The organism is Nonomuraea composti (assembly GCF_012034275.1).
In the GTDB taxonomy this organism is placed as follows: Bacteria; Actinomycetota; Actinomycetes; order Streptosporangiales; family Streptosporangiaceae; genus Nonomuraea; species Nonomuraea composti.
Genome location: NZ_JAATEP010000033.1, coordinates 56,992 through 112,497 on the forward strand (window position 1 = coordinate 56,992; position 55,506 = coordinate 112,497).

The 55,506-nt window shown below is 73.7% G+C and carries 57 protein-coding genes and 1 riboswitch (2 of these 58 cut by a window edge); of the genes, 36 read left to right on the forward strand and 21 right to left on the reverse strand.

Annotated elements, in window-relative coordinates:
• Positions 1–708, forward strand: partial view of a TetR/AcrR family transcriptional regulator gene (locus HCN51_RS36735; RefSeq protein ID WP_168016181.1) — the 3' portion only. 39 nt of this gene lie to the left of the window's left edge; the window shows 708 of its 747 coding nt (coding positions 40–747); its start codon lies beyond the left edge, outside the window; its stop codon occupies positions 706–708.
• Positions 709–889: 181 nt separating this feature from the next.
• On the opposite strand, the gene HCN51_RS36740 is transcribed toward HCN51_RS36735, so the two are convergent.
• Positions 890–1,567: a TetR/AcrR family transcriptional regulator gene (locus tag HCN51_RS36740; protein ID WP_168016183.1), complete on the reverse strand. Its 678-nt coding sequence runs from the start codon at positions 1,565–1,567 to the stop codon at positions 890–892.
• Between the two features lie 74 nt (positions 1,568–1,641).
• Here HCN51_RS36740 and HCN51_RS36745 point away from each other — a divergent pair, with 74 nt between their 5' ends.
• From HCN51_RS36745 to HCN51_RS36795, 11 genes are all read left to right on the forward strand, one after another.
• Positions 1,642–2,421, forward strand: coding sequence for an SDR family NAD(P)-dependent oxidoreductase (locus HCN51_RS36745; RefSeq protein WP_168016185.1), 780 nt, complete (start codon positions 1,642–1,644; stop codon positions 2,419–2,421).
• Positions 2,422–2,721: 300 nt separating this feature from the next.
• Positions 2,722–3,120, forward strand: a complete 399-nt coding sequence (locus tag HCN51_RS36750; RefSeq protein WP_168016187.1) for a hypothetical protein — start codon at positions 2,722–2,724, stop codon at positions 3,118–3,120.
• A gap of 137 nt (positions 3,121–3,257) precedes the next feature.
• On the forward strand, positions 3,258–3,848 hold the full coding sequence (locus HCN51_RS36755; protein ID WP_168016189.1) for a helix-turn-helix transcriptional regulator: 591 nt from the start codon (positions 3,258–3,260) through the stop codon (positions 3,846–3,848).
• 177 nt (positions 3,849–4,025) lie between these two features.
• On the forward strand, positions 4,026–5,555 hold the full coding sequence (locus tag HCN51_RS36760; RefSeq protein WP_168016191.1) for an FAD-dependent monooxygenase: 1,530 nt from the start codon (positions 4,026–4,028) through the stop codon (positions 5,553–5,555).
• A gap of 78 nt (positions 5,556–5,633) precedes the next feature.
• Positions 5,634–6,698 carry a hypothetical protein gene (locus HCN51_RS36765; protein ID WP_168016193.1) on the forward strand — a complete coding sequence of 355 codons (1,065 nt, stop codon included), beginning with the start codon at positions 5,634–5,636 and terminating at the stop codon, positions 6,696–6,698.
• Between the two features lie 57 nt (positions 6,699–6,755).
• Entirely contained in the window at positions 6,756–7,229 is a 474-nt protein-coding gene (locus HCN51_RS36770; protein WP_168016195.1) for a hypothetical protein, read from the forward strand.
• Positions 7,226–8,101 (forward strand): alpha/beta fold hydrolase, encoded by an 876-nt coding sequence (locus tag HCN51_RS36775; RefSeq protein ID WP_168016197.1) that lies wholly within the window; start codon positions 7,226–7,228, stop codon positions 8,099–8,101. The genes HCN51_RS36770 and HCN51_RS36775 overlap by 4 nt, the downstream gene beginning before the upstream one ends.
• A 108-nt stretch (positions 8,102–8,209) precedes the next feature.
• Positions 8,210–8,734, forward strand: a complete 525-nt coding sequence (locus HCN51_RS36780) for a DUF2243 domain-containing protein (protein ID WP_168016198.1) — start codon at positions 8,210–8,212, stop codon at positions 8,732–8,734.
• Positions 8,701–9,507 (forward strand): cytochrome c oxidase assembly protein, encoded by an 807-nt coding sequence (locus tag HCN51_RS36785; RefSeq protein ID WP_346433921.1) that lies wholly within the window; start codon positions 8,701–8,703, stop codon positions 9,505–9,507. The genes HCN51_RS36780 and HCN51_RS36785 overlap by 34 nt, the downstream gene beginning before the upstream one ends.
• Positions 9,508–9,536: 29 nt before the next feature.
• The gene (locus HCN51_RS36790) at positions 9,537–11,249 is read left to right on the forward strand and encodes an FAD/NAD(P)-binding protein (protein WP_168016200.1); all 1,713 of its coding nucleotides are present in this window, start codon (positions 9,537–9,539) and stop codon (positions 11,247–11,249) included.
• Between the two features lie 147 nt (positions 11,250–11,396).
• Positions 11,397–12,245 (forward strand): iron-containing redox enzyme family protein, encoded by an 849-nt coding sequence (locus HCN51_RS36795; protein ID WP_168016202.1) that lies wholly within the window; start codon positions 11,397–11,399, stop codon positions 12,243–12,245.
• Positions 12,246–12,286: 41 nt separating this feature from the next.
• Here the strand turns inward: HCN51_RS36795 and HCN51_RS36800 are convergent, their stop codons facing one another.
• Positions 12,287–13,480, reverse strand: a complete 1,194-nt coding sequence (locus HCN51_RS36800; RefSeq protein WP_206068315.1) for an FAD-dependent monooxygenase — start codon at positions 13,478–13,480, stop codon at positions 12,287–12,289.
• Positions 13,481–13,495: 15 nt separating this feature from the next.
• Between HCN51_RS36800 and lgt the strand changes: the two genes are divergently transcribed.
• Both lgt and HCN51_RS36810 read left to right on the forward strand, forming a co-directional pair.
• The gene (lgt, locus tag HCN51_RS36805) at positions 13,496–14,398 is read left to right on the forward strand and encodes a prolipoprotein diacylglyceryl transferase (RefSeq protein WP_240973632.1); all 903 of its coding nucleotides are present in this window, start codon (positions 13,496–13,498) and stop codon (positions 14,396–14,398) included.
• A 400-nt stretch (positions 14,399–14,798) separates the two neighbouring features.
• Positions 14,799–14,948 carry a hypothetical protein gene (locus HCN51_RS36810; RefSeq protein WP_168016204.1) on the forward strand — a complete coding sequence of 50 codons (150 nt, stop codon included), beginning with the start codon at positions 14,799–14,801 and terminating at the stop codon, positions 14,946–14,948.
• Between the two features lie 233 nt (positions 14,949–15,181).
• Here the strand turns inward: HCN51_RS36810 and HCN51_RS36815 are convergent, their stop codons facing one another.
• The 5 genes from HCN51_RS36815 to HCN51_RS36835 form a co-directional block, all read right to left on the reverse strand.
• Entirely contained in the window at positions 15,182–15,616 is a 435-nt protein-coding gene (locus tag HCN51_RS36815) for a hypothetical protein (RefSeq protein WP_168016206.1), read from the reverse strand.
• Positions 15,617–15,750: 134 nt separating this feature from the next.
• Positions 15,751–17,190, reverse strand: a complete 1,440-nt coding sequence (locus HCN51_RS36820) for an MFS transporter (protein ID WP_168016208.1) — start codon at positions 17,188–17,190, stop codon at positions 15,751–15,753.
• A gap of 71 nt (positions 17,191–17,261) precedes the next feature.
• On the reverse strand, positions 17,262–17,750 hold the full coding sequence (locus HCN51_RS36825; RefSeq protein ID WP_080039925.1) for a MarR family winged helix-turn-helix transcriptional regulator: 489 nt from the start codon (positions 17,748–17,750) through the stop codon (positions 17,262–17,264).
• A gap of 632 nt (positions 17,751–18,382) precedes the next feature.
• The gene (locus HCN51_RS36830; RefSeq protein WP_168016210.1) at positions 18,383–19,150 is read right to left on the reverse strand and encodes a hypothetical protein; all 768 of its coding nucleotides are present in this window, start codon (positions 19,148–19,150) and stop codon (positions 18,383–18,385) included.
• A 78-nt stretch (positions 19,151–19,228) separates the two neighbouring features.
• Positions 19,229–19,447 carry a hypothetical protein gene (locus HCN51_RS36835; RefSeq protein WP_080039919.1) on the reverse strand — a complete coding sequence of 73 codons (219 nt, stop codon included), beginning with the start codon at positions 19,445–19,447 and terminating at the stop codon, positions 19,229–19,231.
• A 292-nt stretch (positions 19,448–19,739) separates the two neighbouring features.
• On the opposite strand from HCN51_RS36835, the gene HCN51_RS61685 reads away from it, so the two are divergent.
• The 7 genes from HCN51_RS61685 to HCN51_RS36870 all read left to right on the forward strand — a co-directional run bounded on the left by HCN51_RS61685 (position 19,740) and on the right by HCN51_RS36870 (position 29,886).
• Complete coding sequence (locus tag HCN51_RS61685) at positions 19,740–21,062, forward strand: cellulose binding domain-containing protein (RefSeq protein ID WP_168016212.1); 1,323 nt, start codon at positions 19,740–19,742, stop codon at positions 21,060–21,062.
• 324 nt (positions 21,063–21,386) lie between these two features.
• The gene (locus HCN51_RS36845) at positions 21,387–22,439 is read left to right on the forward strand and encodes a ketoacyl-ACP synthase III family protein (protein WP_346433922.1); all 1,053 of its coding nucleotides are present in this window, start codon (positions 21,387–21,389) and stop codon (positions 22,437–22,439) included.
• Positions 22,436–22,687 carry an acyl carrier protein gene (locus HCN51_RS36850; RefSeq protein ID WP_168016214.1) on the forward strand — a complete coding sequence of 84 codons (252 nt, stop codon included), beginning with the start codon at positions 22,436–22,438 and terminating at the stop codon, positions 22,685–22,687. The genes HCN51_RS36845 and HCN51_RS36850 overlap by 4 nt, the downstream gene beginning before the upstream one ends.
• Positions 22,688–22,704: 17 nt before the next feature.
• Positions 22,705–23,748 carry a ketoacyl-ACP synthase III family protein gene (locus HCN51_RS36855; protein WP_168016216.1) on the forward strand — a complete coding sequence of 348 codons (1,044 nt, stop codon included), beginning with the start codon at positions 22,705–22,707 and terminating at the stop codon, positions 23,746–23,748.
• A 22-nt stretch (positions 23,749–23,770) separates the two neighbouring features.
• Positions 23,771–27,580, forward strand: a complete 3,810-nt coding sequence (locus tag HCN51_RS36860; protein WP_168016218.1) for a type I polyketide synthase — start codon at positions 23,771–23,773, stop codon at positions 27,578–27,580.
• Between the two features lie 111 nt (positions 27,581–27,691).
• On the forward strand, positions 27,692–29,059 hold the full coding sequence (locus HCN51_RS36865; protein ID WP_346433923.1) for an MFS transporter: 1,368 nt from the start codon (positions 27,692–27,694) through the stop codon (positions 29,057–29,059).
• A complete protein-coding gene (locus tag HCN51_RS36870; protein ID WP_168016220.1) occupies positions 29,056–29,886 on the forward strand; it encodes a carbohydrate deacetylase in 831 nt (276 codons plus the stop codon). The genes HCN51_RS36865 and HCN51_RS36870 overlap by 4 nt, the downstream gene beginning before the upstream one ends.
• Positions 29,887–29,907: 21 nt before the next feature.
• Here HCN51_RS36870 and HCN51_RS36875 read toward each other — a convergent pair whose 3' ends face one another.
• Positions 29,908–30,765 (reverse strand): oxidoreductase, encoded by an 858-nt coding sequence (locus tag HCN51_RS36875; RefSeq protein ID WP_168016222.1) that lies wholly within the window; start codon positions 30,763–30,765, stop codon positions 29,908–29,910.
• A 262-nt stretch (positions 30,766–31,027) separates the two neighbouring features.
• Between HCN51_RS36875 and HCN51_RS36880 the strand changes: the two genes are divergently transcribed.
• Together HCN51_RS36880 and HCN51_RS36885 are read left to right on the forward strand one after the other, a co-directional pair.
• Positions 31,028–31,513, forward strand: coding sequence for a hypothetical protein (locus HCN51_RS36880; protein ID WP_168016224.1), 486 nt, complete (start codon positions 31,028–31,030; stop codon positions 31,511–31,513).
• Positions 31,514–31,586: 73 nt separating this feature from the next.
• Entirely contained in the window at positions 31,587–32,321 is a 735-nt protein-coding gene (locus HCN51_RS36885; protein WP_168016226.1) for a methyltransferase, read from the forward strand.
• Here HCN51_RS36885 and HCN51_RS36890 read toward each other — a convergent pair.
• On the reverse strand, positions 32,311–32,961 hold the full coding sequence (locus HCN51_RS36890; RefSeq protein ID WP_168016228.1) for a hypothetical protein: 651 nt from the start codon (positions 32,959–32,961) through the stop codon (positions 32,311–32,313). The two genes, HCN51_RS36885 and HCN51_RS36890, sit on opposite strands and share 11 nt — an antisense overlap.
• 20 nt (positions 32,962–32,981) lie before the next feature.
• Here HCN51_RS36890 and HCN51_RS36895 point away from each other — a divergent pair, with 20 nt between their 5' ends.
• From HCN51_RS36895 to HCN51_RS36925, 7 genes are read left to right on the forward strand one after another with little or no spacing between them, the layout of a single operon-like run.
• Positions 32,982–33,146, forward strand: coding sequence for a hypothetical protein (locus HCN51_RS36895; RefSeq protein ID WP_155127798.1), 165 nt, complete (start codon positions 32,982–32,984; stop codon positions 33,144–33,146).
• A gap of 38 nt (positions 33,147–33,184) precedes the next feature.
• On the forward strand, positions 33,185–33,436 hold the full coding sequence (locus HCN51_RS36900; protein ID WP_168016230.1) for an acyl carrier protein: 252 nt from the start codon (positions 33,185–33,187) through the stop codon (positions 33,434–33,436).
• Entirely contained in the window at positions 33,433–34,686 is a 1,254-nt protein-coding gene (locus HCN51_RS36905; RefSeq protein WP_168016232.1) for a beta-ketoacyl-ACP synthase II, read from the forward strand. Before HCN51_RS36900 ends, HCN51_RS36905 begins: the two co-directional genes overlap by 4 nt.
• A gap of 57 nt (positions 34,687–34,743) precedes the next feature.
• The gene (locus tag HCN51_RS36910) at positions 34,744–35,205 is read left to right on the forward strand and encodes a hypothetical protein (protein WP_168016234.1); all 462 of its coding nucleotides are present in this window, start codon (positions 34,744–34,746) and stop codon (positions 35,203–35,205) included.
• Between the two features lie 44 nt (positions 35,206–35,249).
• The gene (locus tag HCN51_RS36915) at positions 35,250–36,869 is read left to right on the forward strand and encodes a fatty acid CoA ligase family protein (RefSeq protein ID WP_168016236.1); all 1,620 of its coding nucleotides are present in this window, start codon (positions 35,250–35,252) and stop codon (positions 36,867–36,869) included.
• Positions 36,866–37,930, forward strand: a complete 1,065-nt coding sequence (locus HCN51_RS36920) for an NAD-dependent epimerase/dehydratase family protein (protein WP_168016238.1) — start codon at positions 36,866–36,868, stop codon at positions 37,928–37,930. The genes HCN51_RS36915 and HCN51_RS36920 overlap by 4 nt, the downstream gene beginning before the upstream one ends.
• A complete protein-coding gene (locus tag HCN51_RS36925; protein ID WP_168016240.1) occupies positions 37,930–38,868 on the forward strand; it encodes an alpha/beta fold hydrolase in 939 nt (312 codons plus the stop codon). Before HCN51_RS36920 ends, HCN51_RS36925 begins: the two co-directional genes overlap by 1 nt.
• On the opposite strand, the gene HCN51_RS36930 is transcribed toward HCN51_RS36925, so the two are convergent.
• Both HCN51_RS36930 and HCN51_RS36935 read right to left on the reverse strand, forming a co-directional pair.
• On the reverse strand, positions 38,846–41,095 hold the full coding sequence (locus HCN51_RS36930) for an MMPL family transporter (RefSeq protein WP_168016242.1): 2,250 nt from the start codon (positions 41,093–41,095) through the stop codon (positions 38,846–38,848). The genes HCN51_RS36925 and HCN51_RS36930 overlap by 23 nt on opposite strands.
• An 83-nt stretch (positions 41,096–41,178) precedes the next feature.
• Positions 41,179–42,189, reverse strand: coding sequence for a 3-oxoacyl-ACP synthase III family protein (locus HCN51_RS36935; RefSeq protein WP_168016244.1), 1,011 nt, complete (start codon positions 42,187–42,189; stop codon positions 41,179–41,181).
• 250 nt (positions 42,190–42,439) lie between these two features.
• On the opposite strand from HCN51_RS36935, the gene HCN51_RS36940 reads away from it, so the two are divergent.
• From HCN51_RS36940 to HCN51_RS36950, 3 genes are all read left to right on the forward strand, one after another.
• Positions 42,440–43,828 (forward strand): carotenoid oxygenase family protein, encoded by a 1,389-nt coding sequence (locus tag HCN51_RS36940; RefSeq protein ID WP_346433924.1) that lies wholly within the window; start codon positions 42,440–42,442, stop codon positions 43,826–43,828.
• Between the two features lie 121 nt (positions 43,829–43,949).
• Positions 43,950–44,864, forward strand: coding sequence for an alpha/beta hydrolase (locus HCN51_RS36945; protein WP_168016248.1), 915 nt, complete (start codon positions 43,950–43,952; stop codon positions 44,862–44,864).
• A 44-nt stretch (positions 44,865–44,908) separates the two neighbouring features.
• Complete coding sequence (locus HCN51_RS36950) at positions 44,909–45,583, forward strand: hypothetical protein (RefSeq protein WP_168016250.1); 675 nt, start codon at positions 44,909–44,911, stop codon at positions 45,581–45,583.
• A gap of 500 nt (positions 45,584–46,083) precedes the next feature.
• On the opposite strand, the gene HCN51_RS36955 is transcribed toward HCN51_RS36950, so the two are convergent.
• Positions 46,084–46,800, reverse strand: coding sequence for a Pr6Pr family membrane protein (locus HCN51_RS36955; protein WP_168016252.1), 717 nt, complete (start codon positions 46,798–46,800; stop codon positions 46,084–46,086).
• Between the two features lie 213 nt (positions 46,801–47,013).
• Positions 47,014–47,592 (reverse strand): dihydrofolate reductase family protein, encoded by a 579-nt coding sequence (locus tag HCN51_RS36960; protein ID WP_168016254.1) that lies wholly within the window; start codon positions 47,590–47,592, stop codon positions 47,014–47,016.
• A gap of 115 nt (positions 47,593–47,707) precedes the next feature.
• On the opposite strand from HCN51_RS36960, the gene HCN51_RS36965 reads away from it, so the two are divergent.
• Positions 47,708–48,910: a hypothetical protein gene (locus HCN51_RS36965; RefSeq protein ID WP_168016256.1), complete on the forward strand. Its 1,203-nt coding sequence runs from the start codon at positions 47,708–47,710 to the stop codon at positions 48,908–48,910.
• A 57-nt stretch (positions 48,911–48,967) separates the two neighbouring features.
• On the opposite strand, the gene HCN51_RS36970 is transcribed toward HCN51_RS36965, so the two are convergent.
• The 7 genes from HCN51_RS36970 to HCN51_RS37000 form a co-directional block, all read right to left on the reverse strand.
• Positions 48,968–49,753: a glycoside hydrolase family 25 protein gene (locus HCN51_RS36970; RefSeq protein WP_168016258.1), complete on the reverse strand. Its 786-nt coding sequence runs from the start codon at positions 49,751–49,753 to the stop codon at positions 48,968–48,970.
• A gap of 11 nt (positions 49,754–49,764) precedes the next feature.
• Positions 49,765–49,911: riboswitch (cyclic di-AMP (ydaO/yuaA leader) on the reverse strand.
• Between the two features lie 243 nt (positions 49,912–50,154).
• Entirely contained in the window at positions 50,155–50,601 is a 447-nt protein-coding gene (locus tag HCN51_RS36975; protein WP_168016260.1) for a DUF4383 domain-containing protein, read from the reverse strand.
• Positions 50,602–50,650: 49 nt separating this feature from the next.
• Positions 50,651–51,016 (reverse strand): hypothetical protein, encoded by a 366-nt coding sequence (locus HCN51_RS36980; RefSeq protein WP_168016262.1) that lies wholly within the window; start codon positions 51,014–51,016, stop codon positions 50,651–50,653.
• The gene (locus HCN51_RS36985; RefSeq protein ID WP_168016264.1) at positions 51,003–51,401 is read right to left on the reverse strand and encodes a hypothetical protein; all 399 of its coding nucleotides are present in this window, start codon (positions 51,399–51,401) and stop codon (positions 51,003–51,005) included. The genes HCN51_RS36980 and HCN51_RS36985 overlap by 14 nt, the downstream gene beginning before the upstream one ends.
• Positions 51,398–52,627, reverse strand: coding sequence for an NRAMP family divalent metal transporter (locus HCN51_RS36990; protein ID WP_168016266.1), 1,230 nt, complete (start codon positions 52,625–52,627; stop codon positions 51,398–51,400). Before HCN51_RS36990 ends, HCN51_RS36985 begins: the two co-directional genes overlap by 4 nt.
• On the reverse strand, positions 52,624–53,055 hold the full coding sequence (locus HCN51_RS36995) for a hypothetical protein (protein ID WP_168016268.1): 432 nt from the start codon (positions 53,053–53,055) through the stop codon (positions 52,624–52,626). Before HCN51_RS36995 ends, HCN51_RS36990 begins: the two co-directional genes overlap by 4 nt.
• A complete protein-coding gene (locus tag HCN51_RS37000) occupies positions 53,052–53,201 on the reverse strand; it encodes a hypothetical protein (protein WP_168016270.1) in 150 nt (49 codons plus the stop codon). The genes HCN51_RS36995 and HCN51_RS37000 overlap by 4 nt, the downstream gene beginning before the upstream one ends.
• Before the next feature lie 51 nt (positions 53,202–53,252).
• Between HCN51_RS37000 and HCN51_RS37005 the strand changes: the two genes are divergently transcribed.
• Positions 53,253–53,918 carry a carboxymuconolactone decarboxylase family protein gene (locus HCN51_RS37005; protein WP_168016272.1) on the forward strand — a complete coding sequence of 222 codons (666 nt, stop codon included), beginning with the start codon at positions 53,253–53,255 and terminating at the stop codon, positions 53,916–53,918.
• A 33-nt stretch (positions 53,919–53,951) separates the two neighbouring features.
• Here HCN51_RS37005 and HCN51_RS37010 read toward each other — a convergent pair whose 3' ends face one another.
• Positions 53,952–54,626, reverse strand: coding sequence for a helix-turn-helix domain-containing protein (locus tag HCN51_RS37010; RefSeq protein ID WP_346433925.1), 675 nt, complete (start codon positions 54,624–54,626; stop codon positions 53,952–53,954).
• A 108-nt stretch (positions 54,627–54,734) separates the two neighbouring features.
• Between HCN51_RS37010 and HCN51_RS37015 the strand changes: the two genes are divergently transcribed.
• Positions 54,735–55,506, forward strand: partial view of a universal stress protein gene (locus HCN51_RS37015; RefSeq protein ID WP_240973634.1) — the 5' portion only. Its footprint extends 89 nt past the window's final position; 772 of the gene's 861 nt are visible here — the first part of the coding sequence; the start codon lies at positions 54,735–54,737; the stop codon falls past the right edge of the window.

Consider the following 55,506-nt stretch of genomic DNA (forward strand, 5'->3'; position numbering starts at 1 on the left):
CCCTCCGAGCCCCCGCCCTCGGGAGTCCCGTCGTCGGAGAGCCGGGCGCCGCAAGGGCCTCGACGCCGGCCGGGCGGGCGTACCGGCCGCATCCGCGCGCAGGTGCTCGACGCCGTCCGCGCCGAGCTCGCCGAGCACGGCTACGACGGGCTCAGCCTGGACGGCGTAGCGGCCCGCGCCGGCGTGCACCGCGCCACCGTCTACAGGCGCTGGCGGGACGTCGGCGGCCTGCTGGCCGACGTCTTCGAGGCGACGAGCGACGACGACTGGCAGCCCCAGGACACCGGCTCGCTGCTCGGCGACCTGACCGCACTCAACCGCGAAAACCTGGCCGCCATGACCGCACAGCCCCCGGTCGCCGCCGCCCTGATCGCCGCCTCCTTCCGCTCGGAGGAAGCCGCCCGAGGCGTCCGCCACCTGTGGGAGGACCGCTACACCCGCTGCGAGATCATCGTCAGCCGAGCCATCGAACGCGGCGAACTCCCCCCGCACACCGACGCGCGCCAGCTCCTCATCGCCGCCACGGCCCCCCTCTACCACCACCTCGTCCTGCTCCGCACCCCACCCACCCCGGACCTCCCCGACCACGCCGCCAGAACCGCCGTCCTGGCCGCCTCCGCCGGCGCCTTCACCAGCCCCGCCCCGGCCGCCAGCACTCCGGCCGACCTCGGCTCGGACGCTGCCCCGGCCCCCACGCCCCAACCGTAGGCCGTCACCTCCACCGAACCCGGTCGGCGCCTCTGCCACGTCCGCACCGGCCGGCCGCAGCCCCCGCCTCGCCCGGACGGGACGCAGCCGCCATCGCGCGAGTCCGTGCCGGAGGCGTCCATCGGGCCGGACCGGACGCCGGCGCCTCGGTGTGAGAACGGCGGCCCGGGGGCGTGGCAGGTCAGCGCGGGACGAGTGCTGGAGCCTCAGCGTGAGACGGTCGCCTCGCCGGAGACCCCTTTCCGCCGGAGACCTCCTCGCCGAAGACCTCCTCGCCGAAGACCGCGGTGAGGGCCTTGGCGACCAGGCCGGGCAGCTCGCCGCGCCCGTCGTCCTCCGCCCACCGCACCAGCGCCGTGTGCAGGGCGGACAGGCAGGCGCCCGCCGCCGCCTCGGCCCGGAAGGCCGCCTCGGGGCCGGCGGCGTCGGCCCCCAGGGCATCGATGATCGCCTGTTGCAGGGCGTACTGGTTGTCGAGGTGCCTGGCGCGCAAGGCGGGCGTCGAGACCATCAGCCGGAGACGGGTGAGCAGGAACGCCCGGCCGTCGTCATCGCCGGTCAGCGCCGCCGCCGCGTCGACGAGCGCGTCACCGATGCGGCGGGCCAGGAGCTGCTCGGCGGGCGAGGCGGCGATCCGTGCCGCGACGAGCTCGCCCCGCTGATCCACCAGCACCAGATCCTCCTTGGTGGGGAAGTGCCGGTACACCGTCATGGGCGACACGCCCGCCGCTTCGGCGACGTCGTTCACGGTCGTCGCGTCGTAGCCGCGCTCGGCGAACAGCCGCACCGCGTGCCCCTGGATCATGCGCTGCGTCTGGGCCCGTCTGCGTGCCCGCAAGGTTGAGTGCTCGTCGGCCATGTGATAGAGACTACCGTACTGATAGCGACTACCAACTAGGTAGTCTCTAACATGTTCCCCTGGAAGGTGGAGACATGAGCGCATTGACCGGCAAGACGGCCCTGGTGACCGGCGCCTCCCGCGGCATCGGGCGGGCGATCGCGACCCGGCTCGCGGAGCGGGGCGCGATGGTCGTCGTGCACTTCGGCGCCGACGAGCACGGCGCGAAGGCCACGGTCGAGGAGATCGAGCGCGGCGGCGGCACCGCGGCCGCCGTCGGGGCCGAGCTGGGCGTCGACGGCGACGCCGAGACGCTCGTCGCGGGGGTGGAAGCCGCGCTGGCCGGGCACCCGCTCGACCTCCTGGTCAACAACGCGGCGGCCCCGCCTGCCGGCCCGCTCGGGGCCACCACCAGGGCCGAGTTCGACCGTCTCTTCGCGGTGAACGTCCGCGCCCCGTACTTCATCATCCAGCGCGCGCTGCCGCTCCTGCGCGACGGCGGCCGCATCATCACGATCTCCTCGGTGGCCACCCGCATGGCCAACCCCGCCCAGACGTCGTTCGCCATGACCAAGGGCGCCATCGAGACGATGAGCCTCACTTTGGCCAACGAGCTCGGGGCCCGCGGCATCACGGTGAACGCGGTCGCCCCTGGCGCCACCCGCACACCCGCCAACGCGGCGATCTTCGAGTCGCCGGGCCTGGCCGACGTCATCACCGCCTCGACGGCCCTCGACCGCCTGGGCGAGGCCGACGACGTGGCCGACGTCGTCGCGTTCCTCGCCTCCGACGCCGCCCGCTGGATCACCGGCCAGGTGATCGACGCCAGCGGCGGCCTCTTCCTCGGCCCCCGCCTCAGCCCTGCCCCCGCCTGACCCTCACCTCCCGGTACGGCGGTTCGCCCCGTCAGCGGCCTCTGCCGAAGGGGTCCGGCCACCCCGCCTTCCGGCGCGCGGTTGTGACGGGCTCGGCACCTTCGTCTCATGGCGCTGACCTGGGCGTTCCTTTGTCCAACGTTCGTCCTGCGTTTCTGGACGGGCGCTGGACAAAGATTGCTTGCCGTGCATCAGAGCGGCCCGTCAGCGTGGGAAGCGAGCCCCGGTGCCCGAGTCGCCGCCCGACGGGGGTGGCCGGCGAAGCCGATCCGGGGCGTTCGTCGAGACAGGAAGAGGATCATGAGGAATTCGAAGCTCGCCCCCGCGCTCGCCGGACTCGGTGCCGCTCTCGCGATGCTCGCCGTCCCGTCCGCCGCGTCCGCGCAATCGACGTCCGCGATCCAGACGCAGAGCCAGGCCCAGGCGCAGGCGCTCGGCGTGCACCGGAAGTCCGCCTCGTGCACCTCGCCGAGCGGGCAGAAGATCAACGTCTCGTGGGGCGACGGGAACGTCTCCACCACCGTGTACTTCAACAACCACTGCAACCAGAAGCGGTGGGTCGAGCTGAAGTTCGTCAAGCAGAACCACGACTTCTTCTGGAAGTGCTTCTCGGTCAACCCCCGCACCAGCGGCAAGAAGAAGGTCGACAACTCCAACCCCGACCAGGTCGTCCTCACCAAGAAGAAGACGAACTGCTGACGGTCCCACCCCTGGAGGGCCCCGCTGCCGGCGTGCCGGTGGCGGGGCCCTCGCCGTTTGACAGGCCGCCGCGCCCGGCTAATACTCGGATCCGAGCAATAGGAGGCGAGCGATTGGGAACGAGTAACCGCCGTCCGGTGTCGAACGCACTGGGCCTGGCCGTCCTGGGGCTACTCATCGAGACCCCGCTGCACCCGCACGCCATGGCCGCCACCCTGCGCGAACGCGGCCTGGACCGGGTGTTCAAGGTGACGACGGGCTCCCTGTACGACGTCGTGCGCGCGCTGGAGCGGGCCGGGTGGATCGAGGCACGAGAGACCATCAAGGTCGGCGCCCGGCCCGAGCGCACCGTGTACCAGCACACCGCGCTCGGGCGGGCCGAGTTCGCGCGGTGGGTGGAGGAGCTGATCCGGGTGCCCTCCGCCGAGTACCCGAAGTTCCTGTCCGCGGTCAGCTACCTGGGGGCGCTCGGCCCCGACGGCGCCGCGGCGGCGCTACGCGATCGCGCCGCACGGGTGCGCACCGCACTGGAGGAGCACCGGCGCGAGCACGGCGAGCTGCTGGCGAGCGGCAAGGTGCCGCGGCTGTTCGTGGTCGAGGTGGAGTACGCGATCCGGATGCAGGAGGCGGAGCTCGGCTGGATCGAGGAGATCGTCACCGACATCGAGACGGGCCGGCTGCCCTGGCCGGACCCGACCGGCTGGGTGCGCGCCGAGGAGAGCGAGTGACGAGCGACGGAGCGGGCCCGGAAGCACGGGCTTGGGGAGCGGCAGGTCGTGTGCCGATAGGTGGCGCTCGGCGAGCGGTGGGACGGGTGCGGAAGGGCGGGGCTTGATGAGCGACAGGACGCATACCGGAGCGCGGTGCTGGGTGAGTGGTCGGGTTCGTGACGGAGGGCTGGGGCGATGAGTGGTGGCGATGGCGTGATCATGGTGGCGGGTGCGGGGCCGGCCGGGTTGATGCTGGCGGCCGAGCTGACGTTGGCCGGGGCCGAGGTGACGGTGGTCGATGCGCTGCCGGAGCGGTCGCCGTACTGTAGAGGGTTCACCCTCAACGCTCGCAGCCTGGAGCTGCTCGATCGGCGCGGGATCGTCGGCCGGTTCCTGGCTGAGGGACCGGCTGTCCCGTCGAGCATGTTCGCCGATCCGGCCCGCCCGCTGGATCTGACGGTGATGGACAGCGACCATCCGTACGTGCTGGGCATCGCGCAGACCCGGGTCGAGGAGCTGCTGGAGGAGTGGCTGGCCGAGCTGGGCGTCAAGGTGCTGTGGGGGCACGCGGTCACCGACCTGGAGCACGACGCCGACGGCGTCGAGGTCACCATCGAACGGGCTGACGGTGTCGGAGGGGCTGGGGGCTCTCGGCGTCGTGTGCGGGCCGCCTACCTCGTCGGGTGTGACGGCAGCCGCAGCCTCGTACGGAAGCGGGCCGGGATCGCGTTCCCCGGCACGCCCGCCACCACCTTCGGCGTGCTCGCGGACGTGGAGCTCGCCGATCCGGCCGCCCTGCCGTTCGGGGTGACGAAGGGGGAGCGGAGCACGGTGTTCGTGATCCCGCGGCCCGGTTACGTGCGCATCGTGCTGAACGAGCCCGAGCCGCCCGCCGACCGCGACGAGCCGGTGACGCTCGCCTCCTTCGAGCGGCTGCTGGCCGGGCAGCTCGGACGGCCGGTGGAGCTGCGGGAGCCGCGCTGGCTGACCCGCTTCGGTGACGCGGCGCGGCTGGCCGAGCGGTACGTCGCCGGGCGGGTCGCGCTGGCGGGCGATGCCGCGCACATCCATCCGCCGACCGGCGCGGTCGGGGTGAACGTGGCGCTGGCCGACGCGGTCAACCTCGGCTGGAAGCTGGCGGCCACCGCGCTCGGGCGCGCGCCCGACGGTCTGCTGCACAGCTATCACGAGGAACGGCATGCGGCGGGGGAGCGGCTGCTGAGCACCATCGGCGCGCAGGCGGCCCTCGGCGGGCACGACCCGCGGCTGGCTCCGGTGCGTGACCTGTTCGCGCAGCTCGTGGACCGGGTGCCGGGCGTCGGCAAGTACCTCGCGGAGCTGGCCACCGGGGTGAGCACCCGATACGACCCGAAGATCCCGGGCGATCACCCGTGGCTCGGCCGCCTCGTCCCGGACCTGGAGCTGACCCTCGACGGCCGCCGCACGAGCGTCGCCGAGCTGCTGCGCCGCGCCCGTCCGCTCCTGCTCCGCCTCGGTGAGCGGCCGCTGCCCTCCGCCGCCGGCGGCTGGGTGGACACCTGCGACGTCCGCTGCCCCGGCCGGCCCGAGCTCGAAGGGCTGCTGATCCGCCCCGACGGGCACGCCGCGTGGGTGTCCACCACGTCCGAGCCCCAGCCCGATTCCACCCTCGCCACGGCCCTCGCCACCTGGTTCGGCGCGCCGTGCGGGCCGGTTCGGCAGGAGGGACGTTTCGAGACGGGCTGAAACGAGCGGCGTCTGTCGGAGGCGGCTGGCATGCTGCTGCCCCGGTAAGAGCGACGAACGTCATAGGGGTGGGTGCCGATGAGGCTGGAGGACGAGGTACTGCTGGCGCTGGCGCGGCGGCTCAGGCAGGCCGAAACCGGTGGCTGGACGGAGACGGCCATGCGGGAGCTGGTGGACGGGCTGGGGTGGGAGTGGCGGCACCGGGTGGAGCCGCCGCACCGGGAGCATCACGGGCCGGTGCTGCGCACGGGGTTGCCGACCGGTGAGGCGTATCTGCGGTCGGTGCGCAGGCACGCGGTGGAGGAGTACACCGAGGGGGAGGAGTATGTCGGCCTGTACGTGCCGGTCGACGTGCCCGAGGACGATCCGGTCGCCAAGGCGGACGCGTTCCGGCGGGCGGCCGACGTGCTGACGGGCGCGTTCGGCCCCTCGTCCATCATGGGGGTGTACGGGAGCCCGGGGCCGTTCTACGACAGTCCGGCGTCGTGGGGGAGCCCGTTCCGGCGGTGGCGGGGCGAGAGCGACTCGCTGGAGTTGCGGGCCGGTGAGCAGGGGCCCGAGCTGCTGCTGCAGCCGAACGGGCCGGTCGAGAGCTGGCACTGGCGGCAGTCGCACGGTGAGCCGTACGCGCTCGGCGGCTTCTTCGGCGTCAGCCGTGACCCCGCCAACGAGGGCCTGGGGATGCCGGGCGGCTGGCGTACCGACGACTGGGACGTCTTCGCCCATGCCCTGGCGTCGGTGCTGACCACGCTGCCCGTCGAGGTCCGCGCGCTCGGCATCGCCCGCGATCTGACCCACTTCGGTCTGTGGCTCGGGGCGCTGCACATCTACCTGTCCTGCGATCCGGCGCTGGAGCTGGCTCTCTGCGACTTCAACCACACCCCGCTGCCCGAGCCCGAGCTGCTCGCCCTGGGCTGGCTGGCCGGTCCGCCGGACGCCGAGCACCTGGCCGACGCGGCCTACCGCTCCCCGGCCCATCGGCCCGGCACCGTGGACGGCCGGGCGCTGGCGCGGCTCGTGGTGGACACCGCCCGCCTCAACGGCCACAAGTCCCCGCGCGAGCTGTACCTGGTCGATCACAGCCAGCAGGTGGGGGAGTACTACGTGCAGCACTACGGGCTGACGCTGGCCGAGGCGCCCTGATCCCCGGCACCCTCACTACTTGACGAATGGGAGCAAGTACTTGCTATCGTCTGTCAAGTGACGACGACCGATGATCACGTCGAGCTCGTGGCCGCCCTCATCAGGCTGCTGGAGACCAGGGTGCTCGACCCGCTGGAGATCCTGCTCGACGGCGACGAACTGCTGACCCCGATCAAGGACCGCCTGCGCGTGCAGGCCGAGGTCTGGTCCGCCCAGCTGCTCGGACGCGACCCGCGCCGGGCCGCCCTGACCGCCGCCCGGCTGATCGGGGTCCTGTTCCCCGGTGACGAGCCGTTCGACCCGCCCGAGCAGTGGTGGCGCACCCCGCTCGGGCGGGCCGTCGCGCGCAGCGTCGGGCATCCTGCCGCGGCGGCGGTCTCCTACTCCACCGCGGGCGCGATGCTCGGCATCACCCGCCAGGGCGTCCACGACCTGGTCAAACGCGGCAAGCTCGACAAGCATCCCGACGGAGGCGTCACGACGTCCTCCATCCACGCCCGGCTCAACCGCCCCCAGGAGAGCACCCCGTGACCGCACCGCACGACCTCGTCATCGACGACCGCCCGGTCCCTCTCGCCGTCCGCGACCACGGGGGCGACGGCGCCCCCGTCCTGCTGCTGCACGGCCTCGGCGGCACCCTGCTGCACTGGGACGCGGTCGCGCCCCTGCTGACCGGCTCGCACCGCGTCGTCGCGATGGACCTGCGCGGCCACGGCCTGTCGGGGGAGGGCCCGTGGGAGTGGGAGGCGGTCCTCGACGACGTGCGGGCCGTCGTCGACCACCTCGGCCTGGACGCGCCGCTCGTCGTCGGCCACTCCCTCGGCGGCATGGTCGCCGTCCGGTGGGCGCTGCGCCACCCGGACGCCCCCGGCATCGTCAACCTCGACGGCCTGCGCTCGGCCGAGACCGCCCCGCGGCTCTACGCCGGCATCGAGGAGGAGGAGCTGCGCGAACTCCTCGCGGAGCTGAAGACGGTCTTCGACGCGCAGGCGGCGGCGATGGCGCAGCCGCTGCCGGAGGGGCACGCCGCGATGTTCCCGCCGAGGGCGCTGCTCACCACGGACGAAGGCGTCTTCGCCCGGCCGAGTGCCGCGCTGGCCGGGCAGGTCAGGGACGATCCGTACTTCCTCGACAGCGTCCCGTCGGTCGCGGAGATCCGCTGCCCCGCCCTGTTCGTCCTGGCCACGCGGAACCTGCCCGGCCTGCCCGGCCGCGTCGGCGAGCTCATGCCGGCGCAGCGCGCGGGCATCCGCCGCGACCTGCTGCCCCTCGTCGCCGACCGGCCGCACCTGCGCGTCCTGGAGCTGGACGCCAGCCACGCCATGGTGGCCGAGCAGCCGGGCGAGGTCGCGCGGGCGGTGCTGGACTTCCACCTGGACGCCTGCGCCCGCCCACCCGCGTAACAGCCCTGGAGCCGGTCAGGGACTCGGCAAGGCTCGGGGCGCCCGTGCGTGTCCCCGCCTCTGCGGGGTAGGCCACGCCCGGACGCGAAGGACGCGAGAAGGAGCCCCATGGAGACGCGCAACGCCATCGCGCTGCCCGGCACGATCCTCGGGGTCGGGCTCGGCGGTTTCGTCGACGGCATCCTGCTGCACCAGCTCCTGCAGTGGCACCACATGCTGAGCAGCACCGGCACCGACAACATCGGCATCCGCGACTACCCGGTGGACACCGTGCCGGGGCTGCGCATGAACACGCTGTGGGACGGCCTGTTCCACACCGCCACCTGGCTGGCGGTGCTGATCGGGCTCGGCCTGCTCTACTCCCGCGTCACGGCCTCGCGCGGCCGGGTCTGGCGCTCGCGCAGCCTCTGGGGCTGGATCCTGCTCGGCTGGGGCCTGTTCAACCTGGTGGAAGGCGTGATCGACCACCACCTGCTGGGCATCCACCACGTCCGCACCGGCCCGTACCAGCTCTGGTGGGACCTGGGCTTCCTGCTCCTCGGCGCGCTGCTGATGATCGGCGGCTGGGGGCTGCAGCGCGGCGGCGGGGAGCTCGACCTGTGCGCGGGCGAGGAACGGGCGGCGCGGACGTGACCGGCCACGGCGGTCATGCCGATCACACCGGTGCGGTCGCGCCCGTCCTGCTCCTCCTGGCGGTGGCGGTCGCCTACCTGATCGCGGCCCGCGCCACCACCTGGAAGGGGTGGCGCTCGGCGCTGTTCGTGACCGGGCTGGCGCTGGTCGCGGCGGCCGTGACCGGCCCGGTCGCGGCCCGGGCGGCGGCCGACTTCCGCGGCCACATGGTGCAGCACCTGCTCATCGGCATGCTGGCCCCCCTCGGCCTGGTCATGGGAGCGCCGATCACCCTGCTCCTGCGCACCCTCCCCCGAGTGTGGGCCCGCCGCCTGGGCGCGCTGCTGCGCCACCGCGCCGTGCACGCCGTCGCCAACCCGGTCACGGCGCTGGCACTGAGCGTGGGCGGCCTGTTCGTCCTGTACTGCACGCCGCTGGCGGCGCACGAAGGGCTCCACGGCTGGGTGAACGTGCACTTCCTGCTGTCGGGCTGCCTGTTCGCCTGGGTGATCGCCGGTCCGGACCCGGCCCCCCGCCGCCCGCCGGTGGTGACCCGCCTGGTCGTGCTGGGCGTGGCGATCGCGGGCCACAGCGTCCTGTCCCAGCTCATGTACGCGGGCATCGGCGTCGACCTGCCCGTACCCGAGGAGCAGCGGCGCGGCGCCGCCGAGATCATGTACTACGGCGGCGACCTGGCCGAGCTGCTCCTCGCGCTGGCCCTCGTGGCCGGCTGGCGCCCCCGCCGCACGGAACGGCGGCCGGCCCGGGGAATCGTGGCAGGTCACCACGCCTGACCCGGCCCGCCCCGGGTAGCGGCAGTGGCATGAGTGAACGGGCGATCGCGGTGATAGGCGTGGGGCCGCGGGGCCTGTCGGTGCTGGAACGCCTCCTGGTACGGCTGCGCGGCACCCCGTACCGGGACGGCGACGAGGTGACGATCTGGGCGTTCGACGCGGTCGGCCACGGCGGCGGCCGGGTGTGGCGCGTCGACCAGCCCTCCTGGCTGTCGGCCAACACGACGGCGGGCGAGAGCACGATGCGCTCTCCCGGCGACGACGGCCTGCCCGCCCACCGCTACGGCACGATGGCCCGCTGGGCGGGGCTGGAGCCGGGCGCGTACCCGGCCCGGCGGCTGTACGGGCAGTACCTGGCCGACGTGTTCCGCGCGCTCTGCGCGACCGCGCCGCCGCACGTGCGGGTGCGTCCCGTCCGGGCCGAGGTGACGGGGCTGACCCGCGTGCCGGGCGGGCTGCGGCTGGTCGCGGGCGGCAGGGCGTACCGGGTGGACAAGGCGGTGCTCACGACCGGCCACGGCAGCGTGGAGCCCGACGAGGAGCAGCTCTCCTGGCTGCGGCACGCCGACGAGCACGCCCTGCGCTATGTGCCGCCGGGGCTGGCGGCAGAGATGCCGCTCGACGACCTGCCGCCGGGGGCGGAGGTGGCGGTGCGCGGGTTCGGGCTGACGTTCTACGACGTGATGCGGGCGGTCACGCTCGGCCGGGGCGGGCGGTTCGTCCCCACGCGGGACGGCCTGCGGTACGTGCCCAGCGGCGACGAGCCGCGCCTGCTGGCGCTCTCGCGCGGCGGCCTGCCGTTCCTGGCCAGGCCGGAGGTGCCCGACTTCCCCGCCCCGCCCGTCCGGCTGCGGGTCGTGACCGAGGAACGCCTGGCCGAGCTGCGGGCGGCGGCACTGGAGGCCACCGGCACGCCGCAGCTCGACTTCGCCCGCCGGGTGGAGCCGCTCATCCAGTACGAGGCCGACCTGGCGTGCTCGACCGGCGCCGCCCACCCGCTCACCCGCCTGGCCCGGCCCTTTCGCGGCCGGTGGTTCGCCGGCCCCGGCGACTACCGGGCCGCCCTGGCCCGGCTGCTGCGCGAGGACGCCCGGCGCGCGGACGCCGGCTGCGTGGACGGCACGGTCAAGGCGGCCACGGAGATGCTGCGCGTGATCCGGCCGCTCCTCCCGCAGGTCGTGGACTTCGGCGGGCTGCTGCCCGACTCGCACCGGGACTTCCTGTCCAGGTTCGTCCCGGAGAGCTTCGTCCTGTCGGCGGGGCCGCCCGCCGAGCACGTGGACCAGCTCGCGGCGCTGCTGGAAGCCGGGATCGTGCGGCCGGTCGGGCCCGGGGGCACGGTGGAGCCGGTGCCGGGCGGGTTCGGGGTGTCCTCGCCGCAGGTGCGCGGCTCGCGGCGGGTGACGAAGGTGCTCGTGGACGCGCGGGCGCCCGCCCGCGACCTGTCCAGGGACGCCTCTCCGCTGGTCAAGCAGCTCCTGGCGGACGGGATGGTGAGCGAGTTCGTGAACGTGGACCCGTCCACCGGGGCGCGCTTCGACGTGGGCGGGCTGGCCGTGACGCGGGCGCCGTACCGGGTGATCGACCGGCTCGGACGGGCGGCGCGGGACCTGCACGCGCTCGGCGTGGCCACCAACCACACCCGCTGGTTCACCGAGGTCGGCACCGGCCGGCCCGGGCAGGACAGCCCGTTCTTCCGCGACGCGGACGCGGTGGCCGCCGCCCTGCTGGCCCGCCCGTGATCAGGCCCTCCGGGCAGCGCTGTTTGAGTGCGCGGGGGCGGGGCAGGGAAGGGCGCGAGCAGGTGCCGGAGATGCACGTACCTGGCCGTACCCGGACACGTGCCTCAGCCGTCGCGGCACAGCCGGAACTCGACGAGGAGGTTCGTGATGCGTCTGCCCGCCGCCCGCGGTCCGATCACGGCGGGGCTCTTCGCCCGCCTCGCCGGCCCGCCGTGCGAGCTGGACCCGCCGCTGGTCACCCCGCCGCCCGAGACGGCACTGGATGACGGCGACCTCCAGCTCGCCCTCTTCGCCTGCTACGAGCTGCACTCGCGCGGCTTCGACGACGTCAACGACCTGTGGGAGTGGCAGCCGTCGCTGCTGGCCACCCGCCGCGACCTCGAACGGTGCCTGGAGGCCGCGCTCGCGCACGACGTGCCGCGCCCGCCGGCCGTGCCGCCGCAGCACGTCCGGCACGCGCTGACCGAGCTGGTCGCCAAGGAGGAGGCGGGCGGGCTCTCGCCGGCGGCCCTCCTGTGGCGCGAGGCCGGTCTCGGGCATGAGGCCGGCCTGGGCCGCCACCGCGAGCTCGTCGTGCACCGCGCCATCCACCACCTGAAGGTGCCGGCGGTGTTCGGGGCCGCCATGACCGGGCCCGGGCTCGACGACTCCTACGGCGTCTACCTGCCCGACGTGCCCGGCATCACGCTGGCCGTCGCGAACGTCAGGTCGCTGTTCGGGCTGCACCGGCGGCTGCGCGGCGCCCTGGCCGGGCACCTCGCCGCGCTGGAGCCGGCCGCCGCCCCGTCCCACCTTGAAAACGCCTCCGACCTCGCCGCCCAGGAGCCGTCCCTGACGGGCGACATCCTGTACGGCGCCGCCTGCGCCCTGACCCTCGAACGCCGCTGGGCCGAGCACGTCCTGAGCCGGTGGCGGCGCGGGCTCAGCTCCCTCGAAGAGCGGGAGCCCGCCGTGCGCGACGGCCAGGAGGGCGAGGCGGTGGCGGCGACGAGCTGAGAGAACCGCACGGCCACCAGGCCGCGGCGGGAAACGTCCGGTCAGGCGGTGGCGTCGTGGCCGTAGATCCACGCCAGGGCGTCGAGTGACAGGCCGCCCGCCCCGCCCGCCAGCTCGGCGTCCCGCGCCCGCTGCTCCGGCCCGTCCGGCAGGTGGTAGCGGGTCTTGCCGGCGGCCGACAGGGCGTGCACCCGCGTCGTGCGCGGCACGCGCGCGGCCTCGTACCGGCGCAGCGCCGCCTGCACGCCGGGGCCCGGCCCGGCGGCGGCCAGGCAGGAGGCGAGCGTGGCCGCGTCCTCGATCGCCATCGCCGCGCCCTGCGCCATGAACGGCAGCATCGCGTGACAGGCGTCCCCCAGCAGCGTCACCCGCCCGGCCGACCAGCGCCGCAGCGGGGCGCGGTCGAACAGCGCCCACAGGTACGTCTCGTCCACCGCCTCAATGATCGCCCGGACCTGCGGGTGCCAGCCCTCGAACGCGGCCAGCGCCTCGGCGACGTCCCTGCGGTCGGTCCACGACTCCCGCGTCCAGGTGTCCTGCTCCTTGATCGCCACGAAGTTGACCAGCCGGCCGCCGGCGACGAAGTAGTGCACGAAGTGCCCGCCGGGCCCCATCCACAGCTGGGTCGTCGTCTCCAGCCCCAGCCCCGTGAGCCGGTCGGCGGGCACCAGGCCGCGGTAGGCGGCACAGCCGGTGAAGCGCGGTCGCTCCGGACCGAACAGCAGGCCGCGGGTGGCGGAGTGGATGCCGTCCGCGCCCACCAGCACGTCGGCCTCGACGCGCGCCCCGTTCGCGAACCGCGCCTCGACCCGGTCGCCGTGGTCGGTCAGCGCGGTGAGGCGGTGGCCCAGGCGTACCCGGCCGGCGGGCAGGCGGGCGGCCAGCGCGGCGAGCAGGTCGGCGCGGTGCATCAGGTAGTGGGGGAAGCCGAAGGCGGCCTCCAAGGGGCCGGCGAGCGGGGTGCGGGCGAGGGTGCGGCCGTCGTCCCAGCGGCGCTGGTGCAGGGCCACCGGCTTGACGCCCGTCCTGGCCAGCTCGTCCGCCAAACCGAGGCCGTGCAGCACGCGCGAGGCGTTCGGGCTGATCTGCACGCCGGCGCCGACCTCGCTCAGCTCGGCCGCCCGCTCGTACACGTGCGCGTCGATGCCGCGCCGCAGCAGCGACAGCGCCGCGGTGAGCCCGCCGATCCCCCCGCCGATGATGGCGACCGAGACGCCCGTGCCGTGCGTGGTCATGGCCCGACTCCTCCCATGTCCGGATATGTCATGAACATCCTGTACGGCGGCGGCGCCCTTTCGGCTACCCTCTCCACCATGGGCCTCGCCTCGATCCCGAGCCCCGCCCAAGGCGCCTGGGATCTCGGAATCATCCCGATCCGCGCCTACGCGCTGTGCTTCATCGCCGGCATCGCCTTCGGCGCCTGGCTGAGCGAGCGCCGCTGGCGCGCCCGCGGCGGCACCCCGGGCACCATCTACGACATCGCCGTCCCCGGAGTGATCTTCGGCCTGATCGGCGCCCGCCTCTACCACGTCATCACCGACTGGCAGACCTACTTCGGCGCGCGCGCGATCAAGGAGCCGTACCAGGCGCTGTTCATCTGGGAGGGCGGGCTCAGCATCTGGGGCGCGGTCGCGCTCGGCGGCGTCGGCCTGTGGCTGGCCTGTCGCCGCCGCGGCCTGTCGCTGCGCGACGTCGCCGACACGGTCGCGCCCGGCCTCGCCTTCGGGCAGGCGATCGCCCGCTGGGGCAACTGGTTCAACCAGGAGCTGTACGGCTCGCCGACCACCCTGCCGTGGGGCCTGGAGATCGACCGGGCGCACGGCGGCGACCCCGGCGTGCTCTACCACCCGACCTTCCTGTACGAGTCGCTGTGGGACGCGGCACTCGGCTTCGCCCTGATCCTGGCCGGCCGGCGCTTCGCCCTGCACCACGGCCGCCTGTTCGCCGTCTACGTCGCCGGCTACACCTTCGGCCGGTTCTGGATCGAGGGCCTGCGCATCGACCCGGTGGGCGGCGTGGATCACGCGGTGCTGCTGCTGGGCCTGCGCATCAACCAGTGGACCTCGATCCTGCTGTTCGCCGGCGCACTGATCTACCTGTGGGCCAACCGCGCCAAGGACCGCGAAGAGGTCATGGCGGCGCGCAGCGGCTGAGCACCCATACCGATCCCCTAAAGCGTCGAACCTGACGCGGCCCCGTCCGCGTACCACCCGCGAGACTTCATGAAGCGGGTCACTACAACGACCTGCTCCAGGTCGTCCGCGAGACAGACCCGCTGGGCCAGGCCTTCGGCCGCATCGCCGCGATCACCGACGCGCTCGGCCGCGCCACCCGCTTCACCTGGACGGTGGAGGGCCTGCCGGCGACCCCCCACGCTGCCCGGCGGGACGACCGAACGCCGGGCCTACGACGCCGAGAACTACCTCGTCGAGCACGTGGACACGCTCCCCGTTCCCCGGCGGCCACACCTACACGATCAGGCTCGACGGGGCCGCGGCCGAGCGGCGCTTCGGCGGCCTCTGGCCGGCGGGCGGCGGCGCGCCCGCCGAGGAGGTGCAGCGGAAACTGATGTGGCGGCTGGAGTCCCTGCTGGCCGGGCCCCGTACGGAGGGTGGCGTGTTCGTCCTGAACAACGTCACGACGGTGACGGTGGGGGAGACGGACGTGGTCGTCGGCGGGGTGTGCTCGGGCGTGGTCGCGTAGCGTACGAGAACGCCCCGGCCGCTTCACGCGGCAGAGGCGCCCTCGCGGGGCGGGCAATCGATCCCTGATCCGTTCCTACCCGCCTTGCCCTAAATGTATGCATTTGTCCGTTTTGTGGTGGGCCTGGAGTGGAGGTGCTGTGCTCATGGCCGCTCCGTCAGAGGAGGACCGCGTGCGCCGGGTGCTGCACGCCCTGGCGGCCCGGGACGAGCTGCGGTAGCGGAGCGCCGGGCTCAGAACGCGTTCACGCTGTCGACCCACAGCTCGTGGTTGATCGTGCGCAGGTAGAACTCGACGCGGATCTGCCGCAGCCCGCTCCCCGCCGTGTCCATCGTGCAGGTCACCAGCCGCCATTCCGGGGTGGCGGTGAACCTGGCGGCCACCGAGCGGTTGGCGCCGAGGTCCCAGATCGCCAGCGACCCCTTCACGGGGGACTGCGAGGCGGATCTGACCCAGGCGAAGCAGGAGATGCTGGGCGGCGGGCCCGTGGCGGTGAAGTCCTGGCAGACGGAGCCCTCCATCTGGCTCGTGCTCATGACGAGGACGGCGCCGCCGGATCGTGCGTCGCTGGTGCCCCAGATCTTGTACTGCACGGCGGCCGCCTGGTTCATCCGTGTCCAGGGGGCGATGTCGGGAGCCTCGAAGCTCGGGTTGCGCAAGTACGACAACGTTGCCTCCTCCTCGGCGTTCTCTCCGGGCATGGACAGCGTGCGGGCAGAGGGGCACCGGTCGCATCGGGGGCGGGCTCGGTGAAAACCCTAGGCCCGGCGTACCAGGGTGCGCCGGGCCGGAGCGGTAAGGGTCAGGAGGCCGCGACGGTCTCCGCCGCGGGCGCGTCCTCGGAGGCGGCGGGCCGGCGCAGGACGGTGAGCGCCACCACGAAGGCGGCCAGCAGCAGCCCGGCGGAGATGCCGAACGCGAGCCGGTACCCGCCGGTGAGCGCGGCGGCCTCGCCGGCCCCGGCGGCCAGCAGGTCGCCGGTGCGGGAGGCGGCCATGGTGGACAGCACCGCCACGCCGATGGCCATGCCGACCTGCTGGGTGGTGTTGAACAGGCCGGAGGCGAGGCCCGCGTCGCTGTCCCTGGCGCCGGACATGCCGAGCGTGGCCAGCGCGGGCAGCACGAGCCCGCCGCCGGAGATCAGCAGCATGGGGGGCAGCAGGTGGGTGACGTAGCCGGCGTCCACGCTGACCCTGGTGAGCAGCAGCATCGCGGCGATCAGCAGCACCAGGCCGGAGATCAGCACCGTACGGGGGCCGAAGCGGGCGCTGAGCCGGGCGGAGACGAACAGCGAGATCGTGCCGATGCCGACGGCGGCGGGCAGCATCGCGAGGCCGGTCTCCAGGGCGCCGTAGCCCAGGACGCGCTGCATGTAGAGCGCGACGAGCACCTGGAAGGCGAACATCCCGGACAGGCTCAGCATCTGGGCGAGGTTGGCGCCGGTCACGTTGCGGGAGCGCAGGATCCGCAGCGGCATGAGCGGCGTCCTGGCGGTGGACTGCCGGGCCACGAACCCGCCGAGCAGGGCGAGGGAGAGCGCGCCGAGGCCGAGGGTGTGGGCGGCGAGCCAGCCGTACTCCTCGACCTTGACGATCGTGTAGATGCCCAGCATCAGGCCGGAGGTCACGAGCAGGGCGCCGAGCACGTCGGCGCCGGCCGCCAGGCCGGCCCCCCGGTCGGCGGGCAGGGCGCGCAGGGCGAGCAGGAGGGTGACGGCCCCGATGGGCACGTTGATGAAGAAGATCCACGGCCAGCTCAGCACGTCGGTGAGCACGCCGCCCAGCACCTGGCCGATGGACGCGCCGGTGGCCCCGGTGAAGCTGAAGATCGCGATCGCCTTGCCGCGCTCGGCCGGCTCCGTGAACAGCGTCACCAGGATGCCCAGGACCACGGCCGAGGCCAGCGCGCTGCCCACGCCTTGCAGGAACCGGGCGGCGATCAGCAGGCTCGCGTCGGTGGCCGCGCCGGCCAGCACGGAGGCGGCGGTGAAGACGGCGTTCCCGGCCAGGAACATCGCCCGCCGCCCGATCAGATCACCCAGCCGGCCCGCCAGGAGCAGCAGGCCGCCGAACGGGATCAGGTAGGCGTTCATGATCCAGCTCAGGCCGGCGGCCGTGAACTGCAGATCCCGCTGGATGGCGGGCATCGCCACGGTCACGATGCTGCCGTCGAGGATCGTCATCAGTCCCGTCGCGGACAGCACACCGAGTGCGGTCCAGCGCGAGTTGAGCACATTCGACATGGTCTCTCCCGTCTCAGGTCGACAAGAGAGACCGTAGCAGATAGTTCCGTAATAGACGATCCTCTTCGGACCTACTTGGCGCGCTCCCGTGCCCGGCGCGCCGGCTGCGGCCCCTCGGCCGGGGTCGCCAGATGCCCGCCGACCAGCCGGTTCAGGGCGCGGACCAGCACCTCGCGTTCGTCGTCGGGCAGCGACTCGAGCGCCGCGCGGTGCACGCCGTCCACGATCTCCTGGCTGCGCCTGGCCACCTCGGCGCCCGCCTCGGTGACTGCGATGATCCGGGCCCGCCGGTCGGTGCTGGACGGGCGGCGCTCGGCGTACCCGGCCTTCTCCAGCGCGTCCACCGTCACCACCATGGTGGTCTTGTCCATGTCGCCCAGCTCGGCGAGCTGGATCTGGGTGCGCTCCTCCTCCAGTGCGTGCACCAGCACGCAGTGCATGCGCGCCGTCAGCCCGATCTCGGCCAGCGCCGCCGCCATCTGGGTGCGCAGCACGTGGCTGGTGTGGTCGAGGAGGAAGGACAGGTCCGTTTCGGTACGCGCGGGAGCCATCGCTGTCATGCCCCCAGCCTACCCAAACAATCCTTTGGCAGATTATCTGCGAATGGACGATCCGCGACCCAGGGTGGCGAACCCCAGGGTTCCCACGGAGGCGAAGCGCAGCCGGGAGCCGCACACTTCGGTCGTAGCCACCCCGTGGAGAGAGGGCCTTCCCATGTCCCCCCACGACCGTCCGGCCGTTCACCGTCCCCGTCACGAAGGGTTGCTCGGCATCCACACCAACATGGCTCGCGTCGTCCCGCCGGACGTGTGGACCCGGCTGGCCCGCAACGTGCTCGGCGCCGCCGTCCGGCCTGTCCGGGGCCGAGATGCGCACGTTCGAGCAGCTCGACTACTTCTTCGCCAAGGGCGTCGGGTACGGCGTGCAGATGGGACCCGCCCCCAGACGATGTACGGCCTCGCGGACTCGCCCGTCGCCCTGGCCGCCTGGATGCTCAACCACGACGCGGGCAGCTACCAGGACATCGCCGACGCCTTCCTCGGCAAGCCCGTCGGCGACCTGACCCGCGACGAGACCCTCGACAACGTCACGCTCACCTGGCTGACCAACACCGGCGTCTCCTCCGCCCGCCTGTACTGGGAGAACACGGTCGGCTTCTTCGACGTCAAGAACGTCACCGTCCCGGCCGCCGTCAGCACGTTCGCCCACGAGATCTACCCGGTGCCGCGCAGCGCGCCACCTTCCGCTCCCTGCGCCAGCCGGCGTCGCCCTCCTTGTCCGAGGCGGACTGGGCCGCCACGTAGGCGGCGTCGCGGACGTCGTTCGGCCAGCCCGCCGGGCGCACGCCCGGGATGGGGTGCCGGAGCGGGTTGAAGCGCATCGGGCGCTCCGCGTCCGGGGTCGCCGGGCCGGTCAGGTGGGCCTGGCCGAGCAGGTGCCACGGCCCCGACGGCTCCGCGACGAGGAGTTCGAGCACGAGCGGGCCGTGCCCGGCGGCTCCGGCGAGCGCGCCGGGCGTGGCCGGCAGCGCCGCGGGGGTGTGCAGCAGCGCACCCAGCAGCAACCGCCCGCCGTCCGCCTCGTACGGGAACAGGCTGGTGTAGAGGCCCGTCCAGCGGGTCGCGGGCCGGAGCAGGCGCCGGCCCGCCGGACTGCGGCCGGTGGTGGCCAGCAGCAGGTCAGCGGTCGTGTCGTCCTGCCGCCAGCGCAGCGCGATGCCGAGGATGTCCGGCAGGGGCCAGGGCGCGCCGACGGAGCGGGACAGGCGGGCGGTGCCGCGCAGGTCCAGGCGCTCGTCGAGGAACGCCGCTCCCCACCGCCGGGCCGTCCCGTGCAGGCGCAGGTGCGCGTCGAGGACGAGCCCGGACGGGTGGAGCGGCCGGCCGTGCCGCAGGCGTGCGGCCGTGCCGAAGGTCGCGGCCAGCGCCGAGCGCGCCAGGCGGGTCCACGGCTGTCGCATGCTGCTCCTCACCGTCGGGTTCGCTGGGTGGGAGCTACCCGGGACGGGGAGGGGGAATCACGGGGGCGTTTCAGAAGGTCAGGCGTAGAGGAAGTAGTAGCGGTACCGTCCCTCCCACTGGCACGAGTAGTCGTCCCACCAGCCCTGGGTGATGCCGTAGGCTCCGATCCGCTCGCACTCCGAGTGGTCCCTGAAGACACCGGCCAGCCGTTCGGCGTGGGCGGGGGCGGCGCCGATCGTGAGCGACACTCCGGCGACCATGACGGCCGAGACGAGAACAGCGCGTAACTTTCGCATTCGTCCTCCTGCGACGGGGGCGATCTTGAGGCTGGACAATATCACTCACAGCGCGCCAGGAGAATTGTCACGACGAGAGTCGGAACTTTCCCCGCCGTAATCGCAACGAAATCTTTGACCATCGTCCGGTGCTTGTCATATCGTCTCCCCGCCCATATCGATGTGAGCCGCGGCACCCGAAGCAGGTCGCCGGCGCTGAAGTCGGCGTGCGGATCGCGGCTGCCCCGGCACCGGAGGGGGCGCGGACGGCCGCCGGGACAGCGGTGAGCATCCGACCAACCGGAGTCGCACCATGCAAGCTCGAATCCCCAGGGCCGTGATCGTCGGCATGGCGATGACCGTGCTGGCCGCCTTAGGCGTGTCGGCCGCTTCCATGCCGCCGGCGCACGCCGCGCAGGTGATCACCGATATCGCGTACGCGCCGGCGCAACCGTCCGGCAGCAGGGGGCACCTTCTGGACCTCTACCTGCCGTCCACCGGCATCACGCCCCGGCCGCTGCTGATCTGGCACAGCGGCTCGGCGTGGACGAGTGACAACGGCAAGGAGGGCGCCGACGAGATCGCGGCCGTCTTCAACCCGCTGGGCTTCGCGGTGGCGGGCGTCAGCGTCCGCTCCAGCGGCCAGGCGACGTTCCCGGCCCAGGTGCACGACATCAAGGGGGCCATCCGCTGGCTGCGGGCGAACGCGGCCACGTACCAGCTCGACCCGAACCGCTTCGCCATCATGGGGGACTCCTCGGGCGGCTGGCTGACGGAGATGGCCACCTTCTCCGGCGGCGTCACGGCGCTGGAGGGCACCGTCGGCACCACGGGCGTCTCCAGCAACGTGCAGGCCGGCCTCGCCTTCTACAGTCCGACCGACTTCCTGCAGATGAACGCGCAGAACCTGCCGACCGGCGGCCTGGACCACAACTCGCCCGCCTCCCCGGAGTCGCTGCTGGTCGGCTGCCCGATCCAGACCTGCCCGGACAAGGTGGCCCAGGCCAACCCGATGACCTACGTGGACGCGGGCGACCCGCCGCTGCTGTTCCTGCACGGCCAGGCCGACTTCCTGGTGCCGCACGGGCAGAGCGTCCTGCTCTACAACCGGATCAAGGCCCAGTGCGGCACCGGCACGTTCGTCTCGGTGCCCGGCGCGGACCACATGAAGGTCCAGATCATGGACCCCGCCCACTACGGTACGGAGACCGTCCGCACCACCACCGGCTGCGGCGAGACCGTCGGGACCGGCACGCTCAACGCCACCTGGGCCAACTTCGCGACCTTCCTGCGCGGCGGGCTCAAGCTGGGCACCTCCTGCGAGGTCACCTACAGCACCGGCGTCTGGAACGGCGCCTTCAACGGCAGCGTGGTCATCAGGAACACCGGCACGACCCCCATCAGCGGCTGGACCGTGACGTGGACCTGGTCGGGCAACCAGCAGATCACCAGCGCCTGGAACGCCACCGTGACGCAGACCGGCGCCCAGGTGGTGGCGCGCGACGCCGGCCACAACTCCTACATCGGCCCCGGCTCCAGCCAGAGTCTCGGCTTCTCGGCGACCGCCACCGGGACGAACGACATCCCGGCCCAGTTCAAGGTCAACAACCTCGCCTGCACGAGGGTGCCCGCCTGACCCGCCCCCCGCGCACCGCCCCCCGAATTGCATTCGGAAAAGGCGGTGCGCGGAACCGGAAACGCGTATTTCCTAAATGCGCCACGGTCCGTCAAATGCCGCTCACGGAATGTCGCGGCGCAATTTGTGGACGCTCTTATTGCCTCCGCCGACAGGCCGCCCCTATCCTTGCCTGGGACGGCCCGCCGGGCTTATTCAGCAGCATTTCTCATTGTCGTCCGGCCGGGTGCCTCCGGCATTTCCCGGAGCCCGAAATATTTCGGATGAGCCGCCTTACCATGCCCGAAGACCGTTGTCCGGGATCGTCGACGAGTTAGGGGACGTGTGCGTACATCCAACATGTTCGTCAGGAGCCTGGGCGTCCATGTGCCCGAGAGCGTGAGCGTCGAGCAGGCCGTCGCGAAGGGCTGGTACCCGGCCGAAGAGGCCGAGCGGTTCCAGCAGCTCGGCGCGGCCGTGGCCGGCGACATGCCGGCGCCCGAGATGGCGCGCCTGGCCGTCCTCGACGCCTACGACCGCTGGGGCGAGTCCTCCCCGCGCGACCTCGACCTGCTGCTCTACCCGTCGGTCTGGCACCAGGGCCCGAACGGCTGGCAGCCCCAGCACTACCTGCAGCAGCACCTCCTCGGCGGCGGCGTGCCGGCGTTCGAGATCCGCAGCGGCTGCGTAGGGATGATCAGCTCGCTGGAGCTGGCGGCCGGCTACCTGAACGCCGACGCGCGCCGCCGCACCGCCATGGTCGTCTCCTCCGACAACCACGGCACCCCGCTGGTGGACCGCTGGCGGATGACGCCCGGGGCGCTGATCGGCGACGCCGCCGCCGCGCTCGTCCTCGGCAAGGACTACGGCCTGGCCGAGCTGCTGTCGGTGAACGTGACGGTCATCCCCGAGGCCGACGCGGTCAACGACGGCGCCTACCCCCTGTTCCCGCCGGACGCCACCGTCGGCAGGGGGCTGAGCTTCGGCGACCGGCACGAGGAGTTCCGCCAGCGGCTGCTCAAGGCGCAGGGCACCGGGATCCACCTGACGATCCAGAAGACGATGATGCAGCAGGTCGAGCAGACCCTGGACGAGGCCGGGATCGGCCTGGCCGACATCACCCGCGTGGCGTTCCCGCACGGCCGCCGCGAGGACCTGGAGGGGCAGATGACCTGGCTCGGCATCGAGGAGGAGCAGACGACCTGGGACTACGGCCGGCGCGTCGGCCACTGCGGCGCGGTCGACCAGTTCATCGCCTTCGAGCACCTGCTCGCGACCGGCGGCCTCGTGCCCGGCGACCACCTGCTCATGGTCGGGTTCGGCTCCGGCACCTCGGTCGCCGCGGCGGCGTTCAGGATCCTCGCCACCGCCCCCGTCACGGAAGGATCACCCGCATGACCGAGCTGACGCAGCGGCTCGTCACCTTCATCCAGGACAACCTCGTCCTGGACGGCGACGACATCAAGGTCGACGAGACGACCCCGCTCCTCGTCTCCGGCCTGCTCGACTCCCTGCGCACGGCGCGGCTGCTGAACTTCCTGCGCAAGGACGTCGGCGTGCCCATCCCCGCCGCCAAGCTCGACCCGGACAACTTCAAGGACGTCGCGACCATCGTGGCGATGGTCCGCGAGCTCGAATCCGTCTGAGCCGGGAGCACACGTTCATGCGGTACGCGGACACGTACATCAGCGGCGTCGGCACCTTCGTGCCCCGGACGATCGTCAGCGTCGAGAAGGCCGTCGCGAAGGGCTGGTACCCGGCCGAGGACGCCGAGCTGCACAACCTGGCGGGAGCGGCGGTGGCCGGCGAGACGCCGGCGCCGGAGATGGCCCTGCACGCGGCGCGCGGCGCGCTCAAACGCGCCGGCCGCGCGCCCGGCGACCTCGACCTCCTCCTGTACGCCTCCACCTGGCACCAGGGGCCCGACGGCTGGCCCCCGCACTCCTACCTGCAACGCCACCTCGTCGGCGGGCACGTCCTGGCCACCGAGATCCGGCAGGGCTGCAACGGCATGTTCATCGCCCTGGAGCTCGCCGCCGGCCACCTGAATTCCGCGCCCGGCAAGCAGGCCGCGCTGCTGGTCGCCGCCGACAACTACGGCACCCCGCTCATGGACCGCTGGCGGATGGGCCCCGGCTACATCGGCGGGGACGCCGCCGCCGCGCTCGTCCTCACCAGGGACCAGGGCTTCGCGCGCCTGCTGTCGGTCCGCACGACCACCGTCGCCGAGGCCGAGGAGCTGCACCGGGGCAGCGAGCCGCTGTTCCCGCCGGGCGTCACGGTCGGCCGGCGGATGAGCTTCACGGCCCGCAACGAGCAGTTCCGCCGCGACGTCATGCCGTCGGGCGACGCCACCGCGGCCCTGTTCCACATCCAGCGGGCGCTCGTCGAGGTCGTCGAGGGCCTGCTGGACGAGAGCGGGATCGCCGCCGCCGACCTGACCAGGGTGGCGTTCATGAACTACTCGGAGGAGATCGTCGAGCAGCGCTGCATGGCCCTGCTCGACCTGCCGATGTCCCGCTCGACGTGGGACTACGGCCGCACCATCGGCCACTGCGGCGCATCCGACCAGGTCCTCTCCCTCGACCACCTGCTCGCCACCGGGCAGCTCCGCCCCGGCGACCACCTGCTGATGCTCGGCACCGGGCCGGGCGTGACCGTGTCCGGCGCCGTCATCACGATCACCGACACTCCCCAGTGGATCTGAAGCGAAGGGACGACGAACGCACATGCGCGCAGCCCGGGTGGAACCGGTGGCGGTCATCGGCATCGGATGCCGCCTGCCCGGCGACGTCCACACCCCCGACGAGTTCTGGGACCTGCTGTGCGCGGGCCGCAACACCACCGGCCCGCTGCCGGACGGCCGCTGGCGGGCGTACGAGGAGCGCAGCCCCGAGGACGCCGCCGCGCTGCGCGACGCCGTGCGGCACGGCAGCTTCCTGAGCGACATCGAGGGCTTCGACGCCGAGTTCTTCGGCCTGTCGCCCCGCGAGGCCGAGCTGATGGACCCCCAGCAGCGCATCCTCATGGAGACCGCCTGGGAGGCGCTGGAGCACGCCGGCCTGCCGCCGCACGAGCTGGCCGGCACCGACGCCGGCGTGTTCGTCGGGGTCTGCACCGCCGACTACGGCGGCCGCCTCCTGGAGGACCTGCCCCAGATCGAGGCGTGGACCGGCATCGGCGCCGCCACCTGCGCCGTCGCCAACCGCGTCTCCTACTCCCTCGACCTGCGCGGCCCCAGCATGGCGATCGACACCGCCTGCTCGGCGTCGCTGGTCGCGCTGCACCTGGCCGCGCAGAGCCTGCGGCTCGGCGAGAGCGACGTCGCCCTCGCCGGCGGCGTCAACCTGCTCGTCACCCCCGGCCAGACCCTCACCCTCGGTACGGCCGGAGCCCTCGCCCCCGACGGCCGCTCCAAGTCGTTCGACGCGGCGGCCGACGGCTACGGGCGTGGCGAGGGCTGCGGCGTGGTCGTGCTCAAGCGGCTGTCCGACGCCCGGCGCGACGGCGACCGTGTCCTCGCGCTCGTCATCGGCAGCGCCGTCAACCAGGACGGGCACACCAACGGCATCATGGCCCCGTGCGGCGAGGCCCAGGAGCACGTCATGGCCAGGGCGTGCCGCCAGGCGGGCATCGAGCCGGGCACGGTCGACTACGTCGAGGCGCACGGCACCGGCACCAGGCTCGGCGACCCGCTGGAGGCGGGCGCCCTGTCCCGCGTGTACGGCGCGCCGCGGCCCCCCGGCGACCCGTGCCTCATCGGCTCGGTCAAGTCGAACATCGGCCACCTCGAAGGCGCGGCCGGCATCGCCGGCGTCATCAAGGCGGTGCTCGCCCTGCACCGCGGCGAGATCCCGCCGAGCGTGCTCACCACCCTGAACCCGGCCGTCGCGTGGGAGACCTCCGGCCTGCGCGTGCTGACCGAGCGGTCGCCCTGGCCCTCGCGTGAGCATCCGCGCCGGGCGGGCGTGTCCAGCTTCGGGTACGGCGGCACGGTCGCGCACATCGTGCTGGAGCAGGCCCCTCCTGCCCAGGACGAGCCCATGGGAGAGGAGGCGGGAGAGCGGCTGTTCCCGCTGTCGGCCTCCTCCGAACAGGCGCTGCGGGATTACGCCGGCAGGCTCGCCGACCACCTCGCCGACCACCCCGCCGACGACATCGCCAAGGGGCTCGATCTGGTGTCGGTGGGGCACACGCTGGCGTTGCGCCGCACCCACCTGCCCCGCCGCGCCGTCGTCGCCGCGGCCGGCCGGGACGACCTGGTCGCCCACCTGCGCCGGCTCGCCCAGGACGCCCCCGCGGAAGCCGTCGTCACCGGCGACGTGCTGCCCGACCCCGGCCCCGGGCCGGTCTGGGTCTTCTCCGGGCAGGGCTGCCAGTGGCGGGGGATGGGGCGGGAGCTGCTGGCCGAGCCGGAGTTCGCGGCCCTCGTGGACGAGGTGGAGCCGATCTTCGCCGCGGAGATCGGCTTCTCACCCCGCCAGGTCCTCACCGACGGGGACCTCGGCACGATCGACCGCGTCCAGACCATGATCTTCGTGATGCAGCTCGGCCTGGCCAGGCTGTGGAGCGCGCACGGGGTCACCCCGGCCGCCGTCATCGGCCACTCCGTCGGCGAGCTCGCCGCGGCGGTGACGGCCGGCGCGATGAGCGTCGCCGACGGCGCCCGCCTCATCTGCCGCCGCTCCAAGCTGCTGCGCCGGGCCGAGGGCAAGGGCGCCATGGTGATGGCCGGCCTGTCCTTCGAGGAGGCGGCCGAGCGGCTGGCCGGGCGCAGCGACCTGGTGGCCGCGATCGCGTCGGCGCCCGGCTCGACCGTGCTGTCCGGCGACGTCGCCGCCGTCGAGGAGGTCGTGAACGACTGGCCGGCCGAGGGCATCATGGTGCGCCGGGTCGCCTCCGACGTCGCCTTCCACAGCCCGCAGATGGAGCCGCTGGCCGCCGAGCTGGCCGCCGCCACCGCCGACCTCGCGCTCGGCGCGCCACGCCTGCCCATGTACACGACGGCGCTGCCCGACCCCCGCTCGACGCCCGTCCTGGACGGCGCGTACTGGGCGGCGAACCTGCGCGACCCGGTGCGGCTCGCCGCGGCGACCACCGCCGCGGCTCAGGACGGCCACCGCGTGTTCCTGGAGATCTCCCCGCACCCCGTGGTCGCGCACTCCCTCACCGAGACGTTGTCCGAGCACGGGTTCGAGGACGTGTTCGTCGGCACGACCCTGCGCCGCAACCAGCCCGAGCGCGCCACGTTCCACCTCGCCGTCGGCACGGCGCACTGCCACGGCGTCGCGGTGGACTGGAGCCGGCTCCAGCCGCACGGCGGCCTGGCCGACCTGCCGCCGTACGCCTGGCAGCACCGCCGCCACTGGCGCGAGCTGCCGGCCGGTGACGGCAACCGCGGGCACGACGTGCGCTCCCACACCCTGCTCGGCGCCGTGACGGCCCTCGCCGGCAGCCGCACCAGGGCGTGGCGGACCAGCCTGGAGGACGCCAACCGGCCCTACCCGGGCAGCCACGCGCTCAACGGGGTCGAGATCGTGCCCGCCGCCGTCCTCATCAACACGTTCCTGCGCGCGGCCGGGGAGGAGGGGGAGGACGTCACGCTCACCGGCGTCGAGATGACGCACCCGCTGATGACCGCCGAACGCCGGCAGATCCAGGTCGTGCACGAGCCCCCGGTGGTGCGGCTCGCCGCCCGCACCCCCGCCGCGCCCGGCGAGCCGGAGCCCGCCTGGCTGGTGCACGCCACCGCGGACGTGGCCGCGCCCCGCCAGGTCAAGCCCGACGTGCTGCCGGACGCCCCAGGGCTCGCCCCCCTCGACCCCGGCTACGTGCACCGGCGGCTGGCCGCCGTCGGCGTGCCCTCGACGGGCTTCGACTGGACGATCGCAACGCTGCTCGGCGGGGACGGCGCGCTGCGCGCCACCGTCCACACCGTCGCCGCTGGGGAGCCGGGGAGCTGGGCGCCGGCGCTGGACGCGGCGATGTCCGTGGCGCCCTGCGTGTTCCCCGGCGAGCCGGTGCTGCGCATGGTCGTGCACATCGGCGAGGTGGTGCTGACCGGGACGCCGCCCTCCACCGTGGTCGTCGACGCCGCCGTGGACCCGGCCGCCCCCGACACCGTGCGGGCGCTGCTGGCCGACGTGGACGGCCGCGTCGTGGGGCACCTGACCGGGCTGCGCTACCCGGTCATCGACGCGCCCGCCCCCGACGAAGAGGAGCAGCGCGGGCCGGTGGGCGCGTTCGCCGGCCTGACGCTCGCCGACGTGCGCGACCGCGTCCTGCCCGAGGTCCGCGCGGAGATCGCGGCCGTGATGCGGCTGGACCCCGGCGACCTGGCCGTCCGGCGCCCGCTGGTCGAGCAGGGGCTCGACTCCGTGATGACCGTCATGGTGCGGCGCCGCCTGGACACGCGCTTCGGCTGCCGCCTGCCCGCGACCCTGCTGTGGCAGCAGCCCACCATCCTGGCGATCGCGGAGCACCTGGGGGGCCTGCTCGCCGGGGTGACGGCGGAGCCCGAGCCCGCGATCGGCGGGTGACGTCCCTGCAACGAGATCCGGCCGCCGGGCGATCACCTGAAGGGGCGCACCACTGGCGCGAGGACGGCCACCGTCCGACGATGGTGGCCACCGCGTACGGAAGGTGATCGCGTGACCCAGCCTGCAACGGTGACCGGCCCGGGGCGGACTCCCGCGTGGCGCTACGCCATCGGCATGTTCGGCACCTCGATCCCGATCAACATGATCAAAGGGTCGATGATCCTCTACTACGTCGACATCCTCGGGCTCGACGTCCGCGCGTACGGCGCCGTCATGGTGATCTACGCGATCATCGACGCCCTCGACAACCCGCTGCTCGGCCACCTGTCCGACCGCACCCGCACCCGGTTCGGCCGGCGCCGCCCCTGGCTGCTCGTCGGCGCGCCGATGCTGTCCGCGTGCATGATCGCGTTCTTCTCCGCGCCGGCGTCGCTCGAAGGCGCCGGCCTGGTGCTGTGGTTCGCGGTGTTCGCGATCCTGTGCGAGGCTTTCGACTCGATGCTGAACGCGAACTACGGCGCGCTGCTGCCCGAGCTGTACCCGCGCGAGCGTGACCGCGCCGTCGCCAACAGCCTGCGCCAGGGCTTCCAGCTCGTCGCCCTCGTGATCTCCCTCGCCGTCACCCCGCTGCTGACCACGGAGGTCTTCGGCACCGAACGCTCCACCCAGGGCTTCCAGACCACCGCGATCGTCTACGGCGCGGTCGCGCTCGCCGTGATCGTGTTCATGGCGCTCAGCGCGCGCGAAAGGCCCCGCTACGCCACCCGCGAGCGGCCCCGGCTGCTGCCCAGCGTCTGGTCGATCGTGCGCAACCCCCTGTTCTGGACGGTCGGCCTCACCGGCGCCTGCTACGGCATCGCCATGGCGCTCGTGCTGTCCGGCATCCAGCTCTACGTGCGCTACTCGCTCGGCCTCCCCGTCGTGAACGCCCTCTACCTCCAGGGCGTCGTCATCCTCGTCTCGGCCGCCGGCCTCGTGGCCTGGACGCGCGTCGTCGCCCGCCGCGGCGCCCTGTGGACGTGGCGGATCGCCTTCGCCGTCCTCGCGGTCAGCTTCGCCGGCCTGTTCCTCGCCACCGACCTGGCCACCGGCATCGCCGCCGGCGTGCTCGTCGGCGCCGGCTGGTCGGGCATGCTCGCCACCAACGACCTCATCGTCGCCCGGGTCCTGGACGTGGACGCGTCCCGCAACGGCGAGCACCGCGAAGGGCTCTTCCTGTCCGCGTTCGGCTTCTTCTCCCGCCTCAACGGCGTCGTGACCGGCCTCGCGCTCACCTCGCTCGGCCTGCTCTTCGGCTACAACTCGGGCACCGACCCCGGCGCCGATCCCGGGCTGGCGTTCCGCGTGTACCTATGCGGCTACCCGTTCGTGCTGACGGCGATCGGCGCGATCGCGGCCCGCCTCATCACGGTGCCCATCGAGACCCCGCCCGAGGCCGCCGAACCGGCCGGCGGGAGCGCGGCGGAGCGTCCCCGATGAGCCGCCGGCTCGTGATCACCGCCGACGACCTCGGCAGGGAGCCGGGCACCACCGAGGTCATCGTCGCCCTGCTCGCCGAAGGGCACATCTCCGCCACGACGCTCATCTGTGTCTCCCCGGAAGCGGAGCGGGCCGCCGCCCAGGTGCGCCGGACGGGCGTCGTTCCACGGCTGCACGTGACGCTCACCAGCGAGGGCGGCCTGCCGCGCTGGCGTCCCCTCACCCCAGGGGCCACGCTCACCGATCCCGACGGGATGCTCACCGACGACCCGTTCGTGCTCGGCGCCCGCGGCCAGGCCGCGGACGTCATCGCGGAGGCGGACGCGCAGCTCCGCTGGATGCGCGCGCACGACCTGGCCCCCGAGGCGGCCGACTCCCACGCCGGCACCCTGTACGGCCTGCACGGCAGGTCGTGGCTGGCCGAGACGCTCGGCTGGTGCGCCCGCCACGGCTTGGCCTTCCGCCTGCCCCGCGACCCGGAGCCGTACTTCGGCGGGCCACTCCCGCCCCCGCTCGCCGCCGCCCACGAACGCGCCGTCGCGCACGCCGACGCCCTCGGCGTGCCCATCCCGCGCACGATCGCGACCAACCGGCGCACGGCCCGCGACCTCGGCGGCTACGAGCGGCTGCGCGACGACTACCTCCGCCGCCTCGCCGCCCTGCCCGAGGGCACCAGCGAGCTGTTCCTCCACCCGTCCCGCGAGGACGCCGTCACAGGCCCCGACGGGGTCGTGCGGACGTGGGAGACGCGGCTGCTGCGCGACCCCGTCTGGCACAAGGCCCTCGACGGCGAGGACATCGAGGTCGTCGCGGGCTGGTGGCACTGAACAGGGCGCCGAGCCCTTCGCTCAGCCGAGTTCGGCCAGGTCGTCCTCGCTCAGCTTCAGGGCGGCGGCGGCCACGTTCTCCTCCAGGTGGCTCAGCGAGCCGGTGCCCGGGATGAGCAGGATGTTCGGGGACCTGGCCAGCAGCCAGGCCAGCGCCACCTGCGGCACGGTCGCGCCGTGCCGGGCGGCGACCGCATCCAGGCGCTCGGCCGTGACCGGCTGGAAGCCGCCGTCCGGGAAGAACGGCACGTAGGCGATCCCGGCTTGCGCGCAGGCGTCCACGAGCGGGTCGTCGTCGCGGCAGGCCACGTTGTACAGGTTCTGGACGCAGGCGATCGGCGCGATCTCGCGGGCCTCGGCGAACTCGGCGGCCGTCACGTTGGAGACGCCCAGGTGGCGGATCAGGCCCTCCTCGCGCAGCGCGAGCAGGGTCTCCAGCGGCCCGGCCAGGGAGGTCTCGCCGCGGTCGAGATCGCCCATCCGCAGGTTCACCACGTCGAGGCGGTCCACGCCCAGCGAGCGCAGGTTCGCCTCGACGCCGCGGCGCAGGCCGTCGGGGGTCAGGCCCCTCTTCTCCGAGGCGGGCAGCCCGATGTCGGCGCCCTCCACCAGCGCGCCCACCTTCGTCACGATCACCAGATCGTCCGGGTACGGGTGCAGCGCCTGCCTGATCAGCTCGTTGGCCGCCACCCCGTCGCGCGCGTAGTAGTGCGAGGTGTCGATGTGGTTCACGCCCAGCTCCACGGCCCGGCGCAGCACGGCCAGGGCCGTCTCGCGGTCGGGCCGGTCGCCCCGTGGCCAGCCGGTCAGCTTCATCGCGCCGTAGCCGACCCGCGCGACGCTCAGGTCGCCGCCCAAAGCCCATCGTTCAGTCGTCACGACCCTCCACCGTAGACCCTGGGGAGGGTCCTGGACACGGGGTGACACGACGGCGGCCACGGGGCGGGCGTGCCGCTCACGCCGATCAGGTTGCCCTCCGGGTCGGTGAAGCGGCCGACGACGGGCACCAGAACTCATCGGTGCAAACTTGATCAATTCCTTAACGGGGCACGTGGCGTCACAAGTGATCATCTATTGCCGCATCGGCGACGCTGGGTGACAGACCCCTCTGATCTGTCGCCGTACCGACCAAGGAGTCATTGTGCGCATCCGCGTCCTCGCCGTCGCTCTCGGCGCCGTCCTGCTCGCCGGCCCCGCCGCCGCCGATGTCCCCGACCTGGCTGACCCGACCGACCTGACCGACCTGAACGACCTGAGCGACCTGACCGACCTGAGCGACGTGGCCGTCCCGGAGGCCGGCGCGCCCGGAGGCGACCCGGGAAAGTTCTGCATCACTGTCCCGGTGGGCGCGATGGCGCAGGCCTTCAACTCCTTCGTCGCGAGCTTCGCCGCCGCCGCCAGCACGGCCGCCGCGAGCACGGCCGCCGCGAGCACGGCTGCCGCGAGCACGGCTGCCGCGAGCACGGCTGCCGCGAGCACGGCTGCCGCGAGCACCGCCTCCACGAGCACGGCCTCCACGAGCACGGCCTCCACGAGTGGCACTGCGCCGAACGCCGCCGCCACAGGTGCGGCGGCCGGGCCCGCCCTGCCCCAGAGCGTGCTCGTCCTCCAGGCCGCCCCCTGCTGAAGGCCGGCGCCCGAGCGCCACGGTGAGTCACGATAGAGTCACTGTCCGTCCAGTGAACGGAAAAGACCCGCACATGCACACCATCACCGCCGCCGCCGCGCGGACCACCGCCTGGCGGTGGCCCGTCATCCTGCTCGGCATCTCCGGCCTGCGGCTGGACCGTGGCACCCGCCACCGCCCGGCCCGCCTGCTCCTGTTCGTCCTGACGGCCGCCCTGTACTACTTGCTCACCCCCGTCCTGACGACCCCGGCGGTCGCGACCGCCTACGCCGCGACGGTCTGGGTGCTGTACTACGGCGGCCTGAGCCTGACCCTGGGCGGCCCCGGCCGCACGGCCCTCATCGCCCGCTTCGGCGAGGACCGCGCCTACGGCCTGTACGAGGTCGCCCTGGGCGTGCTGTTCATGAACCAGGGCTTCGCGCAGGCCGTCGTCATCCACGCCTACGGTGACAGCCTGCCCGCCGCCGTCCCGTCCTGGGCCGCGTACGCCGCCGGGGCGGCCCTCATGGCGGTGGGCACGTTCTACAAACTGTGGGCGGCCCGCACGGCCGGCCTGGACACGTACTACTGCCGGGACATGTTCATGGGCCGCCTGCTCGGGGACACGAGCGAGCTGGTCGTCGCCGGCCCCTACCGCCACCTGCGCAACCCCATGTACGGGGCCGGCAACCTGCACGCCTACGGGTGGGCGCTGTGGTCGCACTCGCTGGAGGGCCTGGCCGTGGCGGCGGCCTTCCAGCTCGGCATCTACCTCTTCTACCACCTGTGCGAGCGCCCCTTCATCGAGCGCGCGTACGTCAGGAAATGAAGGTGATCTTGCCGGTGCCGTGGACGGCGCCGAGCCCCTTGGTGGCGCAGACGCTGACGTCGGAGGTGGGCGTGGCGGTGCCGACCACGTTCGCCCCGGCCAGCGCCCCCTTGGTGACCCGCCCGCCGAGCAGCATGTCGCCGGGGTTGTAACCGGCCACCTTCTGCACCGACGGCCGCACGGTGGACACGCCCGTGCGGGTGCCGTCCGCGCCGTACCAGGTGATGGTGCCCTTGCCGTGCACGTCCCGCACGCCGGCGCACGAGGCGCGGCCGGTGCTGCGCACGGACATCACGCCCGTGCGCAGGTTGGCCGCCGCCGGCGTGGACGAGGTGCAGCCGGTCAGCACGATGCCGGCCTGGGCCGTCACGGTGCGGGGCATCAGCTTGACCGGCGGGGTGAACGTGATCGGGCGCTCCGAGGTGGTGGACACCTGGCAGGTGAGCAGCGTCTGCTGCACGGTCACCCCAGAAGTGGAAGCGGAGGCGGGGGCGGGGACGGCGGTCATCACCACCGCGACGGCCGCGGCCACCAGCGGGCGGGCGGTCATCAGCGGGCGAGCGGCCGTGAGCGGGCGGACGGGCATGGGCAGGCGTGCGGGCATGAGCGGGCGTGCGGGCATGAGCGGGTGAACGGGCATGTCATCTCCTCGTACTGGCCGTGATCGGCGCGCTGCTGATCCTGCTCAGGCGCGCCCACGACAGAACCGAGCATGATCTGCGGCGGCCCGGGCGAACCGCGTCCCGGCAAAACTTGATCAACTCCTTAACGGCGGACGACGTGCCACAAGAGATCATCTATCGCCCTATCGGCGACGCTGGGTGACACGAGCGCTGACGACGTCTCGGAGGAAGGAGCTCGCTGTGAGCGACGAAGACATCGTGACCGTGGTGCGCGAGCGCTGCGCGAAGATCTTGAAGGTCGATCCGGCCCGGGTCACCGAGGACGCGCTGCTGCGCGAGGACCTGGACGCCGACAGCCTCGACCTGGCCGAGCTCCACGTCGCCCTGGAGGACACGTGGGGCCCGCTGCCCCGCGAGACCCTCGCCGACGTACGGACCGTCGGGGACGTGCTCGCCAAGGCCCGCCTGCTGCTGCTGAGCGAGCCGGCGTGAACCGTTCGCGCGCCCGCGTCGCGGTGACCGGGCTGGGCGTCCGGACCCCGGCCGGCGCCCACCCCAAGGAGCTGTGGAACGCGCTGCTCGCCGGCCGCTCCACCGCCCGTCCGATCACCTCGTTCGACACCGAGGGGCTCGGCGTCGGGTTCGCCTGCCAGATCACCGGCTTCGACACCTCGGCGTACCTGACGCCCAAGCAGGCGTCGCGGCTCGACCGGGTGGCCCAGCTCGCGCTGTGCGCCGCCACCGACGCCCTGACGGACGCCTTCCCCGACGCCTCCCACCTCGACGGCCCCACCGGGACCCCGCCGCACCGGCGAGGAGTGGTGACCGGCACCGGCTTCGGCGGCAGGATGTCCGACGAGGCGGTCATGCTCGCCGGCCGGCACCCCGAACGCGGCAACCCCGGCCCCCTCCACGTGCCGATGATCATGCACAATTCGGCGGCGGCCGCGATCGGCATCCAGCACCGCGTCCAGGGCCCCAGCCTGTCGGTCGAGACGGCCTGCGCCTCCGGCTCCCACGCCATCGGCGAGGCGGCCCGCCTCGTCCGCGACGGCTCCGCCGACCTGGTCATCGCCGGCGGCGCGGACGCCTGCGTCACGCCGACCGTGCTGCTCGCCTTCCACCGCTGCCAGGCCCTGTCGCAGCGCAACGACGCGCCAGAACGCGCCAGCCGGCCCTTCGACCGCGACCGCGACGGGTTCGTCCTGGCCGAGGGCGCCGCCTTCCTCATCCTGGAGAACCTCGACCACGCCCTGCGCCGCGACGCCCGCATCTACGCCGAGCTCACCGGCTACGCCTCCACCTCCGACGCCCACCACCTCACCGCGCCGCCGCCGCACGGCGAGGGCGCCGCCCGCTGCATGCGCGCCGCGCTGGCCGACGCCCGCCTGGCACCGTACGAGATCGCGCACGTCAACGCGCACGGCACCGGCACGCCGCTCAACGACGTGGCCGAAGCCCAGGCGATCAACGAGGTGTTCGGCCCCGCCCGGGTGCCCGTCACCTCCATCAAGGGCGTCACCGGGCACGCCATCGCCGGCGCCGGCGCCATCGAGGCGGTCGCCGCCGTCCTCGCGCTGAACGAACGGGTCATCCCGCCCACCGCCAACCTCGACCACCTGGACCCTCGGTGCGACGTCGACGTCGTCAGCCGGGTCCGGCCCATGCCGCCGGGGCCGGTGATGTCCAACTCGTTCGGCTTCGGCGGCCACAACGCCACGCTCGTCTTCTCGCCGCACTGACTCTCGCCATCCGCTTTCCGACACCTTGATTTCCGACACCTTGACGAAGGACTCATCGTGCGTATCTCCGCCACCGCCGGCCTGCTCGCCGCCGCCCTGATCGCCTGCGCGCCCACCGGCCCGGCCGCCGCCGACGACACTCCCGGCCTCATTCCCTCGGCCGCCGGCCCGGACCGGGTGTGCGTCACCGTGCCCGTGCAGTCGCTGGCCCAGGCCGTCACGAATTTCTTCGCGCCGAGCTCCGCGACGGGAGCGGCCTCCGCGAGCAGCACGGCGCCGGCCGCGACGGCGAGCGCGGCGGCGGGCGCGGCGACGACCGGCATGGCGCCTGGCACGGGGCCCGGCACGACGGCGGCGAGCGGCACGACCTCCGGAGCGGCGCCTGGTGCGGTGCCCGGGGCCGGGACGTCCGAGCCGGCCCCGGGCACCCAGGCCCAGGGAGCGGCGGGGCCCGCGCCGAGGTTCCTCGGCTTCGAGCTGCCCAGGGACGTCCGCGTCCTGGAGGCCGCCTCCTGCTGAGCCCGCGCGAGTCGCTCCTTTCGAGCTGTGGAAGGTGATGCGGTGTGACCACCCCGCTCTTCGACGTCGTGGCCATGACCGAGCACTGGGCCCGCGCCCACCCGGGCACGGTCGCCTGCCACGTGGACCGGCGCCGCCGCCGTCCCGAGACGCTGACGTACGCCCGGCTCGACGAGCTCATCACCCGGGCCGCGAGCAGGTTGTCGCGGGCGGGGCTGACGGCGGGGACGCGGGCCGCCGTGATGATCCCGCCCGGCCGGGAGCTGGTGGCCGTGGTCCTGGCCCTGCTGCGGCTGCGGGCCGTACCCGTCCTGATCGATCCGGGGCTCGGCGCGCGGGCCATCGGCGCGTGCCTCGCGGAGGCGGCCCCGGGGGCGTTCATCGGGGTGCCGCGCGCGCACCTGGCGCGCGCGATGCTGGGCTGGGCGGCCGACAGCGTGCACACCACCGTCACGCTCGCCACCCGCACCCTCTGGCTCACCAGGCCCCGCACGCCGTACGTCCAGGCCGCGGCGGGCCCGGACGCCGACGACCTGGCGCTGATCGCGTTCACCTCCGGCTCGACCGGCCCGCCGAAGGGGGTGCCCTACCGCCACCGGCACCTCACCGGGCAGACCGGCCTGCTGGCCCGGTTGGGCGCGCTGGAGCCGGGCGCGACCGTGTACTCGACGTTCCTGCCGTTCGCGGTGGCGGCGCCGTCGATGGGGTGCGCCGCCGTCATCCCGCGGCTCGACCTGCGCCGCCCGGACCGCACCGACCCGGCCGCCATGGCCCGCTCCATCACCACGAACGGCGTGCGCGGCCTGTTCGCCGCGCCCGCCCTGCTGGACCGGCTCGCCCGCCACTGCCTGCGCCACGGCCAGGTGCTGGACAGCGTCGAGATCGTGCTCACCGCCGGCGCGCCGCTGCCGTACCCGGTGCTGGACCGCGCCCGGCGGTGCCTGCCCGCGCACGCGGACGTGCGCTCGGTGTACGGCGCGACCGAATGCCTGCTCGTCAGCATGGCGGACGACGCCGAGCTCACCGCCACCGCGCCGGCCACCGCCCGCGGCGCCGGCACCTGCCTGGGCTCCGTCCTGCCGGGGAACGTGGTCCGCGTCATCCGCGTCACCGACGAGCCGATCCCGCACTGGTCGGACGACCTGATGGTGCCGCCCGGCACCGTCGGCGAGATCACCGTGGCCGGCCCCGCGGTCAGCGACCCCTACCTCGCCCGCCCGCACGAGAGCGCCCTGGCCCGCATCGACGACCACGGTGAGCCGGTGCACCGCATGGGCGACCTCGGGTGGCAGGACGAGCAGGGGCGGCTGTGGTTCGCCGGGCGCAAGAGCGAGCGCGTCCGCACCGCCGGCGGCGACCTCTACACCGACCAGGTGGAGCCGATCATCGACGCGCTGCCGGGCGTGCGGCGCAGCGCCCTGGTGGGCGTGGGCCCGCCGGGCGGCCAGCGTCCGGTCCTCTGCGTGGAGTGCGAGCCGGGCACTTCCCGCCGCGAGCGCCGCGACCTCGTCGAACGCGTCCGAGCCCGCGCCATCACCCTCGCCGGCATCGCGGAGGTGCTGCCGCACCGGGGCTTCCCGATGGACGTCCGGCACGCCAGCAAGATCCGCCGCCCCTTCCTCGCCGATTGGGCGGCCCGCCGACTGGGCCGGGAGGAGCGGTGAAGGTCCTGGTGACCGGCGGCGGCGGGTTCCTCGGCCAGGCCGTGTGCCGGCTGCTGGCCGCACGCGGCGACCACGTCTCGGCCCTCAACCGCCGCCACTACCCGGAGCTGGCCGCGCTCGGCGTCGTCCAGCACACCGCCGACGTGCGCGACCCGGATGCCGTACGGGCCGCCGTGGCGGGCCGCGAGGCCGTCGTGCACTGCGCCGCCCTGGCCGGCGTGTGGGGGCCGGCCCGCGCCTACCGCTCGATCAACGTGGCCGGCACCGCGAACGTGATCGACGCCTGCCTGCGCGCCGGCGTCCCCCGCCTGGTGCACACCTCCTCGCCGAGCGTCGTGCACGACGGCCGCGACCTGGAGGGCGTGGACGAGTCGGCCCCCTACGCCCGCCGCTTCCTGGCCTCCTACCCGGCCAGCAAGGCGATCGCCGAGCGGCTCGTCCTGGCCGCGAACGGCGACCGGCTCGCCACCGTCGCGCTGCGCCCGCACCTCATCTGGGGGCCCGGCGACCCGCACTTCCTGCCGCGCCTCGTCGCGGCGGCCCGCCGCGGCCGGCTGATCCTGCCGCGCGCGCCCGGCAAACGCATCGACACGGTGTACGTGGACAACGCCGCCGAGGCCCACCTGCTGGCCCTGGACGCGCTCACTCCCGGCTCGCCCGCCGCCGGCCGCGCCTACTTCATCACCCAGGACGCGCCCGCCCCGGCCGTCTCCTGGGTCAACGCCCTGCTGGCCGCCGCCGGTGCGCCGCCGGTGACGCGGCTCGTCCCGGCCCGCCTCGCCCGCGCCACGGCCGTGGCCGTCGAGCACGCCTACCGGCTCGCCGCCGTACGGTCGGAGCCGCCGCTCACCCGGCTGGCCGCCGTCCAGGCGACGACCTCGCACTGGTTCGACCTGACGGCCGCCCGCCGCGACCTGGGGTACGAGCCGCGCGTCAGCACGGCGGAGGGCCTGGCCAGGCTCACCGCCCACCTGTCCGGCACCCCAGGACGCACGCCCGGAGCCCTGGGACACGCCCCCGGATCACCGTCCCGCACGGCCGTCGGCGCGCTGAGGTCCTGATGTCCGGACACCTCCGCCCCGGTGGCGGCACGCGCCTGCCCGGCTACCCCTTCGACTCGCGCTGGTTCGTCCACGACGGCCTGCGCCGTCACTACCTGGACGAGGGCGACCCGGCCGGCGCGCCCGTGCTCATGCTCCACGGCAACCCGTCGTGGAGCTACCTGTGGCGCCGGCTGATCACGGCGTTGCGCGGCGAGCACCGCTGCGTCGCGCCCGACCACCTCGGTATGGGCCGGTCGGACAAACCCGCCCAGGACCGCTACCCCTTCACCCTGGCCTCCCGCGTGGACGACCTCGACGCGCTCACCGACCACCTCATCGCCGAGCGGGCCGCCCCCGAGCGCGGCTGGACGCTCGTCGTGCACGACTGGGGCGGCCCCATCGGCCTGGCCTGGGCCGCCCGCCATCCCGGCCGTGTAACCAGGCTGGTCGTGCTCAACTCGGCCGCCTTCCCCAACCCGCACGGCCCCCGGGTACGCCCGGCGCTGCGGCTGCCGTTCTGGCTGCTGCGTGAGACGCGGCTGGGCGAGCGCCTGTTCCTGCGCCATCACGCCTTCGCCCGGTTGGCCACGCTGCCGCCGTTCGGGGTCCGCGGGCGGCTGCCGGGTGAGGTGCGGGCGGCCTTCCTGGCGCCGGACGACGGGCAGGGGCACCGGGTGGCCGTCCGGCGGTTCGTCCAGGACATCCCGCTCGGGCCCGCAGATCCGTCCTGGCCGCTGCTGCTGCGGGCGGAGGAGGGGCTGGGCGCGTTCGCGGACCGGCCGGTGCTGATCGGCTGGGGGCTGCGTGACCCGGTCTTCGACCCGGTCATGCTGCGCGAGTGGCGGCACCGCCTGCCCCGCGCCCAGGTCCACGTCTACCCGCGGGCCGGCCACTACGTGCTGGAGGACGCGCACGACCGGCTCGTGCCCGCCATCACCGCCTTCTTGAGAGGCTGAGCCGGGGCAGCCACCAGTTGCCCCGCCCCAGCAGCCGCATCAGGCTGGGGACGAGCACCATCCGGATGATCGTGGCGTCCAGCACGATCGCCGCCGCCACCGCGAACCCGCCCTGCTGGAAGTCCAGCCGCCGGGTCAGCATCAGCCCGCCGAACGTGACGGCCATGATCGCGGCGGCCAGCGTGATGGGCCGCGCCGTGTGCCGCAGCCCGTGCAGGACGGCGGCGGTGTTGTCGCCGCTGCGGCGGTAGTGCTCGGCGATGCGGTGCACGAGGAAGACCTCGTAGTCGAGCGACAGCCCGAACACGATGGTGAACACGATCAACGGCAGCAACGCGTTGATGTCGGCGCCCGCGCCGCCCAGATCCTGGAAGACGACGGTGAGCAGGCCGAAGGCGGCGCAGACGCACAGCACGTTCATGGCGACCGCCTTGACCGGGATCAGGAGACTTCTGAACGTGACCATCAGCAGCACGAACGACGCCAGCAGCACCACCGCCAGCACCTGCCAGAGTCCGTTCACCGCGCCCGCGGCCAGGTCGCCGAGCCGCGCCGCGGGCCCGACGGCCAGCACCGGCTGACCGGCCGGAAGCAGCCGGGCGGCCAGCGCGTGCAGGTCCCGCTGGAAGCCGGCCGCCGCCGCGCCGTCCGGCGGGCAGCGGTCGGCGACCAGCATCACGGTCAGGTCCCTGCCGTTGTCCAGGACGGTCGCCATCGTGACTCTTGGGTCGGCCTTCAGGGCCTGCTGGAACGCGAACGTGTCCACGGGCGTGGCCCGGCCGGGATGCGGCAGGGCGACGGTCGTCAGCCCCGCCACGCCGTCCCCCTCCAGCCCGGCCAGCCCGGCGCCGATGTCGGTGCCCGCGAGCGCCGGCCGGTCGTAGTGCAGCCCCATCCGCAGGTGCAGCACCGGCAACGCGGCCAGCGCCAGCACGGCCACGGCGGCGAGGGCGTACCGTCCTGGCCTGCGCATCATCCGCTCGGCCCCCCGCACCCACCCGGCCCGCCCGCCGCCCCGCCACGCCTCCGCACGCCACTTCGGGGCGGCACCTCGCCACGAGCGGGCAGCTCGCCACGGCACGGTGCCACGGCCGGGCCGGTGCCAGGGCAGCGTGCCCCACTCCAGCCGGTGATCCAGCCGGGACAGCAGCGCCGGCCCCAGCGTCAGCGCCGCCGCCAGCGTGACGAACGCGGCCAGCATCCCGGCCAGCGCCAGCGAGTGCGCCCACGGCACACCGACGACCAGCAGCGGGCAGGACGTGACGGCGATGGCGGCGGCGCACCAGGTGACGGTGCTGCCCGCGGTGGCGGCGGCCCGCCCGGCGGCGATCGCGGGCGCCAGGCCGGCGCGCCGGGCCTGGCGGTAACGCAGCAGGATGAGCAGCGCGTAGTCGAGCCCCAGCCCCAGCGACATGGTGACGGTGTAGGTCAGCATGGTCGAGTCGACGGGCGCCAGCGCGGCCGCCACCGCGAGCGCGCCCATACCCGTCAGGATCGCCGCGCCCCCGACCACCAGCGGCACCGCCGCCGCGCCCACCGCGCCGAGCCCGAGCACCAGCAGCAGCGCCGCCACCGGGACGGTCATGGCCTCCATCGACCGCAGATCGGCCAGGTCGGCGTGCGCGAGCTGGGCGAAGGCCCGGCTGACGCCCAGGATCGTCACGGTGACCGCCCCCGCCGACGCCTCCTGCGCGGCCTGCCGCGCGGTCGCGAGCTGGGCCGGCAGGTTCCGCTGCCGGGCCAGCTCGTCACCGTGCACGCCCGCCAGCACATACGCGTGCCGGGGACGCCGGCCACCGCTCTCCGGCAGGGGCAGCATCGCGCCGACGTCCGGCCGGGCGGCCAGGGCCTCCACGGTCGCGGCGATGGCCCGCTGGTAGCGGGGGTCGTCCGCGTTCAGTGTCGGAGAGCCGAACGCCAGCATCACCTGCTCGCTCCCCAGCTCGGGAAACCCGCGCGCGACCACCGCCGCGGCGGCCGCGGACGGCGAGCCGGGCACCTCCAGGGAGGGCGGGGCGAGCCGCTGCGTGAGGCCGGGCAGCAGCAGCGCCGCCCCGCCCGCCAGGAGCAGCCACACCGCGATGATCAGCCGCCCGCCCGGCCCGGCCGCCCACCGGCCCAGCCGGTCGAGCAGGCCGGAGCCGCCGGCGAGGCCGTCCTGCCAGGCGCGCGGCCCGGCGGGGGAGAGGCCGGCCGTCACGGTGTCACGACGAGCACTGACGCGCACGAGGTCCTCCTACGGCTTCGGGGCGCCCGCTCGCGACCCGGTTCGCGACGAGACGGGCAAGGTCGGTGCCGCCGCGGCGGCGTTCACCAGCGCAGCAGCACCGTGCCCGAGCTGAGCCCGCTGGCCACGCCCACCAGGGCGACGAGGTCGCCACGCTTGAGCCGCCCCTCGCGCTCGGCCAGATGGAGCTGCATCGGCAGCGTGGACGCGGCCAGGTTGCCGTGCTCGGCGACCGTCTCCTCGGCCTTGTCGCGGGGCAGGTCCAGCAGGTCGCACAGCCAGTACAGGGCCGCCAGCGACGGCTGGTGCGCGCACACCACGGCCACGTCCTCCCAGCCGAGCCCGCGCTCGGCCAGCGGCTGCCGCAGCACGCCCAGGTCGAGCTTCTGCACCCCGATGGCCAGCGACACCGGATCGATGGTGAACGGCCCGGGACGGAACCCACCGGAGGCGTCCCGTACGAACGGCATGATGGAGGCTTCCCAGTACGCCGAGTTCGCCCCGAACCGGTGCCCGAGCACGCCCGGCGTGGCGCTCGACTCCAGCAGCAGCGCCGAGCCCGAGTCCGACACCGTATAGGACGGGATCGCCGGCTCGAAGTCCTCCTGCGACGCCAGCCGCCACTGGATGCTCGACGTGACCACCTCGCCGCAGACGATGAGCACCGTGCGGTGGTCGCCGCCGGTGATGAGCGCGTCCGCGAGATGGATCGCCCGCAGGACGCCGTTGCACGCGTCCCGCACGTCGAACACCGGGCAGGCGGCCCCCAGCTTGGCCGCCACGATGTGCGCCGTCGCCGGCTCGACGGCGTCGCCCGACACCCCCGCGTGGATGATCAGGTCGATGGACGGCGGCGTGTGCCCGGTCCGCCGCAGCAGCCGCCGGGCCGCCGCCACCGCGAGGTCCGACGCCATGGTGTGCGGCGGCGCGACGTGGCGCCGCCGCACGCCGCTGTGCCGCTCGATCAGCCCGCGCGGCACGCGCAGGCCGGGATTGCGCTCGGCCAGCAGGTCTTCGAGCCGCGGCGTCGTGAGGCTTTCATCCGGTACGTGCACCGCCACCCCGGCCACCCGCGAGTACCGTGACCGGCTCATGACGGCTCGCCCCCGAGCCGCACGGATTGCCGATAGAGCATCCTAAGTCCGCCTTTCCTGGGCAACAGGCGCTCACGATAAGCAAGATCCCGGCGGCGGACCTAGCTGAACCGCCGAGGCCACGGCCTTGCTTGCCGGGCCTTGACCAGCGGCGTCCGCCCGAGCCCGCGAGTGTGGCGGCGGCGCCCCTATGCCGCGCCGCCGCCCCGTTCTAAGGTGGGCGCTTCCCCGGCCCTTGAGGGAGGGTCCCGTGATCGACCCGCAGACCGTCGCCCAGTACGACCTGCCCGGCCACCTCAGAGCCGTGCCCGACGAGATCGACGCCACCGGCCTGCCCGTGACCGGCGCGCTGCCGCCCGAGCTCGACGGCCGCTACCTGCGCAACGGCCCCAACCCCCTGCCGGGGCAGCGCAGCGGCCACCTCCAGGCGGGCCACGGCATGCTGCACGGCGTACGGCTGAGCGGCGGCCGCGCCGAGTGGTACCGCAACCGGTGGGTACGCACCGGAGCCTTCCACGGCAGGCCGTTCGTCACGCCCGACGGCCGCGTGGACCTGGCCTCCACCTCCGCCAACACCCACGTGATGGCGCACGCCGACCGCGTCTACGCCCTCGTCGAGGTCGGCCTGCCGTACGAGGTGACGCCCGACCTCGGCACCGTCGGCCCCTGCGACTTCGGCGGCCGGCTCACCACCGCCATGACCGCCCACCCCAAGCGCGATCCCGCCACCGGCGAGCTGCACTTCTTCGGCTACGGCTTCCGCCCGCCCTACCTCACCTACCACCGCCTCGACGCCAAGGGCGAGCTCGTCCACAGCAGGGAGGTGCCGGTGCGGGCGGGCACGATGATGCACGACTTCGCCGTCACCGAGCACCACGTCGTCTGGCTCGACCTGCCCATGACCTTCCAGCTCGCGCTGGCCGGGCAGGGCATGCCGTACGGCTGGGACGACGCCCACGGCGCCCGCCTCGGCCTGATGCGCCACGACCGGCCCGGCGCGCAGGTGACCTGGTTCGACATCGAGCCGTGCTGGATCTTCCACGTCGGCAACGCCCACGAGGACGCCACCGGGCGGGTGCTGATGGACGCCGTCCGCTACTCGCCGCAGGAGTGGACCGCGCTGTGGGCGCTGCTGTCACGCGACGACGCCTCGCGCGGCTTCGTCCCGTCGGACCCGGCGGTCGGCCGCGCCCGCCTGCACCGCTGGACCCTCGACCCGGCCACCGGCACCGCCACCGAGCAGCCGCTCGACGACCGCGTCGTGGAGTTTCCCACCATCGACGACGACGTGACCGGGCGGCGCTCCCGCTACCTCTACACCGTCTCCGGCAGCGAGCCGCGCAGCCGCGACCACTGCGCCGTCGTCAAGTACGACCTCGACACCGGCGCCTGCGACGTGCACGAGCTCGACGAGGACACGATGGTGGGGGAGGCCGTGTTCGTGCCGGCGGCGCAGGGGCCGCGCCAGGAGGACGACGGCTGGCTCATGACCATCACCACCCGCCGCGACGGCTCCGCCTCGCAACTCCTGGTGCTCGACGCCACGCACGTGCGGGGCGGGCCTGTGGCGTCGGTGGACCTGCCGCGCGGCGTCCCGACCGGCTTCCACGGCTCCTGGATCCCGGACCGCCGCCCCTAGGGTCGCCTCCGCAGGGGTCTGGAGTCCTCCTCGGGGGGAGGACCCGGGTCACTGCCCGGCCCGACCAAGATCGTCCTTTCGGCCGACGCCGGGCGGGCCCGCGCGTTCCTAGTCTGCACGCATGAGATTTCCCCGCAGCGTGTTGCCCGCGATGCTGCTCGCGGCACTGGCGGCGGCGGCCGGCCGGCCGGAGGCGGACGTGCTGCCCCCGCCGCCCGCGCTCACCGGCCAGGCGCTGCAGGAGCGGTACGCGGCCGGCGACCGGCCGGGGCGGCAGTTCCTGGCGATCAGCCACAAGGGCGACGGGCAGGCGATCGAGGTGGTGGGCGACCTGGCGACGGCCCGCACGGTCGTCGTCTACGTGCCGGGGTCGGGACAGAGCCTCGGCTCGTTCGACTCCTCCTACGAGGGGCCGGGCAGGGCCGCCCGCGCCCTGCACGACGAGGCGGCGGCCATCGAGCCGGGCACGGCGGTGATCGGCTGGCTCGGCTACGACCCGCCCGACCTGATCAACCCCGAGATCGTCACGACCTGGCCGGCCGAACGGCTACGCGCCTTCCTCACCGCCCTCGACCGGGCAGCGGGAGAGCGGCCGGCGCTGGCGACCCAGGCACAGGGGGATCGGGTGCAGGGGGATCGGGCGCAGGGCGACCGGGTGCGAGGGGAGCGTGGGCTGCCGGAGCCGGTCCGGATCAGCCTGGTGTGCCACAGTTACGGGTCCGTCGTCTGCGGACGCGCTGTCGCGGGGCTGCGCGTGGCCGACCTCGTCGTGACCGGCAGCCCGGGCCTCGGGGCCGCGACGGCCGGCGACCTGCGGACCAGCGCCGGGGTGTGGGCGGGCCTCGGCAGCCGGGACGACGTGTGGCGCCCCGGCGTGGAGCTGGGCCCGTTCGGCTTCGGCGCGGACCCGGTGAGCCCCGCGTTCGGCGCCCGGGTGTTCGACGCCGGCGACGCGACGCACGGGACGTACCTGCGCCCCGGCAGCCCCGCACTGAAGCGCATCGCCCGCATCGCCGTCACGGGCAGCGCCGAATGACCCGCTCGACGCAGCACCGGATGCCCCGCCTGATGCCCCGCCTCATGCCCAGCCGGATTTCCGGCCGGATTTCCGGCCGGGGCGCGCCGTCGGTCGCCGTCGCGGCGGTCGTTCTCGTGGGGATCGCGGTCGTGCACTGGCTGGCCACCGTGTTCGTCAGCACGCCGCGGGTGGGGGTGGCGGGCGACCCGGCCGGGCTGCCGTCCTGGGAGACCTGGCCGATCCAGCTCGCCGCACTCACCGTGCTGTCCTCCGCCGGCGCGGGCGCGGACCGGAGGCGGGTGCCGCGGCCGGTGGTGACGTTCCTGGTGGCGTGGGCGGTCGGGCTCCTGGTCCTGCTGGCGAACGGTTACTCGCGCGACGTGATCCTCCAGGTCCTGGGCGTGGTGCTGGAGCCGCTGCCGTACGTGACCGCGTACCTCCTCATCCTCGCCGGCAGGCCCGCGCCCGCCCCCGCGACCGACGGGGCGGACGGGAGCGCGCCCGGACGTCTGGCCCGGCTGATGGGACGGCTGGCGCTGCCGGTCTTCCTCTGGCACCCGACGGCGCCCGTCATCGTCGCCCTGGCCACCACCAGGCTGGGGCCCATCCCCGGGCTCAACGCGCTCGCCACCCCCTCCGCCTGGCTGCCGGCCAGGCTGGCCTGGCTCCCGCTCCTCGCCGCCATGCTGGCCGTGCTGGTCGCCCTGTCCGCGGGGCTGCGGCCGGCGCGGGACTGATTCCCCCGTACGGGGGAGGCGGCCCCGTCCCGTCGCCGCGACCCTGGAGCAGGCGATCGGGGAGGGAGAACGCATGGGTGCTTCGCCACGGGTGCGGATGGCGGTCTGGCTGCTGCTGTGCGGGCTGGTGCCGTGGGCGGGGGTGAAGACGGTGTGGACGCTGGGCGGGGACGCCCTCGGCGTGAGCGGGCGGGCCTGGCTGCACGGCGTCGAGAACGACGGGGGCGCCCTCTACCGGGCACTGGCGGCCGTGGGCGTCGATCTGACGGTGCTGATGGCGCTGCTCGGGGCGTTCCTCGCGCTCGGGCTGGTGCACCGGTGGGGGATGGTGTTCCCCCGGTGGACCCTCGTGCTGGCCGGGCGGCGGGTGCCGCCGCTGCTGCCGCTGATCCCGGCGTGGGCGGTGGGGCTCTGCCTGGGGGCGTACGGGGTGGTGCTGCTGGCCATGGTGCCGCTCGGCCTGACCGGGGTGATCCCGCCGTTCGCGCCGGTGGCACCGTTCACCACCAGCGGGGACATCGCGTGGATGATCCTGTTCGGCGGGCTGGCCTTCGCGGGGCTGGGCGGCGCGCTGCTGGTGGGAGCGTGGTCGTACGGGCGCCGCGCCAGGGGAGCCGTGGGCCGGCGGTGAGCCGGTGGAGGCCGAGCAGCGCGTAACCCAGCACCACGAACGCGGCCAGCACGCCGACCGCCGCCCCCGCCACCGTCGGCCAGCCGAGCCGCTCCACGTTCAGGAACGGGTAGACGTAGCGGCGGGGCAGGTTGGGGGCGGCGAGCAGCACGAACGCGCCGTACAGCAGCGGGAAGCCCAGCCAGGCGAACGGCGCCGCCCAGCGGGCCCGGCGCGAGCGGTCGAAGACGGCCCAGTCGGCCAGGGCCATCACGGGAGTCACGTAGTGCAGCAGGAAGTTGCCCCAGCCGCGCGCGCCGCCGCCGTCGAGCAGCGCCAGCGGGTTCGCCAGGTCGCGGGAGACGTAGTTGACCAGGCACGTCGCCACCAGGTACAAGGTCACGGCGCCCTTGACGTCGGCGGAGGCGGGCCTCCCGCGTCCCGCGACCAGCCGCCAGCCGTAGTAGAGCGCGAGCAGCACGTTGCTCTGCACCGTGAAGTAGGCCCACGGCCGGCCGATCGACGTCGTCAGGCACGCCAGGCCCGCGACGGTCGCCGCGACCAGCAGGATCCGCCACGCCGCCATCCGGCCCTCCGTGAACGCCACAAGATCACGCTAGCGCACGGAAACGCCGGGAACGGCCGGATCATCCGATCGTGAGGCTGCGCGCGCACAGGAGCCGCGCAGGTCAGCCGCGCAGGTCAGTCGCGCAGGTCAGTCGCGCAGGTCAGTCGCGCAGGTCAGTCGCGCAGGTCAGTCGCGCAGGTCAGTCGTTCGCCTCGGGCGCTCGCCTCAGGCGCTCACATCGGCCGCTCGCCTCTAACCGCGCACGACCCGGTAACGCAGATGGGTCACCGACGCGCTCCCCGCGACCGGCGTACCCTCCTGGACCAGCTCGGCCCGCTCCCCGCCGAACAGCGGCGTCCCCCCGCCCAGCAGCACAGGCACGAGGTGCAGCCACAACTCGTCGAGCAGGCCCGCCCTGAGCGCCTGCCGGGCGACGTCGGCGCCCAGCACCAGGACGTCCTTGCCGCCGGCCGCCTCCCGGGCGCGCCGGAACGCGGCCTCCAGGCCGTCGAAGGCGAACGTGCCGCCGTTGTCGCCGACGAGATCCTGCCGGGTGCGGTGGGTGACGACGAAGCCGGGGACGCCGGGCCACGGCGTGCCTCCCCACGGGCGCAGGCCGAGGTCGAACGTGCGCCGCCCGATGACCGTGGCCCCGACCGCCGCGTCGACCTGCCGGCGGACCTCCAGGTCGGCCTCGCCGCCCGGGCCCTGGCCGCCCATCCACTCGTGCAGCCGCTCGCCGCCGTCGCCCATGGGCTCCTCCGCCCGCACGTTCGGGCCCGCCGTGAAACCGTCCAGGGAGACCGACACGTCCAGCACTACCTTGCTCATCACGAGCCTCCTTCGCTCCGGGTCACCTTCACGAGAAGGTCGGAGCCGCCCGCGCCGCTTCGACACGTTCGGCGGGAGAAATCCAGAAAAGGCCGCCGGCCGGTAGCATCCGCGCGTGGATCGCATCACCTCGGCCATCCCGGAGGCCGGCCCCGCCGACACCGCCGCCCTGCGCGAGATCGACCCCGACGAGCTGGCCCGTTACGTCCTCGACCCCAGGAACCCGTGGTGGCGGCGCCGGCGGTGTGCGGAGGCGCTGTTCAGGCGCGTCCCCGAGGCGCGGGTGCCCGAGTTGCTGGAGCGCATCCGGGATCCGCGCGAGTCCACCGACGTGCGCCTCGCGCTGCTCGCCGTGCTCGGGCACCGGGAGGAGCTGCTGCCGTGGCTGCTGCACGACGACCAGCGCAACAACACCTCGTTCAGGTGGCGGGGGGCGATCCTGAAGGCGCGCGGCGAGGCGGGCGACCTCACGGCGGCGGCCGAGCTGTCGACGCTGGCGTTCGACCAGTGGCACCGCAACAAGGCGAAGGGCAGGGCCGGGCTGGACGCGCTGGTGGAGCGGCACGGCGTGGCAGCGGTCGACCGCCTGCTCGGCGACCGGCCGGAGGACCGGGCGTTCCGGGTGCTCATGCGGCACCGCGCCGGCGAGGACATCACGCCGGCGCTGGCCGACCCCGACGTCGGCGTCGCCTACGAGGCTTACTCGCTGACGTGGGACGACGAGGCGTTGAGGGCGTTCGCCCGGGACGCGCCGACCGTGGAGGGGGCGCTGTGGGCGGCGCTCGGCCTGTACGACGTCACCGACGACCTCGACGAGATCCGGGCCATCGACGAGGCACTGGGCCGGCCGCGCGTCGAGGTGCAGGGCCTGGACGCGGAGATCCGCGCCGCGATCGTGCACCGGTACGTCCCCGAGTGCGAGGTGCGCACCGACCCGCGCTGGCGGATGGAGGCCCTAATCACCGAGCCGCCCCCGCCCACGGACGTGGAAGGGCAGCTCCGGCGGGCGTCGGACGCGCTCGCGCGGGCGGGCCAGTCCCCGGAGCCGCCCGTGCACTGCGGGGAGGACTACGGGCAGGGCACCGGAACGTACCACGTGATCAGGTGCGCGGGCGGCACGGTCCTGGTCAGCATGCTCGGGCGGTTCGTCACCGGCTCGGACGAGGCCACGCAGGTGCGGGCCCCGCTCGAAGCGGCCGGGTTCCGGTGGATCGACGACGACCTCGGCGCGATCACCGTGGACGGGTTGTGCGTGTACTGGTTCGGCACCCGCGACCCGATCAACGTGCGCGCCCTGCTGTTCTACTGGCAGGACTGAGGCCGGGGGCCGGGGGCGCCGGCCCCGCTGCCGGCCAGGAGCCGGGGCCCAGGGGCGTCAGGCGCGCCGGCCCAGGGCGCGCAGCTCGTCCGGGCTCAGCGCGGAGACGTTCTGGTCGATCGGCGAGTCGGTGTACTGGTGGATCGTCCAGGACTTCCAGTCGGCGGGCGGCGTCACGGCGCCCTTGGCCCGCCCGTAGTGGGCGACCCAGAGCGGGTATTCGGCCAGGCCCTTGCCGTAGGTGTCGGCGAAGTTCCAGCCGCTGTAGAACATCGGGGCGATCCCGGTACGGGCCTTGACGTGCGACAGCCACGCCTTGGCCCAGGCGTTGACCTGGTCGACGGAGCGGCCGTCGGTCGTCTCCAGGTCCAGGACGAGCAGGTCGCCGGGCTTGGCGGGCTGGGCGTTCACCACGGCGAGGAAGTGGTCGGCCTCGGCGATGGGGTCGTTGCCGGGGTGGCCGAAGTGGTAGGCCCCGCGGACGATCCCCTTGTCGCCCAGCTCGCGCCAGTGCCGGGCGAACGACGCGTCGCGGAAGGCGGTGCCCTCGGTGGCCTTGACGATGCCGAACTGGGCGGAGCTGGCGCTCCAGTCGTAGAGCGGCTCGTAGTTGGAGATGTCCAGGCCGTAGGAGAGCGCGTGCCCGGCGTGCTGGTGGGTGGCGGCGTGGCCTACGACAGCGCCGGCGACAGGGCCGGCACCGGGGCCGGCGGGGGAGGCCAGGGCCGTGCCGGTCACGCCGGTCAGCGCGACGGCGCCCGCCAGGATCGCGCCGCCGACGGCCAGGCCGAAGCGCTCGGAGAGCTGGTTCTTGAGGGTTGCGGCAAGCTGGGGCTTGGGCATGAGGTGATGACTCCTTGCTTCCATGCCGCCTACCGGGTTAGCTGACGGGTTCGGGCTTGGAAGTGCCCTACGGGCGCGGCGTGGGCCTGGCGTCCGATTCACCCCGGAAATGGTGGGTCCCCGGCTCCGCTGTGGCGCGGATTCGGCGGCCGGGCGTCGTTCTCGGAGCGGCGCCTGCGAGAGCGGTGCCTGCGAGAGCGGTGGCTACGAGAGCGGTGCCCGGTCGACAGAGGGCGACGGCTCGACGCGGAGCGTCAGCACGTGCCCTACAGAAGGTACATATCACCCCAAATAAGGTGCAAATACGGCAAAGGAGACCCGTGCCGTGCACAGGTCTCCATCGCCGCCCCGGCCGGGGATCCGCGGCCGGGTAGATTTTTCCGCCCTACCCCCGATCGGCCTCAGTGGTGGGCGGTGACGCGGCGCCGGCTGAGAGCCAGGCCGAGGGCGATCATGACGATGCCCAGCCCCAGGTGCAGCCAGTTGTCGGCGTTGTTGAGCGGGACGAAGTTGGCCGGGCTGTCATGGCCGACGAGCAGCCCGTAGATCCACAGCAGCAGGTAGATGACCCCGCCGCCGACGAGGAAGTTGCGCGCCCCGCTCCACGTACGGGCGAGCAGGACACCCGCGATGCCGAACAGCAGGTGCACGATGTTGTGCAGGATCGAGACCTGGAAGACGCCGAGCAGGTGCGCGTCGGAGTGGTGACCCGCGAACTGCAGGTCGTCGTACCCGGTCGTGATGCCGGGGATGAAGCCGAGCACGCCGACCAGCAGGAACAGCACGCCGACGACGAGCGCGGCGAGCTGCACGGGAGAGCGGGCGGCGGAAGTACGCGGGGTGTCCATCGGACCTCCCTTGATAGAAGGAACCCTCCTCCTACCCCCAGGCACGAAGTCAGGCGTCCGCCCGCCCCTCCTGGTACAGGTCACGGACGGAGGCGAGCTCCCGCACGGGCACGCGCAGCACGATCCGCTCGCCGTCGATGCCGCCGACCTGCTCCCACGTCACGTACCGGGTGTCGCGGTGCAGCACGCCGAGCAGCGCCCTGATCAGCCACGGGCCCTTGATGGCGGGGCCGCGCTCGTAGCCGAACAGCCGGCCGGTGTGCCGGGCGACCACGATCAGCCCGGCGACGCGGAAGGCGTTCTGGACCTGCTGCAGCAGCGGCCCGTCCTGGATCAGCCGCACGTCGGCGACCTGCCCGACGAGCTCGCCGGCGCTGTCGACGACGGGACGGGCGATGAGCTCACTCATTCTCATGCCGGGCTCCGGGGATGGGCTCGATGAGGCGGCTGCGGACCCACCGTTCGAGGGCGGGCCGCTCCAGCTCGCCGCCGACGTGCACGGCGCTGGAGATGTGGCTGACGTTCGCCATGGGGATGCGCGGCGGCGCCTGCTCGCCGCCGGCGCCGAACAGGCGGGCGGCGCCAGCCATGAGCCGGCCCAGCACGCCGCCGACGCGAGGGCCGAGCGCCAGCGGCCCCATCAGGATGGCGGTCACGTACGGGCGGCCCTCGTCGTCGAAGGCCAGCTCCAGATCGTCCACCTTGCACACGAGCCGGCCGTCGTGGTCGTGCACCACCTGCCGGTCCAGCAGGTGGAGCTGCGCGTGCAGCACGCGGGCACGCCCCGCGTGGCCATTCATTGCCCCGCCTTCGTGGCCAGCATGAGCGGGATCGCCGCGATCGACACCACGACAAGAAGGATCATGAATATCGTCCCCAGCGAGTTGGAGAGCCTGCCGTTCACCTTGTCCTGCATGTAGTCCCGGTCGTTGGCGATCATCAGCACCGGCAGGTACGTCAGCGGCAGCGCCGCCGCCGAGAACACCAGCGAGTACTCGGTCACCATGATCGGGTCGATGGTCGTCAGGATGAGGGCCGTCGCCACGATCATCACCACGAGGATGGTGGCGTGGAACCGCGCCGCCTCGCGCGGCCGGACGAACTTGCCCCACTGCCAGCCGAAATACTGGCTCAGGCAGTAGCCCGACGACAGCGCCACCTCCAGCGTCGCCCCGAACGTGGCCGCGAACACGCCGAGGATCACCAGCGCCAGCCCGATCTGGCCGACGCCCAGCGCGACCGGCAGCACCATCTGGTCCAGCGAGTCCACCTGCACGTGCACCGGCAGGAACACGGTGGCCGCGCACGCGGCGATGGCCAGCGACAGCAGCCCGCCGAGCGGGAAGCCGATGAACACGTTCGCCCGCGAGACCGACAGGTCGGAGCGCGTCCACTTCTCCTCGACGCCGCCGGAGGAGAAGAAGAACACCTCGTACGGCGTCATGGCCCCGCCCAGCAGCGCGATCGCGTAGTAGAAGTACGTCGGCACGGCCTCGCCCTCGGGCGGCGCCGGCCGGGCGGCCTGCTGCCAGAGCTGCCCCCAGTCGGGCCCGAGCTGCCACAGCGCGACGACGAACACCACCAGCGCCAGCCCGCCGAGCCCGAAGACCCGCTCGATGGTCTCGAACTTGACCCGCCACATGACCAGCCACGCCACGAACGCCACGCCCGGCACCCACAGCAGGTAGTTCACGCCGGTGGCCAGCTCCAGGGCCAGCGCCGCGCCGCCGATCTCGGCGGCCACGGTCAGGCCCAGGATGAAGAACGACGCCCCGAGGTTGGCCAGGCCGGCCTTGGGGCCGAGGCGCTCGCGTACCAGGTCGAACACCGCGCGGCCCGAGACCGCCGCGATGCGCCCGGACATCTCGGCGAACACGCAGATGCCCAGCACGCCCAGCACCACCACCCACGCCAGCGACATGCCGAACCGGGAGCCGACCAGCGCGTTGGCGACCAGGTCGCCGATGTCCACGAACCCGCCGATCGCGGTCAGGATGCCCAGCGTGATGCCCAGGAACTTCTTCATTCGTGCTCTTCCTGGAAGCCCCGCAACGTCTCGCCCAGCCCGGCCAGCCGCCGCACCGCGGCCGCCGGGTCCGCCACCCGGTCGCGCCGCACCTCCACGAGCAGCCCGGAGATCTCCTTCTCGGCCCGCTCGGTGACCTCCAGCAGCCGCTCGCCCAGCTTCTCCGCCCGCTCGGACGGCGGCTGCACGCCGCCGAACTGGTCGTTGACGCTCTGCACCTGCCCGGCGGCGTTCGTCAGCACGACTTTCAGGTACGGCCGGGTCAGCCGCTCGCCGCCGCCCACGGCGAGCCGTACCGCCTCGACCGTCGAGCCGACCGTCTCGGCGGAGGCGGCGGCCTTCAGCTCGTAGTCGCGGTCGTTCCACGCCGGGCTCGAACACCCCGCCACCCCGACGGCCAGCACGAGGGCCACCCAGCCCGCTCTCATGACTGCCGCCTCAGCAGCACGTACCCGAGCACGACCAGCAGCGCCAGGAACTGCCCCCACGCCATCAGCAGGACGAGCCCTTCATCCATCACGAGCGTGAACTGCCCTGATAGATCCACATCAGTCCTGCCCTTGTAAGTGAACATCCGTTGCCCTACAGTCGTAGCGCTACAGCTGTTCACTGATGGAGGACCTTCATGCACACCCAGGTGATGGACGCGACGTTCGACGAGATGAGCGCCGCCACCGACCGCCTGCTCCAGGCCGAGATCACCGAGCTGACCGCACGCGAGCAGGCCCTGCTCAACCTCACCGCCGACGTCTGCCGGCAGACCCTCGGCCTGCCCTTCGCCCGGCACGTGCTGGCGGCGCTGGACAGCGGCGTCTCCGCCGACGACCTGCGCGAGCTGCTCCGCTTCGTCGCCTACGACAGCGGCTACCCGGCCGCCCAGTCGGCGCTGGCCCGCCTGGTCGAGCTGGAGCGCGAGCACGACCTGCCCCGCCCCACCGGCCAGACGCACGAGGTGAACGCGAGCGGCTCCGGCAGCCCGCTGCCGGAGCGCATGCGGCAGGAGGTGGCCGCCCTCGACGCCCCCTTCGCCCGCTACATGGACCTGCAGTCACGCATGCGCGCCGGCATGCGTCTGCTGTCGGTACGGGAGCGCGCCTTCATCACGATGACCGTCGACGTGCTCTACCAGACCCTTGAGGAGAGCTTCCGCGCCCACGTCGGCCGGGCCCTGGGCGCCGGCGCCACCCCGGAGGATCTCCGGGCGGTCGTGCGCTTCTCCGCCCGGTTCGGCATGACGACCGCGTGGCGGGCCCTGCACGTGCTCGACGACCTGCTCACCGGCGCCGCCTGAAGGGCGCATAACGAATCTACGTTGTAAAGGCGCTCACATGTTGTGGATCCGGCGCCCGGTGATCTGCTGCGGGACGATCCGCACATACAGCTGGCGCTCCCCGCCGGCCCACGGCGTGACGCCCACGTCGGCCACCTCGTCCTCCGGGAGGTGATGGGCGGCGCCCTGGATGAGGACGCTCCAGCCCGCCCGCTGGGCCTCGTCGATCCGGTCCACCTGGAAGGCGATCTTGATGTCCACCCCGTCCAGGCCGGAGCGCAGATCGGTGTCCATCGGGCCGCCCCGGGCGGTGCGGAAGACGACGGCGCCCTCGTGGAAGCGGTAGTTCACCGGCAGCACCGTCGGCCCGTGCGAGCCGTCGAACGCCACCCGCCCGATCCCGCCCGGCCCCACCAGCCGCAGGCACTCGGCGGTGTCGAGCACCTCCAGCACCGGCTCGTCCATCGCGGGCCCCTGCCCGGGGGGACGCTCGCGGCCGCCGCCCAGCAGATCCTTCACCGTGGTCTCCAGCGCTCTGGCCAGCCGGGTCACGGTGCCCATGTCGGGGGTGCCCAGGTGGGTCTCCAGGTGCTGGACGTATCCGGCCGACATGTCGGCGCGCTCGGCGACCTGGCCGAGCGTGAGACCGAGCCGGTCGCGCCGGTGGTGGACGCGGCGTCCGAAATCGCCGTCGCTCGTCATGACGATGCCCTCCTCATGGTGGTTCACAAGGGTGACGGTAGGCGCGCGGCGCGGCGGCGGGCAGGGCCGTTCGGCCCTTGCCGGGGCGACCTCCGGCCCTGACAGGGGCGGGAGGCGCGTGGTGCGATGGGAGGCATGACGAAGGAGGAGGACATGATCATCGTGGGCGCGGACGGCTCGGTGGCCTCGCGTGCCGCCGTGGAGTGGGCGGCCGGCGACGCCGCACGCAGGCGCGTGCCGCTGCGGGTCGTGCACGTGGCCGACACCTCGTGGTACCAGGTCGGCAAGCCCCCCGGCGCAGGCCTGCCGGACCTGCTGCTGCGCGCGGGCCGGCAGGTGCTGGACGAGGCGGAGGCGCTGGTGCGGGAGCGGCAGCCGGCCGTCGAGGTCACCACCCGGCAGGTGGCGGGCCGGCCCGCCGAGGTGCTGGCCGAGCAGGCGGGGGACGCGACCGCGCTGGTGGTCGGCAGCCGGGGGCTCGGCGGGTTCGCCGGGGCGCTGCTGGGCTCGGTGAGCATGCACCTGGCCGGGCACGTCCACTGCCCGGTGGTCGTGGTGCGCGGCGCGCACCTGCCCGCCGGCGAGGAGGTCGTGGTGGGGGTGGACGACTCGCCGGAGTGCGAGCCCGCGCTGGCCTACGCCTACGAGCAGGCGCTGCTGCGGGGCGCGACGCTCAGGGTCGTGCACGCCTGGCAGCTCCCCGTGCACGCCTACGCCCCGGACATCCCCTACGACCTGGACGACATCCGCGCCCTGCAGCTGCAGGTGATCCGTGACCGGCTGAAGGTGTTCGGCCCGGACCACCCGCAGGTGAGCGTGGTCGAGGACGTCCCGTGCGCGCATCCGGTGGACGCGCTGACGGCGGCCTCCGAAGGCGCCGGCCTGCTGGTGGTCGGCTCGCACGGGC

Excerpts from the sequence above, each read along its gene's own strand:
- HCN51_RS36740 (WP_168016183.1), bottom strand. The coding sequence starts at position 1,567 with ATGGCCGACGAGCACTCAACCTTGCGGGCACGCAGACGGGCCCAGACG.
- HCN51_RS36745 (WP_168016185.1), top strand. The coding sequence starts at position 1,642 with ATGAGCGCATTGACCGGCAAGACGGCCCTGGTGACCGGCGCCTCCCGC.
- HCN51_RS36750 (WP_168016187.1), top strand. The coding sequence starts at position 2,722 with ATGAGGAATTCGAAGCTCGCCCCCGCGCTCGCCGGACTCGGTGCCGCT.
- HCN51_RS36760 (WP_168016191.1), top strand. The coding sequence starts at position 4,026 with ATGAGTGGTGGCGATGGCGTGATCATGGTGGCGGGTGCGGGGCCGGCC.
- HCN51_RS36765 (WP_168016193.1), top strand. The coding sequence starts at position 5,634 with ATGAGGCTGGAGGACGAGGTACTGCTGGCGCTGGCGCGGCGGCTCAGG.
- HCN51_RS36780 (WP_168016198.1), top strand. The coding sequence starts at position 8,210 with ATGGAGACGCGCAACGCCATCGCGCTGCCCGGCACGATCCTCGGGGTC.
- HCN51_RS36790 (WP_168016200.1), top strand. The coding sequence starts at position 9,537 with ATGAGTGAACGGGCGATCGCGGTGATAGGCGTGGGGCCGCGGGGCCTG.
- HCN51_RS36795 (WP_168016202.1), top strand. The coding sequence starts at position 11,397 with ATGCGTCTGCCCGCCGCCCGCGGTCCGATCACGGCGGGGCTCTTCGCC.
- HCN51_RS36800 (WP_206068315.1), bottom strand. The coding sequence starts at position 13,480 with ATGACCACGCACGGCACGGGCGTCTCGGTCGCCATCATCGGCGGGGGG.
- lgt (WP_240973632.1), top strand. The coding sequence starts at position 13,496 with ATGTCCGGATATGTCATGAACATCCTGTACGGCGGCGGCGCCCTTTCG.
- HCN51_RS36820 (WP_168016208.1), bottom strand. The coding sequence starts at position 17,190 with ATGTCGAATGTGCTCAACTCGCGCTGGACCGCACTCGGTGTGCTGTCC.
- HCN51_RS36825 (WP_080039925.1), bottom strand. The coding sequence starts at position 17,750 with ATGACAGCGATGGCTCCCGCGCGTACCGAAACGGACCTGTCCTTCCTC.
- HCN51_RS36830 (WP_168016210.1), bottom strand. The coding sequence starts at position 19,150 with ATGCGACAGCCGTGGACCCGCCTGGCGCGCTCGGCGCTGGCCGCGACC.
- HCN51_RS36835 (WP_080039919.1), bottom strand. The coding sequence starts at position 19,447 with ATGCGAAAGTTACGCGCTGTTCTCGTCTCGGCCGTCATGGTCGCCGGA.
- HCN51_RS61685 (WP_168016212.1), top strand. The coding sequence starts at position 19,740 with ATGCAAGCTCGAATCCCCAGGGCCGTGATCGTCGGCATGGCGATGACC.
- HCN51_RS36850 (WP_168016214.1), top strand. The coding sequence starts at position 22,436 with ATGACCGAGCTGACGCAGCGGCTCGTCACCTTCATCCAGGACAACCTC.
- HCN51_RS36855 (WP_168016216.1), top strand. The coding sequence starts at position 22,705 with ATGCGGTACGCGGACACGTACATCAGCGGCGTCGGCACCTTCGTGCCC.
- HCN51_RS36860 (WP_168016218.1), top strand. The coding sequence starts at position 23,771 with ATGCGCGCAGCCCGGGTGGAACCGGTGGCGGTCATCGGCATCGGATGC.
- HCN51_RS36870 (WP_168016220.1), top strand. The coding sequence starts at position 29,056 with ATGAGCCGCCGGCTCGTGATCACCGCCGACGACCTCGGCAGGGAGCCG.
- HCN51_RS36885 (WP_168016226.1), top strand. The coding sequence starts at position 31,587 with ATGCACACCATCACCGCCGCCGCCGCGCGGACCACCGCCTGGCGGTGG.
- HCN51_RS36890 (WP_168016228.1), bottom strand. The coding sequence starts at position 32,961 with ATGCCCGTTCACCCGCTCATGCCCGCACGCCCGCTCATGCCCGCACGC.
- HCN51_RS36925 (WP_168016240.1), top strand. The coding sequence starts at position 37,930 with ATGTCCGGACACCTCCGCCCCGGTGGCGGCACGCGCCTGCCCGGCTAC.
- HCN51_RS36935 (WP_168016244.1), bottom strand. The coding sequence starts at position 42,189 with ATGAGCCGGTCACGGTACTCGCGGGTGGCCGGGGTGGCGGTGCACGTA.
- HCN51_RS36945 (WP_168016248.1), top strand. The coding sequence starts at position 43,950 with ATGAGATTTCCCCGCAGCGTGTTGCCCGCGATGCTGCTCGCGGCACTG.
- HCN51_RS36950 (WP_168016250.1), top strand. The coding sequence starts at position 44,909 with ATGCCCAGCCGGATTTCCGGCCGGATTTCCGGCCGGGGCGCGCCGTCG.
- HCN51_RS36960 (WP_168016254.1), bottom strand. The coding sequence starts at position 47,592 with ATGAGCAAGGTAGTGCTGGACGTGTCGGTCTCCCTGGACGGTTTCACG.
- HCN51_RS36970 (WP_168016258.1), bottom strand. The coding sequence starts at position 49,753 with ATGCCCAAGCCCCAGCTTGCCGCAACCCTCAAGAACCAGCTCTCCGAG.
- HCN51_RS36975 (WP_168016260.1), bottom strand. The coding sequence starts at position 50,601 with ATGGACACCCCGCGTACTTCCGCCGCCCGCTCTCCCGTGCAGCTCGCC.
- HCN51_RS36980 (WP_168016262.1), bottom strand. The coding sequence starts at position 51,016 with ATGAGAATGAGTGAGCTCATCGCCCGTCCCGTCGTCGACAGCGCCGGC.
- HCN51_RS36985 (WP_168016264.1), bottom strand. The coding sequence starts at position 51,401 with ATGAATGGCCACGCGGGGCGTGCCCGCGTGCTGCACGCGCAGCTCCAC.
- HCN51_RS36990 (WP_168016266.1), bottom strand. The coding sequence starts at position 52,627 with ATGAAGAAGTTCCTGGGCATCACGCTGGGCATCCTGACCGCGATCGGC.
- HCN51_RS36995 (WP_168016268.1), bottom strand. The coding sequence starts at position 53,055 with ATGAGAGCGGGCTGGGTGGCCCTCGTGCTGGCCGTCGGGGTGGCGGGG.
- HCN51_RS37000 (WP_168016270.1), bottom strand. The coding sequence starts at position 53,201 with ATGTTCACTTACAAGGGCAGGACTGATGTGGATCTATCAGGGCAGTTC.
- HCN51_RS37005 (WP_168016272.1), top strand. The coding sequence starts at position 53,253 with ATGCACACCCAGGTGATGGACGCGACGTTCGACGAGATGAGCGCCGCC.